This is a genomic window from Mucilaginibacter ginsenosidivorax (genome assembly GCF_007971525.1).
Taxonomy (GTDB): domain Bacteria; phylum Bacteroidota; class Bacteroidia; order Sphingobacteriales; family Sphingobacteriaceae; genus Mucilaginibacter; species Mucilaginibacter ginsenosidivorax.
The window spans coordinates 5,469,506-5,527,176 of sequence record NZ_CP042437.1 but is presented as its reverse complement, the minus strand read 5'-3'; the positions used below and the strand labels follow the sequence as shown (position 1 = coordinate 5,527,176).

At 44.0% G+C, this 57,671-nt stretch carries 53 protein-coding genes (1 of these 53 cut by a window edge); 23 read left to right on the top strand and 30 right to left on the bottom strand.

Features of this window, described 5'->3' with window-relative positions; genetic code table 11:
* The gene (locus FSB76_RS23050) at positions 1-225 is read left to right on the top strand and encodes a hypothetical protein (RefSeq protein WP_147057555.1); all 225 of its coding nucleotides are present in this window, start codon (positions 1-3) and stop codon (positions 223-225) included.
* A 17-nt stretch (positions 226-242) separates the two neighbouring features.
* Complete coding sequence (locus FSB76_RS23045; protein WP_147057553.1) at positions 243-557, top strand: antibiotic biosynthesis monooxygenase family protein; 315 nt, start codon at positions 243-245, stop codon at positions 555-557.
* A gap of 19 nt (positions 558-576) precedes the next feature.
* Here the strand turns inward: FSB76_RS23045 and FSB76_RS23040 are convergent, their stop codons facing one another.
* The 3 genes from FSB76_RS23040 to FSB76_RS23030 form a co-directional block, all read right to left on the bottom strand.
* Complete coding sequence (locus FSB76_RS23040; RefSeq protein ID WP_147057551.1) at positions 577-942, bottom strand: DUF1304 domain-containing protein; 366 nt, start codon at positions 940-942, stop codon at positions 577-579.
* 101 nt (positions 943-1,043) lie between these two features.
* Entirely contained in the window at positions 1,044-1,466 is a 423-nt protein-coding gene (locus FSB76_RS23035) for a hypothetical protein (RefSeq protein ID WP_147057549.1), read from the bottom strand.
* Between the two features lie 454 nt (positions 1,467-1,920).
* On the bottom strand, positions 1,921-2,304 hold the full coding sequence (locus FSB76_RS23030; RefSeq protein ID WP_090645387.1) for a TraR/DksA family transcriptional regulator: 384 nt from the start codon (positions 2,302-2,304) through the stop codon (positions 1,921-1,923).
* Positions 2,305-2,504: 200 nt separating this feature from the next.
* Here FSB76_RS23030 and FSB76_RS32740 point away from each other — a divergent pair, with 200 nt between their 5' ends.
* Positions 2,505-2,627 (top strand): hypothetical protein, encoded by a 123-nt coding sequence (locus FSB76_RS32740; RefSeq protein WP_262713487.1) that lies wholly within the window; start codon positions 2,505-2,507, stop codon positions 2,625-2,627.
* Positions 2,627-2,944 carry a hypothetical protein gene (locus FSB76_RS23025; RefSeq protein ID WP_147057547.1) on the top strand — a complete coding sequence of 106 codons (318 nt, stop codon included), beginning with the start codon at positions 2,627-2,629 and terminating at the stop codon, positions 2,942-2,944. The genes FSB76_RS32740 and FSB76_RS23025 overlap by 1 nt, the downstream gene beginning before the upstream one ends.
* Positions 2,945-3,001: 57 nt before the next feature.
* Here the strand turns inward: FSB76_RS23025 and FSB76_RS23020 are convergent, their stop codons facing one another.
* Positions 3,002-5,833, bottom strand: a complete 2,832-nt coding sequence (locus tag FSB76_RS23020) for a DNA gyrase/topoisomerase IV subunit A (RefSeq protein WP_147057545.1) — start codon at positions 5,831-5,833, stop codon at positions 3,002-3,004.
* A 314-nt stretch (positions 5,834-6,147) separates the two neighbouring features.
* Here FSB76_RS23020 and FSB76_RS23015 point away from each other — a divergent pair, with 314 nt between their 5' ends.
* A complete protein-coding gene (locus FSB76_RS23015; RefSeq protein ID WP_147057543.1) occupies positions 6,148-6,699 on the top strand; it encodes a cupin domain-containing protein in 552 nt (183 codons plus the stop codon).
* Between the two features lie 183 nt (positions 6,700-6,882).
* On the opposite strand, the gene FSB76_RS23010 is transcribed toward FSB76_RS23015, so the two are convergent.
* Both FSB76_RS23010 and cysC read right to left on the bottom strand, forming a co-directional pair.
* Positions 6,883-7,713: a sulfotransferase gene (locus FSB76_RS23010; protein WP_147057541.1), complete on the bottom strand. Its 831-nt coding sequence runs from the start codon at positions 7,711-7,713 to the stop codon at positions 6,883-6,885.
* A 36-nt stretch (positions 7,714-7,749) separates the two neighbouring features.
* Positions 7,750-8,301 (bottom strand): adenylyl-sulfate kinase, encoded by a 552-nt coding sequence (gene cysC / locus FSB76_RS23005; protein WP_147057539.1) that lies wholly within the window; start codon positions 8,299-8,301, stop codon positions 7,750-7,752.
* A 294-nt stretch (positions 8,302-8,595) separates the two neighbouring features.
* Here cysC and katG point away from each other — a divergent pair, with 294 nt between their 5' ends.
* A complete protein-coding gene (katG, locus tag FSB76_RS23000) occupies positions 8,596-10,839 on the top strand; it encodes a catalase/peroxidase HPI (protein ID WP_147057537.1) in 2,244 nt (747 codons plus the stop codon).
* 564 nt (positions 10,840-11,403) lie between these two features.
* Positions 11,404-13,326, top strand: coding sequence for a glucosamine-6-phosphate deaminase (gene nagB / locus FSB76_RS22995; protein WP_147057535.1), 1,923 nt, complete (start codon positions 11,404-11,406; stop codon positions 13,324-13,326).
* Between the two features lie 45 nt (positions 13,327-13,371).
* Here nagB and ftcD read toward each other — a convergent pair whose 3' ends face one another.
* The 7 genes from ftcD to FSB76_RS22960 all read right to left on the bottom strand — a co-directional run bounded on the left by ftcD (position 13,372) and on the right by FSB76_RS22960 (position 21,815).
* Entirely contained in the window at positions 13,372-15,060 is a 1,689-nt protein-coding gene (ftcD, locus tag FSB76_RS22990; protein ID WP_147057534.1) for a glutamate formimidoyltransferase, read from the bottom strand.
* 58 nt (positions 15,061-15,118) lie between these two features.
* Positions 15,119-16,354 carry an imidazolonepropionase gene (gene hutI / locus FSB76_RS22985; RefSeq protein ID WP_147057532.1) on the bottom strand — a complete coding sequence of 412 codons (1,236 nt, stop codon included), beginning with the start codon at positions 16,352-16,354 and terminating at the stop codon, positions 15,119-15,121.
* Between the two features lie 109 nt (positions 16,355-16,463).
* Entirely contained in the window at positions 16,464-18,137 is a 1,674-nt protein-coding gene (gene hutU / locus FSB76_RS22980; protein ID WP_147057530.1) for a urocanate hydratase, read from the bottom strand.
* Positions 18,115-19,674, bottom strand: a complete 1,560-nt coding sequence (gene hutH, locus FSB76_RS22975) for a histidine ammonia-lyase (protein WP_147057529.1) — start codon at positions 19,672-19,674, stop codon at positions 18,115-18,117. Before hutH ends, hutU begins: the two co-directional genes overlap by 23 nt.
* On the bottom strand, positions 19,667-20,176 hold the full coding sequence (locus FSB76_RS22970; protein WP_147057527.1) for a MarR family winged helix-turn-helix transcriptional regulator: 510 nt from the start codon (positions 20,174-20,176) through the stop codon (positions 19,667-19,669). Before FSB76_RS22970 ends, hutH begins: the two co-directional genes overlap by 8 nt.
* A gap of 584 nt (positions 20,177-20,760) precedes the next feature.
* Positions 20,761-21,138 carry a VOC family protein gene (locus tag FSB76_RS22965; protein WP_147057525.1) on the bottom strand — a complete coding sequence of 126 codons (378 nt, stop codon included), beginning with the start codon at positions 21,136-21,138 and terminating at the stop codon, positions 20,761-20,763.
* Between the two features lie 128 nt (positions 21,139-21,266).
* Positions 21,267-21,815 (bottom strand): DUF4199 domain-containing protein, encoded by a 549-nt coding sequence (locus FSB76_RS22960; protein WP_147057523.1) that lies wholly within the window; start codon positions 21,813-21,815, stop codon positions 21,267-21,269.
* Positions 21,816-22,126: 311 nt separating this feature from the next.
* On the opposite strand from FSB76_RS22960, the gene FSB76_RS22955 reads away from it, so the two are divergent.
* On the top strand, positions 22,127-24,016 hold the full coding sequence (locus FSB76_RS22955; protein ID WP_147057521.1) for a patatin-like phospholipase family protein: 1,890 nt from the start codon (positions 22,127-22,129) through the stop codon (positions 24,014-24,016).
* A gap of 31 nt (positions 24,017-24,047) precedes the next feature.
* On the opposite strand, the gene FSB76_RS22950 is transcribed toward FSB76_RS22955, so the two are convergent.
* Complete coding sequence (locus FSB76_RS22950) at positions 24,048-24,566, bottom strand: OmpH family outer membrane protein (protein ID WP_147057519.1); 519 nt, start codon at positions 24,564-24,566, stop codon at positions 24,048-24,050.
* Between the two features lie 107 nt (positions 24,567-24,673).
* Here FSB76_RS22950 and FSB76_RS22945 point away from each other — a divergent pair, with 107 nt between their 5' ends.
* Positions 24,674-25,081: a DUF2251 domain-containing protein gene (locus FSB76_RS22945; RefSeq protein WP_147057517.1), complete on the top strand. Its 408-nt coding sequence runs from the start codon at positions 24,674-24,676 to the stop codon at positions 25,079-25,081.
* 20 nt (positions 25,082-25,101) lie between these two features.
* On the opposite strand, the gene FSB76_RS22940 is transcribed toward FSB76_RS22945, so the two are convergent.
* The 4 genes from FSB76_RS22940 to FSB76_RS22925 form a co-directional block, all read right to left on the bottom strand.
* A complete protein-coding gene (locus FSB76_RS22940; RefSeq protein ID WP_147057515.1) occupies positions 25,102-26,067 on the bottom strand; it encodes a hypothetical protein in 966 nt (321 codons plus the stop codon).
* 19 nt (positions 26,068-26,086) lie between these two features.
* Positions 26,087-26,527: a hypothetical protein gene (locus FSB76_RS22935; protein ID WP_147057514.1), complete on the bottom strand. Its 441-nt coding sequence runs from the start codon at positions 26,525-26,527 to the stop codon at positions 26,087-26,089.
* A gap of 112 nt (positions 26,528-26,639) precedes the next feature.
* A complete protein-coding gene (locus FSB76_RS22930; protein ID WP_147057512.1) occupies positions 26,640-27,005 on the bottom strand; it encodes an RNA recognition motif domain-containing protein in 366 nt (121 codons plus the stop codon).
* 131 nt (positions 27,006-27,136) lie between these two features.
* The gene (locus FSB76_RS22925) at positions 27,137-27,649 is read right to left on the bottom strand and encodes a YdeI/OmpD-associated family protein (RefSeq protein ID WP_147057510.1); all 513 of its coding nucleotides are present in this window, start codon (positions 27,647-27,649) and stop codon (positions 27,137-27,139) included.
* A 167-nt stretch (positions 27,650-27,816) separates the two neighbouring features.
* Here FSB76_RS22925 and FSB76_RS22920 point away from each other — a divergent pair, with 167 nt between their 5' ends.
* On the top strand, positions 27,817-28,245 hold the full coding sequence (locus tag FSB76_RS22920) for a nuclear transport factor 2 family protein (RefSeq protein WP_147057507.1): 429 nt from the start codon (positions 27,817-27,819) through the stop codon (positions 28,243-28,245).
* Positions 28,246-28,481: 236 nt separating this feature from the next.
* On the opposite strand, the gene FSB76_RS22915 is transcribed toward FSB76_RS22920, so the two are convergent.
* The 4 genes from FSB76_RS22915 to FSB76_RS22900 form a co-directional block, all read right to left on the bottom strand.
* Positions 28,482-29,144 carry a GDSL-type esterase/lipase family protein gene (locus FSB76_RS22915; RefSeq protein ID WP_147057505.1) on the bottom strand — a complete coding sequence of 221 codons (663 nt, stop codon included), beginning with the start codon at positions 29,142-29,144 and terminating at the stop codon, positions 28,482-28,484.
* A gap of 3 nt (positions 29,145-29,147) precedes the next feature.
* Positions 29,148-29,636 carry a cytidine deaminase gene (locus tag FSB76_RS22910; protein ID WP_147057503.1) on the bottom strand — a complete coding sequence of 163 codons (489 nt, stop codon included), beginning with the start codon at positions 29,634-29,636 and terminating at the stop codon, positions 29,148-29,150.
* 155 nt (positions 29,637-29,791) lie between these two features.
* On the bottom strand, positions 29,792-31,687 hold the full coding sequence (locus FSB76_RS22905) for a DNA topoisomerase IV subunit B (RefSeq protein ID WP_147057501.1): 1,896 nt from the start codon (positions 31,685-31,687) through the stop codon (positions 29,792-29,794).
* Positions 31,688-31,932: 245 nt separating this feature from the next.
* Positions 31,933-32,610 (bottom strand): hypothetical protein, encoded by a 678-nt coding sequence (locus tag FSB76_RS22900; protein WP_147057499.1) that lies wholly within the window; start codon positions 32,608-32,610, stop codon positions 31,933-31,935.
* A 252-nt stretch (positions 32,611-32,862) separates the two neighbouring features.
* Here FSB76_RS22900 and FSB76_RS22895 point away from each other — a divergent pair, with 252 nt between their 5' ends.
* The 9 genes from FSB76_RS22895 (at position 32,863) to FSB76_RS22860 (ending at position 41,529) form a co-directional block, all read left to right on the top strand.
* The gene (locus FSB76_RS22895; RefSeq protein ID WP_147057497.1) at positions 32,863-33,156 is read left to right on the top strand and encodes a GNAT family N-acetyltransferase; all 294 of its coding nucleotides are present in this window, start codon (positions 32,863-32,865) and stop codon (positions 33,154-33,156) included.
* Positions 33,157-33,600: 444 nt separating this feature from the next.
* The gene (locus tag FSB76_RS32245) at positions 33,601-33,753 is read left to right on the top strand and encodes an HVA1 family protein (RefSeq protein WP_158642963.1); all 153 of its coding nucleotides are present in this window, start codon (positions 33,601-33,603) and stop codon (positions 33,751-33,753) included.
* A 104-nt stretch (positions 33,754-33,857) separates the two neighbouring features.
* The gene (locus FSB76_RS22890) at positions 33,858-34,622 is read left to right on the top strand and encodes an ABC transporter ATP-binding protein (RefSeq protein ID WP_147057496.1); all 765 of its coding nucleotides are present in this window, start codon (positions 33,858-33,860) and stop codon (positions 34,620-34,622) included.
* Positions 34,623-34,801: 179 nt separating this feature from the next.
* Positions 34,802-35,920, top strand: a complete 1,119-nt coding sequence (locus FSB76_RS22885) for an ABC transporter permease (protein WP_147057494.1) — start codon at positions 34,802-34,804, stop codon at positions 35,918-35,920.
* Between the two features lie 459 nt (positions 35,921-36,379).
* Positions 36,380-37,102: a DUF2490 domain-containing protein gene (locus FSB76_RS22880; protein ID WP_147057493.1), complete on the top strand. Its 723-nt coding sequence runs from the start codon at positions 36,380-36,382 to the stop codon at positions 37,100-37,102.
* A 183-nt stretch (positions 37,103-37,285) separates the two neighbouring features.
* Positions 37,286-38,581 (top strand): phosphopyruvate hydratase, encoded by a 1,296-nt coding sequence (gene eno / locus FSB76_RS22875; protein ID WP_090651234.1) that lies wholly within the window; start codon positions 37,286-37,288, stop codon positions 38,579-38,581.
* A gap of 147 nt (positions 38,582-38,728) precedes the next feature.
* A complete protein-coding gene (gene lspA, locus FSB76_RS22870; RefSeq protein ID WP_147057491.1) occupies positions 38,729-39,259 on the top strand; it encodes a signal peptidase II in 531 nt (176 codons plus the stop codon).
* 459 nt (positions 39,260-39,718) lie between these two features.
* Positions 39,719-41,065, top strand: a complete 1,347-nt coding sequence (locus FSB76_RS22865) for a DEAD/DEAH box helicase (RefSeq protein WP_147057489.1) — start codon at positions 39,719-39,721, stop codon at positions 41,063-41,065.
* Positions 41,066-41,205: 140 nt separating this feature from the next.
* Positions 41,206-41,529: an FtsB family cell division protein gene (locus FSB76_RS22860; RefSeq protein WP_317131354.1), complete on the top strand. Its 324-nt coding sequence runs from the start codon at positions 41,206-41,208 to the stop codon at positions 41,527-41,529.
* Positions 41,530-41,736: 207 nt separating this feature from the next.
* Here the strand turns inward: FSB76_RS22860 and FSB76_RS22855 are convergent, their stop codons facing one another.
* Positions 41,737-43,377, bottom strand: coding sequence for an FMN-binding glutamate synthase family protein (locus FSB76_RS22855; RefSeq protein ID WP_147057487.1), 1,641 nt, complete (start codon positions 43,375-43,377; stop codon positions 41,737-41,739).
* Between the two features lie 286 nt (positions 43,378-43,663).
* Between FSB76_RS22855 and FSB76_RS22850 the strand changes: the two genes are divergently transcribed.
* Positions 43,664-44,206, top strand: a complete 543-nt coding sequence (locus FSB76_RS22850) for a YceI family protein (protein WP_147057485.1) — start codon at positions 43,664-43,666, stop codon at positions 44,204-44,206.
* Positions 44,207-44,596: 390 nt separating this feature from the next.
* On the opposite strand, the gene FSB76_RS22845 is transcribed toward FSB76_RS22850, so the two are convergent.
* From FSB76_RS22845 to FSB76_RS22825, 5 genes are all read right to left on the bottom strand, one after another.
* Positions 44,597-44,803: a heavy metal-binding domain-containing protein gene (locus FSB76_RS22845; protein ID WP_147057483.1), complete on the bottom strand. Its 207-nt coding sequence runs from the start codon at positions 44,801-44,803 to the stop codon at positions 44,597-44,599.
* Positions 44,804-44,805: 2 nt separating this feature from the next.
* Entirely contained in the window at positions 44,806-46,248 is a 1,443-nt protein-coding gene (locus tag FSB76_RS22840) for a PepSY domain-containing protein (RefSeq protein WP_147057481.1), read from the bottom strand.
* Between the two features lie 3 nt (positions 46,249-46,251).
* A complete protein-coding gene (locus tag FSB76_RS22835; protein WP_147057479.1) occupies positions 46,252-48,591 on the bottom strand; it encodes a TonB-dependent receptor in 2,340 nt (779 codons plus the stop codon).
* Between the two features lie 424 nt (positions 48,592-49,015).
* Positions 49,016-49,387, bottom strand: a complete 372-nt coding sequence (locus tag FSB76_RS22830) for a hypothetical protein (protein WP_147057477.1) — start codon at positions 49,385-49,387, stop codon at positions 49,016-49,018.
* 150 nt (positions 49,388-49,537) lie between these two features.
* Complete coding sequence (locus tag FSB76_RS22825) at positions 49,538-50,104, bottom strand: plasmid pRiA4b ORF-3 family protein (RefSeq protein WP_394349439.1); 567 nt, start codon at positions 50,102-50,104, stop codon at positions 49,538-49,540.
* Positions 50,105-50,556: 452 nt separating this feature from the next.
* On the opposite strand from FSB76_RS22825, the gene FSB76_RS22820 reads away from it, so the two are divergent.
* The 3 genes from FSB76_RS22820 to FSB76_RS32240 all read left to right on the top strand — a co-directional run bounded on the left by FSB76_RS22820 (position 50,557) and on the right by FSB76_RS32240 (position 55,749).
* Positions 50,557-52,917 (top strand): ABC transporter permease, encoded by a 2,361-nt coding sequence (locus FSB76_RS22820; RefSeq protein WP_147057473.1) that lies wholly within the window; start codon positions 50,557-50,559, stop codon positions 52,915-52,917.
* Between the two features lie 202 nt (positions 52,918-53,119).
* Positions 53,120-55,060 carry a glycoside hydrolase family 30 protein gene (locus tag FSB76_RS22815; RefSeq protein ID WP_147057472.1) on the top strand — a complete coding sequence of 647 codons (1,941 nt, stop codon included), beginning with the start codon at positions 53,120-53,122 and terminating at the stop codon, positions 55,058-55,060.
* A 536-nt stretch (positions 55,061-55,596) separates the two neighbouring features.
* Entirely contained in the window at positions 55,597-55,749 is a 153-nt protein-coding gene (locus tag FSB76_RS32240; RefSeq protein ID WP_158642962.1) for a hypothetical protein, read from the top strand.
* Positions 55,750-56,200: 451 nt separating this feature from the next.
* Here the strand turns inward: FSB76_RS32240 and FSB76_RS22810 are convergent, their stop codons facing one another.
* Complete coding sequence (locus FSB76_RS22810; protein ID WP_147057470.1) at positions 56,201-56,791, bottom strand: cysteine hydrolase family protein; 591 nt, start codon at positions 56,789-56,791, stop codon at positions 56,201-56,203.
* Positions 56,792-57,179: 388 nt separating this feature from the next.
* Positions 57,180-57,671 carry the 3' portion of a helix-turn-helix domain-containing protein gene (locus FSB76_RS22805; protein ID WP_147057468.1) on the bottom strand. The gene runs 360 nt beyond the window's last position, so 492 of the gene's 852 nt are visible here — the last part of the coding sequence; its start codon lies off the right edge, out of view; its stop codon occupies positions 57,180-57,182.

The window sequence follows — 57,671 nt, the reverse complement described above, 5'->3', positions numbered from 1 at the left end:
ATGAACACCCAGGTTGAAATATTCAAAACTGATGTAATGCAAGAATGCGAAGCTGCCACGCTGGTTGGCCTGCTATTGCAACATCTGCCCCATTGCAGCGTCAATTTCGACCTGGAGGATTGCGACCGGATACTGCGTATCGAATCGGCGCAGCAGCAAATTAACCTGCCGCAGGTTATCTATATCATGAACAGGCTGGGTTATTCCTGTACTCTTTTAACATAATTAATAACACTAATCAAATGGAACAAATATTTATCGACCGCTTTATAATGCCCCAAAACGCAAAGGCGGAATTTACCGAACGCATGCAGATCAATCGTTCATTTATCAAACAACTTCCCGGTTTCATTGGCGATGAGGCTTATGAACGTACCGACGAAGAAGGCAACTTTATTTGTGTAACCATAGCCATATGGGCCAGTGGAGAAGCACTAAAAAACGCGAAAGAACTGGTGCAAGCCGAATATCAGCAACAAGGGTTCAATTTGCCAGCCATGCTGCAGCGCCTGGATATTAGTATGGAGCGGGGGCAATATAACAGGTTTAGTAATTAGGCAACCAGGCTAGGTTAACCTACATCCACAGCATCACCGCGCACAAAGCTATGGCGGCGGGCAGCATTTGCTTTATAAAAATAGCTTTACCAGCCGTAAAGCCGCCATACAAGCCCGCTACTACTACGCAGCCTAAAAAAAACATGGCCACATTTTTGGCCCATACGGCATCGCCAATGAGTAGCGCCCATATCAGCCCGGCGGCTAAAAACCCGTTATAAAGCCCCTGGTTGGCTGCCAGATTTTTGGTTGGTTCAAACAGTTCGGCAGGAAAGCTTTTAAAAGTTGCGCGGCCTTTGGTTGTCCAGGCAAACATTTCTATCCATAAAATATAAATGTGCTCAATGGCTACCAGGGCTATTAATATCGATGCTATAATTTTCATGATGGTATCAGGTTAACTGTATAAAACTACGCTAAATATCCCTTAATATTAAAAACATGGTGAATTGTGCTTCGAAACCATCAGCCGGGTATTCTATTACATTAGCGCTGGTAATCTTTTCTAATTTTTTCTGCTGCAAAAATGCTATCAGCCTGTAGTCTGGAAATTAACCGGCTACTATCACCCGGGTTAAAATTATAAAAAATGGAGTCTTTGGCTTTGCCATGCGCGTATATAGTCCTGATCGATATATTCCTGGATACGCTATCAATAGGCTTAAGTTTGTAATCATCAACCTCCAATTCTATTTTCCAAACAGCATCTTCCAGGGAAACATATTTCGATTGGTGCCCAATCGTTGTATCCTTCGCCTGCCATTCTACAAACCTGTTCCCCTTGTATTTTATATACCAATCAACAGGAATTTCGGGTACGCCCAACCTCCGCCTCGTTGGGTTAAACACCCTGCCAAACTTACCTAACTGGACATTATTGTTGTATTTGGCTATGTCTTTATACCCCATAAAAATCATCCAAAAAAGCAAATTACATATCCTTAAAATTTTACTCCATTTTGATTCTTTTTGACTGATTACGACAAAAACCAAGGCGATGAATATAACAGCCATACCTGCCAATTTGATTAATAACCAATCAAGCGATTCTAATTTGTATTTAAATTCGACATACCAAATGGCACCTATAAATAAACAAGAAAAGCATACGATAATTATTCCCCATTTTTTCATCGGGTAAGGTTAAGTTTGTTTTATGTGTTAAGGCAAACTGTTAAGCAGGTATTGTGATAATGATTTATTAGCTGATAAATATATGGCTATTCTGGAATGATGTCAAAATATTTGATTTCAATAAACACCCGAAAATTATATGGATACCAAACGGGAGAGTTTGTATCAAAAAATAAAGCCCGAATGTTTATCCATCCGGGCTTTCATTTTTCAAATAACTTACTACAACTTACTGTTTCAGCTTGGCTGCCATGCTCAGCGTAGTATGTGGCACGGCAAGCAAACGTTCGCGCTGGATAAGTTTGCCGGTTTCGCGGCAAATGCCATAAGTACGGTTCTCTATGCGCACCAGGGCTGCTTCCAGCTGATCGATAAATTTTTTCTGGCGCGATGCCAGTTGATTAATAGATTCTTTCTCCAGCGTAGCCGAGCCATCCTCTAAAGTGTTGTGCGAACTGGCCGTATCATCGGTACCATTGGCGTTGGGGTTGCTAATGGAAGAGGTCAGATCGAGCAGTTCTTCACGGGCCGATTTGATTTTGCCTTGTATAAGTGTTTTAAATTCCAGTAGTTCGGTTTCGTTATATCTTGTTTTTTCTTGTTCAGCGTTCATGAGTGCAGTTTACCTTTTATTATTGAACCAAACAACACATAAACCACGAATAAGTTTTGTTATTTTTTAATCAAAAAGTAAAGATAGCCCCGCTATTTAATTATTATTTCAACATAGCGCAAACATCGTTTTATTAGTTCATCTTTGATTACCACACACAGCCAGAAATACATCCGGCAGGATATAAAACCCGTACTACCATGAGCAAAGACAAAAAAAGCATGCCGAATCCGGTAGGTAAAAAAGCCCCGTCTGACTACCAGGCCGGTAAAACCAGTAAAGCCAAACCAGAAATTATAACACCCAATAAAAAAGCTAAATAATGGCAGCCAAATCTGCCGAGGCCCAGGCCCGGGATTTTTTATATGAGCTAACCAATTGCGCCAGCGAATATGGGTTTGCTAAAGACGAGTTGTGGAATGTAAACATAGCGGCCGATAAACAAAAAGCAGCTATCGAAAAGAAATATTACCCCGTAATATCGGCCCTGCTGGCGCCCGATGTACTTGCCACCGTGCCCGGCCTTGTAGCTACCCGGCTAAACACGGTGATTGCAGGTGCAGAACAAGGTGTGCTTAAAGCCGGCCCTAAAGCCAAGCCACAATACCTGGTGGTTTATGTGGCTACAAGGAAAATATAAAAAGATACTATCAAAAAAAAGCCACCGGTTGCAAATTCAACCGGTGGCTTAAATAATTTAAAACAGCCCTAACTGGCCTTTATCGTCTATATCGATATCATCCGGGTTGGTAATCTCGAAATCTATTTTCTTTGTTTGAGTTTGCGCCGGTTTTGCAGGCGAATCCGATGATCCGTTTGAAGCTTCATCCGCCCCAGGTTCAGGCAATTTTGCCGATTCTGTTTTGGGTAATTCTTCTTTCGAAGGTTCAACCTGTTTTGGGGCCGATTGTATTACCGGCTCTGTCACTGGTTCGGTTTCATCAGTCTCAATGTTTGTTTCAACAGATTCTTCTGCCTCGCTATCTTCTTCTTCAACCGACTCCTCGGCAGCATCCTCAGTAGCTATCAGCTCGACAGATTTGATAGGTAATTGCGACAGGCGGTTGCCCATAGCTTTCATACCTTTTACATCTATAAGGTCGGCCAGGTTAATCTCAATAGTTTCGGGGGTTTGCTCTTTACCTTTTAGCTGCACAATTTTAACCAATTGGTTTGCTTTGGCAATGTAAAGGAGTTTTGATCCGGGCTCATCGCTGATGATGCTTACCTGTTTGCCTATAGCTATGGTTTCAAACACAAAGCGTTTAACCATGTAGTTTTTAGATTTTCCATCCAGGTGAATTGCCGAGAAAACTTTTTTAGGATCATATTTTTCAATCAGGATCATTTTATCATCAAAATGATTGTTCAAATCAAAATTGGTAAGCTCGTAAACACCGGTGCTTAATACATTCAGGATACGGTCGTCGCCATCAAACTCGCCCAGGTATTTGCCCCGCCCATCGGCGTTAAGGCGTTTCAGGATCTCGTCATACCAAATTTTTCTGCCGGCCAGGGTTGATACGCCTTTCGATTTCAGCACAATTTTTTTAACCGGGTATTTGGTAATGATATTCCCCATCGATCCGCGTCCTTTTATGGCTATCGAAGCAAAATCTTCATCAAACTGCAGTTTCTTCAGTTTTGAATGTGGCTTGAGCTGCACATTCACTATTTCAGCCTCGCCGTTGGAGTTGGCCGTAAAGTACAGTACTTTGGTACCCTTGGTGCCTTTGGTAAGATCATACTCTTTATCGCGGGTTACCCCCACTACCGAGAAACGTTTGATATACGCGATGCCGCTTTCACCATCTTTGTATATCATGTTATACACAGTACGCTCGTCGTTCTTTTTAAATACGGCAACGTGGATGATATCTTTACCCACAAACACCTTATCCTGCACTTTGGTGATGAGGCAGCGGCCATCGGCACGAAAAACAATAATCTCGTCAATATCCGAGCAATCGCCAACGTACTCAACCGCATCATCCTTTTTAAGGCCCGAGCCAACAAAGCCGTCGGTTTTGTTAACGTACAATTTTATGTTGGCTAATGCCACCTGCGCTGCTTCTACCTTATCAAAAGTGCGTAGTTCGGTTTTACGTCCCCTGTCTTTACCATACTTTTCGCGCAGCTTTTCAAACCAGGCAATGGTGTAATCGGTAAGGTGTTTCAGGTGATGTTTTACCTGTTTTATCTCGTTTTCCAGGGCCTTCATCTGCTCATCAGCTTTTTTAACGTCAAAGCGGGTGATGCTGCTCATAGGTTTATCTATCAGCTTTTTGTAATCCTCGGCCACTATGGTACGGTAAAACTGAGGGAAGAACGGCTCGAACAAGCGGTTCAACACTTCCAGTACCGTTTCAAAATTACCCGATGTTTCATAGTCGGGGTGTTTGTACATCCCCTCCTGTATAAATATTTTAAGCAGCGAACTGAAGAAGATCTTCTCCATCAATTCCTTCAGCCTTATCTCCAGCTCCTGTTTTAACAGTTCTTTAGTAAAAAACGTGCTTTCGGTAAGCATATCGTTCACGCTCATAAAGCGCGGCTTATCCGATTGGATAACGCAGGTATTGGGCGATATAGAAACCTCGCAGTCGGTAAAGGCATATAGCGCATCGATAGTTACATCGGGCGATATGCCCGGCGCAAGGTGCACTACAATCTCTACATCCTTTGATGTATTATCTTCAATCTTCTTAATCTTGATCTTGCCTTTTTCGTTGGCATTCACAATGCTCTCCATCAGCCCGCCGGTGGTGGTGCTGAAAGGTATTTCAGATATCACCAGCGTTTTCTTATCCTTTTCGGCAATGCGGGCCCGTACCCTTACCTTGCCGCCGCGCTGGCCTTCGTTATAAGCAGATGCATCGGCCATGCCGCCGGTAGGAAAATCGGGCAATAAATTAGGCCTGATACCTTTAAGGGCGGCTATTGATGCATCAATCAGTTCAATAAAATTATGTGGTAAAATTTTGGTAGCCAAACCTACCGCAATGCCTTCGGCACCCTGTGCAAGCAGCAAAGGGAATTTTACCGGCAGCGTAATGGGCTCTTTGTTACGGCCATCATAGCTGGCCTGCCAAATGGTAGTATCGGCATTAAACACCACATCCAGCGCGAATTTGGATAACCGGGCCTCGATATAACGCGGAGCCGCTGCCGAATCGCCTGTAACCGGATCGCCCCAGTTGCCCTGGCAGTCAATAAGCAGGTTTTTTTGCCCTATTTGTACCATGGCGTCGCCTATGGATGCATCACCGTGGGGGTGATACTTCATGGTATTACCAATTACGTTGGCCGCCTTGTTAAAGCGCCCGTCGTCCATCTCCTTTAAGGAGTGCAGAATACGGCGCTGTACCGGCTTTAAACCATCGTTGATGTGTGGTACGGCACGGTCAAGGATAACGTAAGAGGCGTAATCAAGAAACCAGTTTTCGTATAACCCGTCGAGTGAGGTAACGTTATGTAATTTGTCGTCGTTATTGTCAGGTATCTCGTTTTGATTCAGATCTTCACTCATTATTCGCTAAAAACTTTTGGATGGGTAAAGATAAAAATTAAAGTGCAGATGTGCAGATTTCAAATTTCAGATGTGCAGATGATTTTATTAACACGAATGGCGCGAATTGATTCGAATTTCACGAATTCTTTTCTGGTTAAGTTATCAGAACCGGGATTAAACAGATTCTTCAGATTACACAGATTTTAGAAATTTTGACCATTCATCCTCCTGCAAATCAAATCCAAAAAATCTGAAGAATCTGCTTAATCCGAGTCCTGAAAAAATCCATGTTGTTTAACTGACCGTATATAAATAGCAAATCACAAGTAATCATGACCGATAACCGCAGAAGCATTTATAACCCTATCCAGAAAGATACCGTAGTATTTTTAAAAACAGCCGCCGAAACAAACGGCCAATACACTTTAGTAGAAGTTGAACTGGCCGATGGTGGCGGTGTGGGCTTGCATTACCACAAAACTTATAGCGAAAAATTTAACTGTATTGAGGGGGAAGTACAGGTAGCGTTAGGCAAAAATATGTATCAGTTAAAACCCGGTCAGCAAGCCCTGGCCGAACCCAACGTTAACCACCTGTTCAGGAACAGAAGCGGCAAACCCTGCAAATTCAGGGTAGAGCTGAGGCCGGCAAGCAGGGGTTTTGAACAATCGCTTCAAATAGGATACGGCCTGGCATCAGATGGCCTTACCAACAAAAAAGGTTTCCCAAAGGATAAACTGGCATTAGCCTGGTTGTTTGATATCAGCGAAAGCAACCTTCCCGGCTGGATGAGTATTTTTGAGTTTATCCTCAGAAAACAGGCAAAAAAAGCCCGCTCAAAAGGTATTGACAAAACACTTATTGAAAAGTATGTGCGGTTTTAATATTGGAGATGATTTGGAAATTTGAGGATTTGAAAATTTGAAAATCAATGCCTTACGTATTCTTTTACAAGCATTGCGTACTCATTTAAATTGGGCGCTTTAGTATATAGTTCATTAGCCGTAAAGCCATCCACTTATAAAATTATCTTCAAATTTTCAAATCCTCAAATTTTCAAATCAATTTCATCCCAACCTAACATAATGACCAATACGCAACTGCAGATATTGCGCCTTTACCAGCAACGTTTTGGTTTGTATAAAACGCTCAATATTGTGCGGTGCGCTCATCAAATTATTTTTGTAAACCTGGCCAAAATCAAAGTAGTTTAAATTAAACTTCCACTTGTTTTTTAAAAATTCAATAACCTGCTCGTCTTTCTCCAGCAATAGTTCGTAATTGATAACCAGGTAATCATCCGCGGCTAACTTTTTTAAGGTCTTTAATATCTCTTCATTATAGTTTATCCACACCTTTAAATAGGTTTCGGCATGCTCTGTATAAAACTTCTCTTCCCGGCGGCGGCGGCGCCAATACTTCCAAATCATCTGTTGAAGATAATTACGGCCCAGGTATTTTTTATCGACATGAGCAAACTCCCTTTTTATCAGCGAACTGATAACGGCGTTGTAATCGCGCATGATTACCAGGTATTTGGCTTCGGGCAGCAGCTTGCTGTAGGTGTCAAGAAACAGACAGGTACGTGGATCTTTCCAGCCCCACTGCTCATATAGCTGCTGTTTTATGCTGATAACACCTTGCAATTTTGCCAGCTGGTAAGGCGATAATTCTATCTTTTTGGCATCTACCAGCCCCGATATATCAAGGCTGTTGTTATTTAAAATTTCCTCATGCAACTTCAAAAATTCTACGTCCTCAAAGTGCCCTTCAACATTGCCATTGCCGGCGGCTACCAGGCTTTCGCCAATTTGCAATCCGCAGCGGTTAAGCCAATTTGTTATTAACGAAGTTCCGGAGCGGTGCATCCCGGTAATGATTAAAGTTTGATGTTGCATGAGTATTAATTTAGTGGGTTTATATTTTGAAAATATTTAACATGCTATATATCGCCGGTTTAATAAATGACGCTCTTGCTGTATAAAAGTCAGCAGCATCCCCGTGCATTCAGTAATATTATGAGTATAGGTGTTAATATACAGGTGAGGCGTTACCGGCGCTTCAAACGGATCATTTACACCTGTTAAATTGCATACCTTTTCGGGATGCCCATCCGGTAGCTGCGCTTTGTGATAAAGGCCTTTGGTATCCCTTGCTTTTAAAATAGGCAAGGGGCAATCCACATAAACTACTTTAACGTCATCATAATTGTCAATCAACTGGCTCCGCATGGCCTCATAAGGCATTATGGCGCTAATGACGGTAACTATGCCCAGGTTGCTAAACTTGTTGGCTATAAAGCCCAGGCGCCTGATATTTTCAAAACGGTCATCCTTTGAATATTTAAGATCGGGGAATAATTGCTGCCGGTATTCATCGGCATCTATTACCTCCGTTTGGATTTCTACCCGGTTAAGGTTTTCCTTAATTTTTTTGGCGAGGGTTGTTTTCCCGGCGCCCGACAGGCCACAAAGTAGTATGATCATAAATTAATAGTTTGTTAAACGTAAAACAGGCTGATGTTTAAACCTTTAATTAATTATCAGGTTAACGGTAAATTTTCAGCTTAAATTGCAGTTGCCAAAGCGTGCATCGACATAGAGCTGTTTTGTATCGACGAAGGCGTAAAACTAAGAGATGGAGACCGTGAACCCTGCTGCCGTACAAAGCAGCACGGCCATTGCTGCCTGCAGAAAAGATTACTTATTTATGAACGTTAAGTAGATATCTCAAATTAGATTTTCTTAATTTTAAACATAAACTTATACAACCTATTAATTATGGAAAACCACGCAGATAACAGCAAACTAAGCGATGTTAACAGCCCCAGCGCTGCAGCAAAATGCCCGTTTTTAAACGGAGCCTTAAAGCAAAGCGCCGGTAGCGGCACCAGGAACCGCGACTGGTGGCCCAACCAGTTAAAACTGAACATTCTTCGCCAAAACTCGCTCTTTTCAAACCCTATGGGCGAGGCATTCAATTATGCCGAAGAGTTTAAAAGCCTGGACCTGGATGCTGTTAAACAAGATATTTTTGAGTTGATGACCACGTCGCAGGATTGGTGGCCGGCCGATTATGGCCACTATGGCCCCTTCTTTATTCGCATGGCCTGGCACAGCGCCGGTACATACCGGGTTTCTGACGGACGTGGCGGCGCCGGTTTTGGCACCCAGCGGTTTGCGCCGCTAAACAGCTGGCCCGATAATGCCAATTTGGACAAAGCACGTTTGCTGCTTTGGCCCATAAAACAAAAATATGGCAAAAAATTGTCATGGGCCGATCTGATGATACTTACCGGCAACTGTGCACTGGAGTCGATGGGTTTAAAACCTTTTGGTTTTGGCGGCGGCCGTGCCGATGTTTGGGAACCGGCCGAGGATGTTTATTGGGGGTCTGAAAAAGAATGGCTGGGCGACGCCCGTTATACTGCCGACCGTGAGCTGGAAAATCCGCTTGCTGCCGTACAGATGGGTTTAATTTATGTAAACCCCGAAGGCCCTAACGGCAACCCCGATCCGCTTGCATCTGCACGCGACATTCGCGAAACTTTTGGCCGTATGGCAATGAATGACGAAGAAACCGTTGCGCTTATAGCCGGCGGGCATACCTTTGGTAAAACCCATGGAGCCGCCGATCCGGGCCAGTATGTGGGCAAAGAACCCGCTGGCGCCGCTATTGAAGAGCAGGGCCTTGGCTGGAAAAATAGTTTTGGCAGTGGTAACGCCGGCTACACGATTACCAGCGGTTTAGAGGGAGCCTGGACCACCACACCTACGCAATGGAGCAACAACTATTTTGAAAACCTGTTTGGTTACGAATGGGAGCTAACCAAAGGCCCGGGCGGCGCACACCAATGGAAACCTAAAGACGATGCAGGCGCGGGTTTAATACCCGATGCGCATGACCCGGCAAAAAGCCATGCGCCGTTTATGCTTACATCAGATATTGCTTTAAAAGTTGACCCGGCATATGAGAAAGTTTCAAGGCATTTTTACGAAAACCCCGGCGAATTTGCCGATGCATTTTCGCGCGCCTGGTTTAAACTCACTCACCGCGATATGGGCCCGCGTGCCCGCTACCTCGGCCCGGACGTACCTGCCGAAGTATTGATATGGCAGGATCCTATTCCGGCTGTTAGTCATCCTTTAATTGATGATAGCGACATAGCTGCACTGAAAGGCAAAATTCTCGATTCGGGACTTTCCGTGTCGCAATTGGTATCAACCGCATGGGCATCGGCATCAACATTCCGCGGTTCTGATAAACGTGGAGGCGCCAACGGTGCACGCGTTCGCCTTGCGCCGCAAAAGGATTGGGAAGTAAATAACCCAACTCAGCTGGCACATGTTTTATCAGCGCTTGAAGGTATCCAACATGATTTTAACAACGCTCAAACCAATGGTAAAAGCGTTTCTATTGCCGACCTGATTATTTTAGCCGGATCTGCAGGTATCGAGCAAGCAGCTAAAAATGCTGGCTTAGATGTTATTGTGCCTTTTACACCGGGCCGGGCCGATGCATCACAAGAACAAACCGACGTGGAATCATTTGAATACCTTGAACCCGGTGCCGATGGTTTCCGTAACTATTTTAATCCTCAGCATTCCAGCGCCGCTGAAGCAATGCTGATTGATAAAGCACAACTGCTGACATTGACGGCGCCGGAACTAACGGCTTTGATTGGTGGGATGCGCGTATTAGGTATCAATTTTAACGGATCGCAGCATGGCGTGTTAACCAAACGACCGGAAACACTTACCAACGATTTTTTCGTAAATCTGCTTGATTTGTCGACCACCTGGAAGCCAACATCAGATGCCGGCCTGGTATTTACAGGATCGGACAGGACTACAGGAGAAATTAAATGGACCGGCACCCGTGTTGACCTGATCTTCGGCTCTAACTCCGAACTTAGGGCCATTGCCGAAGTTTATGCCTGTGCAGACGGCGGAAGAAAATTTGTTAACGATTTTATTGCCGCCTGGACCAAGGTTATGAATTTGGATAGGTTTGATTTGGTTTAGTTAATGCTTTAATTATCTACAAAAAAGGTGACTATACTTCGAGTCACCTTTTTTTGTTTTAATGGCAATTCGGGTCATTAAAATAAAATTTTCATTTTATACTACTAAATACATAGACAATATAGAATTAATTATATATTTGCAGCAGATAGTTTATAAGAGGGTGCTTTTAATAACTAACAAAGCAGGCGCTGGCTGGCAGCAAGCGGATGGTTCGACCCCGTCCCCTGCATCTCTTCTCTTCTCATATTTATGTTTTATAATTGGTTAGATCAGAGTTCCTGCCCATCAGGAGCTCTTTTCTTGTTTTATATTAACCTACAGGCAACATAAAAATAACTTATTAAAATAATTTAAAAAGTTCTTTTTATTGAAAATAAGTTTTATTATGTTTGTACCAGTAATGCACAACTTGTTATTAAATAGAATTCTTTTTAGCCTTATGTCGGTGAGGCTAAAACAGTTTTGTTAATTGGTTTGATAAAATCCTCGTTTCGGCGGGGATTTTTTTTAATATGCTTTTTTTTATTCAACATATATATAACAAAGGTTCTTTAGAAAATTATGGCCCGATTAAATTTATTGGAAGAGACCCGGTACGAGAAACTGCCGGTAAGCGTTTATGGCAACCAGCAGGAGGCATCCCTTGCCGTAGCAGGCAGGATAGCCAAACTTATCCGCGATAAGCAGGCAAAAGGCGAACAGGCCGTGCTTGGCCTGGCAACAGGTGTTACCCCCATCCGTGTTTATGCCGAACTGGTACGCTTGCACAAAGAAGAAGGCTTGTCGTTTAAAGATGTGATCACCTTTAACCTGGACGAGTACTATCCCATGAAGCCAGATGCCGCCCAAAGCTACGTTACTTTCATGTATGAGAACCTTTTCAGCCATGTTGATATTGATAAAGCCCATGTGCACATACCCGATGGTACTTTGGATAAAGAAGACGTGGTAGCCTTCTGCCTGGATTATGAAAAACAGATTGAAGAGTTAGGCGGCCTGGATCTGCAGATATTAGGTATCGGCCGTACCGGTCACATCGGTTTTAACGAACCGGGCTCGGCGCCAAACTCGGGTACCCGTTTGGTTACGTTAGATGATTTGACCCGCAGCGATGCTGCCCGCGATTTTGGCGGCAAGGCCAATGTGCCTACCAAAGCCATCACCATGGGTATTGGCACCATTTTTAAAGCCCGCGAAATTATCCTGATGGCCTGGAGCGCCAAAAAGGCGCCTATTGTTAAAAAAGCCGTGGAAGGTGAAATATCCGGCGAAGTACCTGCCACCTATTTGCAATTATCAGATCATGTTGAATTTGTACTGGACGAAGCGGCAGCATCTGAACTAACCCGCTTTGATACCCCATGGCTGGTAAAAGATTGTTCATGGGATGATAATACCCTGAAAAAGAAAGCCGTGATCTGGCTGGCTGATACCATTGGCAAACCGGTATTAAAACTTACCGAAGAAGATTACAACAACCATGGTATGGCCCAGCTTGCTGTAGAGCAGGGCCCGGTTTACAACATCAATATTGATATTTTTAACCAGATACAACATACCATTACCGGCTGGCCGGGTGGCAAACCCAATGCGGATGATTCACAACGGCCGGAAAGGGCTTTGCCGGCAAAAAAACGTTCGGTTATCTTCTCCCCGCACCCGGATGATGATGTGATCTCGATGGGAGGTACCTTCATCCGTTTGGTTGACCAGGGACATGATGTGCATGTAGCCTACCAAACATCGGGCAATACCGCGGTTTGGGACGATGATGTGCTGCGTTACATGGAATTCGCTATCGATTTTACCAACAGCATCGGTGAGGACAGTAACCACCTGACAAAATTGTACGAAGAGATGCGCGCCTTCTTCCCGCAAAAACAACCTAACCAGATTGATACCCGCGAGATAAGGAATGTAAAAGGTTTTATTCGCAAAACAGAGGCTATTTCAGGCGCCCGTTATGCAGGCTTGCCAGACGATCATATCCACTTTATGGCTTTACCTTTTTACGAAACAGGTAAAACCAAAAAGAACACCGTTGGCGAGGAAGATATCCAGCTGACCATCGACCTGTTGCAAAAAATAAAACCACACCAGATCTTCGCAGCCGGTGATTTTGCCGATCCGAATGGTACCCACCTGGTTTGCTTCAACATTATTTTAGCAGCACTTGATCGCCTGAAAGCCACCGAAGATTGGGTGAAAGATTGCTGGTTATGGATGTACCGCGGTGCATGGCACGAATTTGAAACTCATGAAATTGAAATGGCTGTGCCATTATCACCACAGGAGGTAATTCGTAAACGCAACGCTATCTTCAAACACCAATCGCAAAAAGACAGGCCGGTTTTTCCAGGTGACGATGCGAGGGAGTTTTGGGTTAGGGCTGAGGACCGGACAAGTGATACCGCTAAAAAATATGACAAATTAGGTTTAGCTGAATATGAGGCTATGGAAGCGTTTGTGAGGTATAGGTTTTAATTCATTTAGTCCATGGACCATAGACTATGGTCCATGGACTCTTTCTCACATCCCTATCTTCCCATTCACCAACTCAATAATCTCTGCTTCTAAAGCAATAGCCTGCCGTTCAATCTCGTTGCCCCGGTAAATGATATCCAAAACGTAGTCCTTATCCTTATATCCGGAAGCGTTGATTTTCACGTTCATAAACGCGCCTAAAACAGCGGTACGGGCGCAAAGGGCAGCTACGCCGGCATCGGTTACGGAGTTGGGGTTGCCTATCTCCACCATCGCCTTAATCACTTCCATACTGTTCAGCGCCGCCTGCATCACCTTAAAAGGGATTTCGATGGCATATTTGGTAGCATCCTGTATAGCATGATCTCTTGTTGCCTTTTCTTCATCGGTAGATTTGGGCAGGCTGAAGGACTCCATGATCTTGTTAAAAGCCGCAGTATCTAAATCGACCAATGCCAAAAGCTCATTTTTATATTGCTGTGCCTGCTCCGCCCAGTCGCTAAACTCCAGCCAGCGGCTGTCCCAGCCTTTTTTGTGCGAACTTAGGTTGGCCACCATGCCGGCCAAAGAGGCCCCTAAGGAGCCCACATAGGCCGAGATTGAGCCACCACCGGGCGCCGGGCTTTCGCTCGCTGTTTCGTCCGCGAAATCAGCAAGGCTCATACTGATGAGCTTACTGCCGGCCTTGTCTTTTAATAAATATTCAATAATGCGTTCTTCGGGAACAAAGGGGCCAAGTTCATCAAGTCCCATCGATTTAATGGCAATTTTGATCAGTTCTTTTTCGCTTACGCCAACTGATCGTTGTTGTTTTTTCAGAAAATACTTTCCGGCATCCAACATCGCTTTTAAAGGGATCAAACCCACCAATTCGCTGCCCGTTACCCGAATGCCGCGCTCGTTGGCTTTGGTACAAACTTCGTCAAAAGCCACATGAACAGGGGTTATTTCGATATTGGTCAGGTTCATCGAAATTTGGGCGATGCCATATTCCTCGATATACCAGCCGATGGCTTTAACCGCTTTTAATGAGCCGGGGATTGATTTGGGTTTGCCATTCTCGTCTGTTACAATTTTGCCGGTAACCGGGTCGCCTTCGCGCAAAGTACGGCCAGCCTCGCGTACATCAAATGCAATAGCATTTGCCCTGCGGGTTGATGTGGTATTAAGGTTTACATTGTAAGCTACCAGGAAATCGCGGGCACCTATAACAGTTGCACCCCGTTTAACATCATTTTCGGCGGGGCCGAAATCGGGCGCCCATTCAGGCAATTTTATCTTCTTAAAAAAACCTTCATATTCGCCGGCACGAATCACCGACAGGTTGCTCCTGCTTTTGTTGGGCTGCGCGTTCTCGTATAAATAAACCGGTATCTTCAACTCCTCACCTACCCTCCTGGCCAGCTGCCGGGCATACTCCGCGGTTTCTTCCATGCTGATATTACTAATGGGTATCAGCGGGCAAACATCGGTAGCGCCCATCCTTGGGTGTTCCCCTTTCTGTTTGCTCATATCAATCAGCTCCCCGGCTTTTTTTATGGCGAGGAAAGCCGCTTCAATCACCCGGGAAGGTTCGCCCACAAAAGTCACCACAGTGCGGTTGGTAGCCTTGCCGGGATCGACATTCAATAACCTTACCCCTTCAACCGATTCTACCTCGTTGGTTATTTGCTTAATGATATCAAGGTTTACACCTTCGCTAAAATTGGTTACGCATTCAATTAGTTGGTTCATTGGTTCACTGGTTTATTAGTTCATTGGTTTTGGCGGCGAGGCTAAATGTAGAGACGCATTACATGCGTCTGGTAATATTTCCCTCCGTCCAAACCATTTCAGGTTTCAATTTCCCTTGCTGGTATAGTATTTCGCGGTAATCATCGCATGGGTAGGCTTGCATATCGGCAAGTTTACCTTTGGTTAAAACACCACGGTCGTTTAGTTTCAGGGCCTGGGCCGCACGGGCGGTTAGGCCCGTAAATACTTCGGCTGCGCTTAGCTTTTCTGCGGCAGCCATTACAGCGGCTTGCATTAATAAGTCGCCCATTGGGGCCGATCCGGGGTTCCAGTCGCTGGCTATGGCCAGGCAGGTACCAGCATCCAGTAACTTCCGGGCAGGTGCGTAGGCCATTCCTAAACCTAAGGATGCGCCGGGCAAAGTTACAGCTACGGTATCGGAATTGGCCAATAATTTTATTTCATAATCGCCGCTGGCTTCCAGGTGATCGGCTGATGCCGCGCGGGCCTTGATAGCGACTTCGCTACCTCCTATGGTAAACTGATCGGCATGAACCGTTACGTCGAAGCCCAATTGCTTCGCTTTGGCCAGGTAGTTTAAAGCATCACTGGTATTGAAGGCACTTTGCTCGATAAAAACATCAACCCGCTTGCTCAATCCCTTTTGTTTGATAACAGGCAATAGGTTGTTTAAAACATGATTAAGGTACTCCTGGTGATTGCCATTAAAGTCCTTAGGCAATATGTGGGCGGCAAGGCAGGTTGATATTAAACCGGCATTCGTTTTATCTGCAGTTGTTTTTATCGCGTTCAACTGTTTTAGCTCAGCCTCGACACTTAAACCATAGCCGCTTTTTATTTCGATAGTGGTAACACCTTCGCTTACATGACGTTGTACGCGTTTCAAAAGCAGGCTGGTGAGCGTCGCCTCGTCCGCGGCACGGGTTTGGGTAACCGAATCCCAGATGCCCCCTCCGGATTGTGCAATCTCCAAATAGGTTTTACCACTGTTGCGCATAGCGTAGTCCTTTGCACGACTGCCGGCAAAACAAATGTGTGTATGGCAATCTATAAAACCAGGCAACAGTACATGATTACCGGTTATTTCTTCTGTTTGTGCCGATGGATAGTTTGACCGGAGTTTTTCAAAGTCATCAACGGCAAGTATTAATCCGTCTTCAATCAGCACGCCTCCGTTGGGGATGATGTGCAATTGTTCGTCTTTCAGAGCACCTTTTAACGGCAGCCCTGTTAACGGGAGTATTTGCGTAAATGGACCGATTAGTTTTTTCATAAATATCAGCAGCCCCCTCTAAATCTCCCCCGGTAGGGGAGACTTTGGAAACTTATTTATTCAACATTTCTTTTAAAGTCCTCCCTACCGGGGAGGATTTAGGTGGGGCTCACCACACCTTCAACCCAAACTTTTCTGCCCACTCTTCAGCCTTGTCATACCCCGCATCGGTATGCCTGAATATTCCCATCGCCGGGTCATTGTATAAAACACGTTTGAGGCAGGTTGCAGCTCGTTCGGTACCATCAGCAAGCACCACCATGCCGGCATGCTGGGAGTACCCCATGCCTACACCGCCGCCGTGGTGAAACGAGATCCAGGTGGCGCCACCCGATGCATTGGCCATCAGGTTGAGCAGCGGCCAGTCGGATACGGCATCCGAGCCATCTTTCATAGATTCGGTTTCGCGGTTGGGCGATGCTACCGAGCCGCAATCCAAATGGTCGCGGCCTATCACTATCGGGCCTTTTACCTTACCTGTCGCTACCAATTCGTTAAACAGCAAACCGGCTTTTTCCCTGTCGCCCATACCCAACCAGCAAATGCGGGCAGGCAGGCCCTGGAACGAGATTTTTTCCTTTGCATTAGTCAGCCATTTGGCCAGGGGCTTATCGTCAGGGAACAGTTCCATCAAGGCCCTATCGGTAGTATAAATATCCTCCGGATCGCCTGAGAGGGCTACCCATCTGAACGGCCCTTTCCCCTCACAAAACAAAGGGCGAATATAAGCCGGTGTAAATCCGGGAAAGTTAAAGGCGTCCGGTTCGCCGCCCTGGCGGGCAAACTCGCGCAGGTTGTTGCCATAATCAAAAGTTATGGCACCGCGTTTTTGTAATTCCAGCATCAAACCTACATGCCGGGCCATGCTTTTTAACGACAGGCTTTTGTACTCTACCGGGTCGCTTTTGCGTAATTCGGCTGCTTGTTGTAATGATAAACCATCAGGAATATATCCATTCAACGGATCATGTGCCGATGTCTGGTCGGTTAAAATATCGGGGATAATATTGTCATTCAATAATCTCTGCAGCAAGTCGCCGGCATCGCTTACCAGGCCTACAGAGAGGGTTTCTTTTTTGTCGATAGCCTCTTTTACCCAGGCTATTGCTTCCTCGTAGGAGTAGGTCATCCGGTCGATGTATTGCGAATCCAATCTTTTTTGGATACGCGTTGCATCCACATCGGCACCTAAAAATACGCCGCCCGCCATGGTTGCCGCCAATGGCTGAGCGCCGCCCATACCGCCTAAACCGGCGCTGACAATCAACTTGCCGGTCAAATCGCCATTAAAATGCTGGTTGCCGCATTCTACAAAGGTTTCGTAGGTGCCCTGCAAAATACCCTGTGTACCTATATATATCCAACTACCGGCGGTCATCTGGCCATACATCATCAGGCCTTTGGCGCGCAGATCATTAAAATGCTCCCAATTGGCCCAGGCGGGGACAAGGTTGCTGTTGGCTATTAAAACGCGAGGTGCTTCGGGATGGCTGCGGATAATGCCTACCGGCTTGCCCGATTGTACCAGTAAAGAGTGATCTTCGTCCAGTTCCAGCAACAACTCAATAATTTTCCGCACCGATTCGGGGTTGCGGGCGGCCTGGCCAATACCGCCATATACCACCAATTCGGCAGGGTTTTCGGCAACCTCGTCATCAAGGTTATTAAGCAGCATTCGCAAAGGCGCTTCAGTTTGCCAGCTTTTGGCATGCAGCTGCATACCGCGGGGCGCTTTGTAAACCGGGTGGCTGGCGTAGGTATTAATAAATTCCGAACTCGTCATGGCTGAGGGTTATGTGGTGATGAATAGCCGCGTTATTGGCAGTAGCCAAAAACGAGCCATCGGTAATAATTTGATGCAAACGGTTAATATCATCCGCAAAAACACGGTCGTCGTTTATAAATGGAACGTATTGGCGCACGTGATCATGCAGCGCCTCAACAACCGGTGTTGATTTTAACGGCCTACGAAAGTCCATGGCCTGCGCCGCATAAAGCAACTCGATGGCCTGGATGTATTCTATATTATCTAAAACCATGTGCAGCTTGCGCCCGCTGATAGAACCCATAGATACATGATCTTCCTGCCCTAATGAAGTAGGCACGCTATCGGCACTCGCCGGGAAGCACAGTGTCTTGTTTTCGGTAACCAAAGCCGCGGTGGTGTATTGCGGTATCATCAGGCCCGAATTTAAGCCTGCATCATGGGTAAGCAGTTTTGGCAGGCCGTATCGGCCTTCGCTCATAAGATAACAGCGCCTGTCGGCTATATTGCCCAGTTCGGCAGCGGCTACGGTGGCGTAGTCTAACGGTAAAGCCAGCGGCTGGCCGTGAAAGTTGCCCCCGCTAATGGTATCATCGGCACTAAAAATAACGGGGTTATCGGTAACGGAGTTTAGTTCAATTTCAGTAAGTTCTTTTAAATGTAACCAGGCATTACGCGATGCGCCGTGTACCTGCGGCATACAACGCAAAGAGTAAGGATCCTGCACCCTATCGCAATTGATGTGCGAGGAATTGATCGCTGATCCGTTTAATAAAGTAAACAGGCGGTCGGCAACCATTTTAGTGCCTTTAAAAGGGCGCAGTGCATGGATGCGGGCGTCAAAAGGCCTTACCGAGCCCATCAACCCTTCTAACGACATGGCTCCAATAAGGTCGGCACGGTTCAGGGCATCATCCAAACGCTCAACTGCCTTTATCGCGAAAGCTAATATAAATTGTGTGCCGTTTATTAAGGCAAGTCCTTCTTTAGGGCCTAAAACCAACGGGGCCAGGTTATGTTTTTGCAGTACCTGCGCTGCGGGTTTGCGTTCGCCATTTTCATAAACCTCACCTAAACCTATTAAAGGCAAAAACAGGTGCGATAAGGGAGCCAGATCGCCGGATGCGCCTACCGACCCTTTTTCGGGTACAACAGGTACAATATCGTTATCAATATGCCAGATGATACGCGTTAACGTATCCGGCGCAACACCCGAGAAACCTTGTGCCAAAGCATGCACTTTGGTTATCAGCATCAGTTTGGCTATTTGCTGCGGGATAGGTTTGCCTACCCCCACGCTATGGCTTTTAAGAATATTACTTTGCAGCAAACTGGTATCTGCCTCGGATATATGGGTATCACATAGCGGGCCAAAACCTGTATTAATGCCATAAACCGGCTTTTGCGCATGAACAATTTTTGCTACCTCATCCCATGAGGCGCGGATAGCTTTATCAGTATCTGCATCGATAATTCCCCTGGTTTTGCCTGCTGCAATATCAAGGCAAATGCCAATGGTTAAATGATTTATGCCGTAGTTGAAGGTACTATTCATGGTCAGCGGGTTTTAAATGAGCAGTTAATTTTTCGCTGATAACGACAGAAAGGTTGCTTGAACGGAAGGTATTCTCAACAGCCGTAATGGCAGGCAATAGCTGTTGTGATACAGCATCAGTATCCACCAGTTGGGTCATGGCCTGGCTAATGGCATCCCACACGGGCAATATCTGCTTTAGCAGCTCACGGCCGCTATCAGTTAAAGTAACCAGTTGCCTGCGGCCATCATCGGCACAGGTAGCACTGGTAACCAGGCTACGGTTTTTCAAATTGGTAATCAGCTGACTTGCCGCCGGGTGCGAAACTTCAATCTGCTCGCTCAATTCTTTAATAGATAAAGCGTCGTTTTTAGAGAGTAAATAAAACACCGGAAACCAGCTGGCATCAAAATCTATCCCCTCATTTTGGTAAACACGGTTAATTTCGGCCAAAAAAGCCTCGCTTAACCGCCTTAATCTGCTACCCAATACCAAATAACCCAGGCTTTGATATAAATTCATAGTGCAATTTATATAAGTGCTTATATAATTGCAAATGTTTTAGGAAAGTTTTTTTTTAGGGGGGGGGGGAATGAAGTATATTGTATGGCGGCGAAGACTCACCCGGCTACGCTGCGCTGGCCAACCTCTCTTCGGCGTCGCCTGAAAGAGGGGCTGAAAATTTATTACTTATTTTTTTCATAAGAATTTGACATTCAACATTCAAGCCCCTCTTTCCAACCACAGGTTGAAGAGAGGGTGGCGGGCGTAGCCTCGCCGGGTGAGTCTTCGACTGCGTCTATTCAAATGCTTATATAAATTCCAATATGTGATGGGTAGTTGTAAAATTTCGCGAAATTCTGATGCAGAAATGGAGTATATCGCATGGCGGCGAAGACTCACCCGGCTACGCTGCGCTGGCCACCCTCTCTTCGGCTTCGCCGGAAAGAGGGGCTGAAAATTTATTACTTATTTTTTCATAAGAATTTGACATTCAACATTCAAGCCCCTCTTTCCAGCCGCAGATTGAAGAGAGGGTGGCGGGCGTAGCCTCGTCAGGTGAGTCTTCGACTGCGTTCAACTGAATGTTTTTGTCGCTTCACGCATCAATCTTTGGGCTCCCAAAGTTCAATAATGTTTCCTTCGGGATCGAGCACGTGGACGAATTTGCCATAGTCATATTCGGCAATCTCGTCAACAATGGTTACGTTGTCCTTTTTCAGCTCGTCAACCAGCGCAACCAGATTTTCTACCCGGTAATTAATCATAAACGGCTTTGCCGAGGGATTGAAATACTTGGTATCCTGCGGAAACGTACACCAGGATGTTGATCCTGTTTTCGACGGATCATCGGCCTCCCGCCACTCAAACGTTGTTCCGTATTCACTTTTAGGCAATCCAAGGTTTTTGGCATACCATTCATTCATACTTTGCGGATTCTCGCATTTAAAAAATACGCCGCCTATACCTGTTACTTTTTTCATATTTAATCAGTTCTGTTTTAAATTATAAGATCACTGTAGCGTTAAGTCAACAGCAGAAAGTAGTAAGCCTAAAGGTTAATTTTTTCTTTTTTTACTGAGAACTTAAGACTTTGACTAAAGGCTATCCATCAGTTCATTGTTGACACGACAGTAGCCGGTTTAGATTTATTTTTAAGTATAAGCGCAGCTATTAAAGATACTACGATGCCAACCGGCACAATTTCCAGATAGGTGAACATCACCCTAAAGGCGGGACTTGATTTATATTTCTCCATCATGACAGCCATTTCGGCACCTTGTTTTTTTATAACTGCAGCACTTGCTCCACTTGCTTTCAGTTCGGCCAACACCTGGGCCTGGTATTTTTCGCCAAAATCGGGGATAAAATAGCTATAGTCTACCATCCAAACAATAACATAAATGGTAGATGCTATAAGTGTAATTAACAGCCCGATTTTAAGCGTGTTTCCAAAAGTGATGATACCGTTGTTATAATTATCGCGGTAGTTTTTTACAGCTACAAAAATGAGCGAAAAGGCTATTATCATAGATGTATAGCCAAGCACCATCCGCGTATTTAAGCTTAAGCTGTTGCTCAGCATCGCTTCAACAACAACGGCCCAGGCGGCGGGTATCAGGCCGCCAATAAACCCATAAACTAAAATATTTTTTCTCATTTGTTTTTTAATTGAGTTTTAAAGCACGTCCAAAATTGCAGCAACGGCTTATATTTCGGGTCATACTTTTGGGTGATTTTACAAAAAAAGCATCTATCATACTAAAAATATAGCGATTAAGTATCGGTGTAACTCCCTCCATTTTAATTAGCCTGTATACTGACATTTAGCTAACCCGCATCCAAATCAACTTGCCATCAATATTAACAATAAACCCCCAAATCAGCTTAAATAAAGTTTGGCTTTTTATTTACACAAGATACTATTATATAATATTTTACCTAATTTTAAATAACCAAACCTATGTTATTATGGATAAGATAGCCGCTCCTGAACCTCTATCAGAAAACAAGCTTGAGGTTGCCATAATTAAACCGTTTGATAGCATCGCGCTCGCATTTTCGGGCGGTGGCTTTCGTGCAGCTTCCTTTGCGTTGGGTGTATTATCATACCTCGACAAAGTAAAATTTGAGGATTCAACAGATGAACTTTTTGGCCTTAGTCTGCTACAAAGGGTTAGCTACATGTCGTCGGCATCGGGCGGCACAATAGCAACCACATTGTATGCATTGTACAACAGTAAGGGCAAAAGCTTTGGCGATTACTACAGCAAACTTTTAACAGCGCTAACCGGCGATGAGCTGTTAAAACAGGCGATGGAAATACTGGCCGATAAAAAGTACTGGAAAACCAGGGAGCTTAAAAGCCGTAATATTATTAACGCGTTTGCAATGGCTTACGATAAATATTTATTTGACCATGCCGCCCTTGAAGCGCTTTGTCATGACGGGGCACCCGGTAAACATTTACAGGAAGTTTGTTTTAACGCCACCGAATTTTTTACCGGCCAGTCTTTCAGGCAGGATATAAAGCTGGTGCCCGATGCCGGTAAGGATCCCTATTTTACTTATGGCAATATGGTGATATACCTGGACGAAAAAACGGCAGGCAAATTAAAACTGGGCGATATACTGGCGGCATCGTCGTGCTTTCCGGCTGGTTTTGAGCCTATAGTTTTCCCTGATGATTTTACATATCCCGGCCTGTACCCGGCCGAACTTAAAAACGCCCTTACCATGCTGCCGCAAACCGGCGATAAACAGGAAAAGGAATTTATAAGCAAAAAAAACTTTGGGCTGATGGATGGTGGCATTACCGACAACCAGGGCCTGCAAAGCATGATGTATGCCGATGGCCGCCGCACCCGGCACGAAACCGACCTGCGGCATTTTGACCTGCTGATGGTTAACGACGTTGGCAGCCATTTTATTAAACCTTATGTAATGCCCGAAGTAAAAAAGGGCTGGGAGCTATCCATAAGGGGATTGATATTTATAGCGGTGGCGGTTATTATCGTTTTAGCGGCAGGGGCCTGGTATGGCATAAAGCAGCACTACGGATTATTAACAGTAGGCTGTTCTTTACTTATTACCGTCCCATTAATTTTTCTGGTGACAATGCTTTATTTAAGACAGCAGTTGTTAGGCGTCGCTAATTCGGCATTGATATTAAACTTTAAAAAGAATTTTACCGAGCGAATAATTACCGTGCTGGTTGGCTATTTTGCAAAAACCCCCTTAAGCGTTATTAAGCAAATGATAAGCGCAAGGGTACAATCGGTACTGATGCTTAACCTGAGCATATTTTTGAAGCGGATAAGACAACTGCTCTACAATAAATTTTACTTTTCGCCACAGTGGAAAAACCGGGGCAAGGGCAATCACATTTACGACCTTTCTTTTTCAAACAACATTAACCGCGAAGCCAATGATGGCTATCATTCGCCAACCCCGCCTATACTCAACCCCAGCCGCGATATCCAGATTGTGGCACAGGTAGCCTTCAATATGGGTACCACGTTGTGGTTTGATAAACAATCGACCGAGCAAGAACATAGCGAAGCCTGCATTATAGCCTGCGGACAGTTTACCACCTGCTATAACCTGCTGCAGCATATTATGAGGCTGTTGGCTATAAAACCAGATAAAGCCCCTTTTGATAATAAATACCGTAACCGGTTAATAAAATTAGAACAGCAGATGCTGGCAGATTACGAAGCCTTTAAAGCTGATCCGTTTTTTTATTATAACCAATCGGGATTCGATTTTAAGGTGCCGGGCTTTAAAGAGGTTACGATGAGGGAAATTCCGTTTCCGGATGACTGGAAGGTGGATGATATTCAATCTGCCGACGTTGGTTAAGGAAGAAATTTTCTGATCAGACGCCGAGCATTCATTTAATACCTAATTTGGCTTTAACGGCATCCATTAGGTTAATTTCGTCTGAAGCGACAAAAGCAACAATTAGCCTGGTGTTTTTTGACGAATCTATCACATAGCTGATTCCGTTTTCTTTGGCTACTTGACTAAGTGCGGCTATTGCTTTATCAGATATTGGCTTTAATAGTTCGTCCTTTTTTGCTGCAACCATTTTAAAAGCATTATCTTGAAAATCTTGCATTTCTTTTAGAATCATCTGCAACTTTTTACTTTCTACGGCCACGATAGAATCTGTCATCTTGCGATGAACATAAGTAAGTCCATAACTTGTATAATCATCGTTCATTTTTGTTAAATGATCAATAAATGGTTTTGTAAAAGCATCCATTTGCTTCTTCACATCTTTAGTTTCGGGCATTTGAGCCATTAAAGTATCGAGATCAATATAGCCTATTTTTACCTGGGCTGTGGCTTTATTACTCGCCAAGGCAATGCATAACAACGTTAATAAAATCAGAAACGACCTTTTCATATCAAACAAAGATATATTCCATTTCCGCTGGGAGTCACTCCGAACATTGTTAAAATCTGTTAATTCGACCTGAAATAAAATTCGCTCCCTTAATGTAACTTTGCCTGATGATTTTAGAGGTAGAAGAAGAATTTATTGTTGGCGAAGACACTTTTTTGGATAGCGTTGTTCCCGACTCATCGCATGGGGTTGTTTTTGAGGATAACCTTACAACAGGATATTTTTACGCGATAGGAAAAATGCCCGGCCAGGCAATTCTGGATGCCGTGCACATTTACAACGTAGCCGATGTAACAGATAACGATATTCCCTGCAATATTAAAATAGCATGGACTGACGACTGGCAATTGGCTTCGTTATTAATCAATAACTACTGCCACGCCATATTTGATTTTAAAAACAAAGTTGGGTATTCCCGTAATGCTTTCCCACCGAGCAGTGGAAAATGGAAAACCGATAATGAACGAACTGTTTTGACGGACGAGTTGATAGATAAGTTGTTGATGGGGAAATAATACCTTTAATTGTAAATAATTTATGGTGTAAAAACCTCAATCACTTCTTTGCCTGCTATTGCAAGTTGTTTTGTATCCCTGTTAAACACAATCTGGACCAAATTCTCTTTATTTACAATACTTGAATTTTGTTTGCCACTGTAAACCGATTCATCTTTATCTATAATGTCGCCGGTTTTTAAACTGATAATCTTAGGATAAAGGTAAGTATCCCAGGCACGTTCGTCATCAATGGCAAACAGGTTGCCAAATTCGCCATTCACTTTTACTGGAGTTGATATTTGTTTACTACCTATATCGAAAACTGCAATGTACCGTGGTGGAAAAACGATATTTTCATCATCAAAAACCTCCTCGCCCGAGCCTATAAGAACCTTTGTTTTGTTGATAAAATTTGCAGTACTAATCTCCGCGTTTATGCTTAACCACGAATTGATTTCATCAAGTAGCTTAGGGTTTTTCAAACACTCTTTAATATCATATAAATAAGCTACATCTAAAGGGTGCCAATGCCAGCCTTTACTCATTAAAACAAAACCATCAGGACTTATTTCTAACCGTGAATGAAATACGTCAGTCGGATCCCGGCCAATCATATCAGTTACAATTTCACCCGTTTCCACGTTTTCAAAATCAAGCCTGCAATATTCTTTGGGACAATGAATAAGATAGGTTACTTCATCTACGGTCACAAAGGCAGCGGGATACTCGTAAGCTTCAGCAAAGTAATAAGATCTGTTTATTTCCCTTAAAAGTTCTCCGTTTTTTAATAACAACCCTTTGGTGCCAAGCTTTTGATAGATAAAAGCATATTGGCCGTCGGTAGTATTAATAGAACCATCAAAATTAAATGCATAATATGAATTGCTTTCTTTTGTACTTCCATCTATCGAATAATGATTGCCGCCCGCTGCCCAATCAACGATGTTATCATTTAACCATGAAATTGTATTTAAGCGTCCGGCGGTAAGGGTAGTTCTTGTCACGATGTATAATTTTCTTTGTCTACCCCACTACTAAAAGCGTCACAAAAACACCGGCCACCGTAACTGCTAAACCGATAAGCGAAGCCAGCAGCGCCCGCCAGATGGTATATACGCCACCGCCGGCGGAAAAATGAGCCTTCATTTGTGCTCCCATGAGCTGTTGCACCAATATATAGGCAGCCCAGCTGTAAGCCAGCGGAATAATATATGTTGGCACTTTCTTAGTATCGGGCAGCATAAATATCACGCCGAATAATACGATGGTTGCAAGAACGCCAAGCACGATGGCTATTTTTGATTTTTTATCTTCGTTAAAAGCCCGGTAATTTTCGGATATAAGGTAGCCGGCAATTATTGGCCCGCCCAAAAAGGTGGCCACCTGTATAGACCGGAGCGTATATATTTTTTGTGACGTAACATCTACGAAGAGTGATTTTTCTTCCTGTTCAAGGATTTCCATGCGGTTTAGGAGTTGGTGTGGTTCATTTATATCACGCTAATATATTAAAATTTAGCCTGATGCAAACACACGTTATTCATAAACAGCAACAGCAAAAAAACGACCTAAAGCATCAAAGCGGCCTTCTCGGCCGTTTTTGTTTTTCGTTTGATGTTTGTGGGTTTACCTTGTGATATTGATTTTTGGGCGTAAAGGTTTTTTTAAAAGGTTGCCTCGGAGGTTCCGGCGCTGGCCGTTTGTCGTCGGCTACGCGTACGCTGATTTCACGCTCGTCAATGGTTGCGCCGTTTAAGGCATCAATAGCTCGGTTGGCACCGGGCTCATCTGCCATATTAATAAAACCATACCCTTTGCTTTGGCCTGTATCAATGTCGGTAATGATCTTTACTTGTTCAACCTGGCCATACAGGGTAAATATCTCGAGTAATTCTATCTCGTCCATATCGCGGGGTATACCCACAACAAATAATTTTACCATTCTTTTTATTGATGAATTGCAAATTTAAGGATTGCTATTAATCATTCATGCATTTTATGCAGGCAATACCGTTAAATATTGTTTTTTTATACTGTTTTTTAAATCCAAGTTTGTTTTTGCAAGTTTTAAACTTACTCCCGCATTTTTTTTAACTCCCGCAGCATCATCCCGTAATCCATTCGCCTTACCATGGCGTTTATGGTACTGGCTATCCGGTTGGCCCGGGTAGCATCGGTTTTGGCGCTCTCTATCCATTTTATAAAATAACCGCGATGGCTTTCGGCAAGGCTGTTAAAAAACTCCTCGCCTTCGGGTTCGTACTCAAAACATTCCAGCAGGTCGGCAGGGATGGTAAATTTAAAATCGTCGTCGGGTTCAAGTTGCGCGCGCAGCATGGCACCGCGACTTTTATGCAAGGCTTTACAAATATCTTTTTTTAGGGCCATGATAAAATTACCCTCGCCCATGGGCATCAGGGCCATTCCGCGCACATCCAAATTATCGAGTTTACCCCTCACCCGGAACGATTTTTTGTTCCCGGGCTTCATTTCCTGCGCTAAATCGGCCGGAATTTCAATATAAGTCCACCCGGTTTTCTCGCCCTGTTCCGCAAATTGTAAAATAATGGTAGTAAAATCAACCATAGCGTGGTATATATTATATTTCTGTTGCTAAATATTTAATAAAAAATACCAATTGTTAAATGTTTGTTAAATCGTACAAATCTATTGATTTAGCTGTAACGAATGGAATAGTGCCGCTGTCTTATAGATATAAATTAAAAAACAAATAACCTCAAAACAACAACAATATGAAAACCTTAAAATCAATAATCGCAGCATTTGCTTTAGTAATAGTTTGTGGCGCAGCCAAAGCCAACGTGATATCAGAAGGCGATAACCTAACCCGCAATTTCGCAATAAATACGTATGTAGATGCCATGACCCGCGGCAAAATCCAGGGCCTTGGTGATGTGGTTGACCAATCGGCTAAGTTTAATATGTTACGTGGTAAAAACGTATTAAGCTTTACCAAAAACGAAATGATTGAGTCGATAAAATCAAACAAAAATATCGAACAAAATTGCACCACCAGCACTACCATCATGGAAAGCAATGCCGACCTGGCCGTAGTAAAAGTTGACATGCAGTTTGATGGCTTTGTGCGCACCAACTACGTAACCGTTGCCAATACCGGTAAAGGCTGGAAAATTACTAACGTATACAGCGTTTTTAAATAAAGAAGAGAGTTTTAGTTTAGTGTTTATAATGTAAGTAAGTATAGACCCCGCCAGGCGGGGTCTTTTTTATTGGCACGAATTGATAAACACGAATTGCACTAATTTATTCGAATTGCACTAATCAGGGTTGATAAATTGCGAGATTGCCTACCTATAAAGTTAACCATTTACAACAGCTTCAATCAGGACGGTTCGTACCCGCAAAAGGCTCGTGAAATTCGACACAATTGGTGCAATTAGCGTGCAACCAACGGCTTCAGCACCTGTTCCCATTTATCATAGCCCTTTGGATTTAAATGCAGGTAATCGCCCTTAAATAAACTGCTATCGGGTTGGGTTGTGCCGGGCTTGTAAATGGCCGGCACTAAATCAACATAATGGCTTTGGGGCTTATTCTTCAGGTAGGCTTTGATCAGTTCATTGGCTTTATACACTTCGGCATAATATTTAACACGCGACGGGCTTGGCTTTACCGACATGAAATAGATTGCTGCTTTAGGCAATTTGCCATGAATGATAGCCCACAGTTTAGCAAACTCGTCGGCTACAAATTGCCCGGATTTGCCGGCGGCAATATCATTTTCGCCGGCGTAGATGAATATTTTGCGGGGCTGATAAGGCACCAGGATATAAGGCGTATAATAATCCACCAATTGCTCAATGGTGCTGCCGCCAACGCCGCGTTTAATAATGGGCTTATCGGCAAAACGTTGTTCCAGGTCGCTCCATAAGCGGATAGACGAACTGCCTATAAACAAAATGCCGTCCTTTTTGGGGAAGCTGATGCTATCCTGGTGTTTAAAGGCCCTGATCTCGTTATCAAACGGAAATCCTTGTTGCGCAAATATATGAGTAGTAAAAGCACAAGCAATCAGCAATAAAAGCAGTTTAATTTTCATGGTTTATGTAGTGAGGCGTTCTTCAAAAAATAAAAACGGCAGTTGCTTTTCAATACCTTGTATTACCCAAACCGGCCCCTGCTGTGCATACAATATAATTTTAATGGGTTTGTTTTGCTTTTTTTCCACTTCGGCCAGTACCTGCAGGCATGAACCACATGAGGTTACAGGCCGGGTAAGTTCAAACTCATCAGTTTGGGCGGTTACGGCCATAGCTTCAACAGGATCGTTTGGGTGGTTGGCCCCCCAGTAAAATAATGCTACGCGCTCGGCACACAAACCGGATGGATAGGCTACGTTTTCCTGGTTGCTGCCGTAAATAATTTTACCGCTTTGCAACCGTAAGGCTGCCCCAACCCTGAATTTTGAATATGGAGAATGGGAGTTTTTTAATGCTTCTGCTGCTTCAAGGCACAGTTTGTAATCGGTGTTATCAAGTTGCTCAATAGCGTCGTATTCGTCGAAAGCTATTTTAATTTCGTGGTTAGTCATAATTGTACCCCCTCAAAAAAAGAAGGGGAAACAATATAAGAACTTTTTGTGAAATAAGTTTGTCTGAACCGGAATTTTTAGAATTAAAGAATTAGCAGAATTTTAAAAATTCGAAAAATTCCGATAATTCTAAAAATTCCGGTTCAGAAACCTCTTTACACCGCCACCGGCAATGCCACCCCTTCGGCCTCTTCGGCTACCAGCGGGTTTATGCTTTCGTCATCTTTTTCAACCCGCAGATTGTTTACAATGTGCATTTGGCGGGTTGGGGTGTTTTTGCCCATAAAATATTCCAGCAGGCCTTTAATATTGGCATCTTTCAGGATCACCGGGTCAAGGCGGATATCTTTGCCTATAAATAAGCCAAACTCATCTGGCGATATCTCGCCCAAACCTTTAAAGCGGGTAATCTCGGGCTTATTGCCTAATTTGGCTATAGCGTTACGGCGTTCTTCATCACTGTAGCAATAAATGGTTTCTTTTTTATTACGAACCCTAAACAATGGTGTTTGCAGTATAAAAACATGGCCAGCTTTTACAAGGTCGGGAAAAAACTGCAAAAAGAAGGTCATGAGCAACAAGCGGATGTGCATACCATCAACATCGGCATCGGTAGCTATTACAATGTTATTGTATCGCAGGGCATCCAGGCCATCCTCAATATTAAGGGCGTGTTGCAGCAGGTTAAATTCTTCGTTTTCGTAAACTACCTTTTTGGTCAGGCCGAAACAGTTAAGCGGTTTACCCTTTAAGCTAAAAACTGCCTGGGTCATTACATCGCGCGATTTGGTGATACTTCCGCTGGCCGAGTCACCCTCGGTAATAAACAGTGTGGTATCCTGGCGGCGTTCGTGGGTATCTTCAAAATGCAGCTTACAATCGCGCAGCTTGCGGTTGTGCAGCGATGCCTTTTTGGCCCGCTCGTTGGCCAGTTTTTTTATTCCTGCAATATCCTTACGCTCACGCTCCGATTGCAGGATGCGTTTTAGCAGCGCGTCGGCAGCTGCCGGGTTTTTATGCAGGTAGTTATCCAGTTCCTTTTTCAGGAAATCGTTAATAAAACCACGTACTGACGGCCCTTCGGGGCCAACATTTTGCGAGCCAAGTTTGGTTTTGGTTTGCGATTCAAAAACCGGCTCCTGTACCTTGATGGCAATGGCAGCAACTATTGATGCCCGGATATCTGAAGCGTCAAACTCCTTTTTATAAAACTCGCGAATGGTTTTAACAACTGCCTCGCGGAAGGCGGCCTGGTGCGTACCGCCTTGTGTGGTGTTCTGTCCGTTTACAAACGAGTAATATTCTTCGCCGTATTGCTGCCCGTGGGTCATGGCTATTTCAATATCCTCGCCCTTAAGGTGGATGATAGGATAGCGCAATGTTTCTACATCGGTATTACGGGTAAGCAAGTCATACAACCCCCGTTCCGAAAAATATTTTTGACCGTTAAAGTTTATCGTAAGGCCCGAGTTAAGGAACACATAGTTCCAGATCATGCTTTCAACAAATTCCGGGATAAACCGGTAATGCCTGAAAATGGTATCGTCGGGTATAAAGTTGATGGCAGTACCGTTACGCTGGGTAGTTTCCTTTTCAGCTTCATCCCGAATCAGCTCGCCTTTGGCAAATTCGGCCAGCTTAGTACGTCCGTCGCGGTATGATTGTACAATGAAATTGTTTGACAGCGCGTTTACCGCCTTGGTACCCACACCATTTAACCCTACCGATTTTTGGAAGGCCTTGCTATCATATTTACCACCGGTATTTATTTTACTTACGCAATCAATCACCTTACCCAGCGGGATGCCACGGCCATAATCGCGCACCGATACTTTATGATCGCTCATATTTACCTCGATGGTGCGGCCGCTGCCCATTACAAACTCATCTATCGAGTTATCTACAATCTCTTTAAGCAATACATATACCCCATCATCGTAAGCCGAACCATCGCCCAGTTTACCAATGTACATACCGGGGCGTAAACGGATGTGCTCTTTCCAATCGAGCGAACGGATACTATCTTCACTGTAATTAACTGGTTCTGCCATTTATAAAGTAGAATTTTAAAACAGGTGTCACTATGCACCTATCTGCAAAAATAAAGTTTCGGCAATGAATTGAGTGTTCAAAACTGTCAACTTATTAACATTATAAGCGAGCCAAGAGTCATGAATCAAGAGTCAAGATAAATGCAAAAGGGCCTTTAAGGTAAAAATTGTCTTTTTACAAACTGTTTTTTATTCACTATGAGCGTGCGTTTACCCGTTATTGCTCTTGACTCTTGACTCTGGTATTAATGGGGCTTAAACTTAAGGCAGTTGCTGGCCCTATCAATGTTCCTGAAAAACTCCGGATCTTTTTCGTTGGTAAAACAAACCGCCATAATGGTGCCGGTATGGTTACGCTGCAAAATAATAAGCAAGGCGTATTTATAGCTTTTGGTTTCGGGCATATCCATCAGCGTTAACAGGTACGATTTACCTGCATCGGCATTATAACGCGCCAGTACATTGGCCGGAATAGACCTGACAAGATTATCCTGTTCGCCAGAAAAATTTGTTGCCTGCGCTTTACCAACCTCCAGGTATGATGAATCGGGATTTTGCTGCTCGTGGTTGCGCTCCAAACTCAGCCAGTTTTGTTTTAAGGATTTTACCTGGAACCATATTTCAAACTCGCGTCCGGGAATTTCCATGGCGTAATCAAAAGAAAAATTCTCATTGTTTACGGCTGGTATTTCCCTGAAACCTTTGGGGAAGGTAAAAGTAACATTGGCGTTGGCCAAAATTTTTGAAAACTCGCGAAATTGCGCACTACCTTTTACCGGCTTAACTGGTGTGGCAGTAGCGGTTTTTTTCTTGCTGCCGGCCAAATATTGCGTGCGCTTCACCTGTGCAAAAGCGCAGATAACGCATAGCAATAATATAGCCTGAAGTAAAATATGCTTAAACTGCTTCACAATAGTTTTCATTAACAACGAAACCAGGGATGTTTCTACATGTAATTCTATAAAAATAGAACCACAAATCAAAATTAATTAAAATTTAAAAACACAAACAACTAAGTTAATATCAGACATTTGTGACCAGTTAAAAAACATACCGAACCGTTTTGTAATTTTCATTATTTAACAGAATTGGCTGCGCGCATCTAAAAATACATTTACAAATCGGCTTTATTAATTTTGTTATTAATTTAGTTTCGGCACAAATCTAAAAATAACATGAACTACCAGGATATTCCACTTATTAATAACGAGGCCATCCATAATTTTGAATTGATTATAGATGGTAACAGGGCTTTTATTGATTACAAATTAAAAGGCGACAAAATTTACCTGATACATACCGAAGTACCGGCAGAGATGGAGGGCACAGGCGTTGCCGCCGCTTTGGTAGAGAAAGCTTTTAACTATATTGAAGATAACCACCTTAAAATTGTGCCCCTTTGCGCATATATTGTCGCCTATTTAAAACGCCACCCCGAGTGGAAACGTTTACTTGCGATTGCAGAATAGGCCAAAACACACCGCGCGCAAATACCTTATTTAAGGGCGGTGTGTTTTATGGCTGTATTCTAATTTTTTTGAAAACGATTATCAGCAGGCTACACACCGCTTTTTTTTCAAACACTCACCGACTAACCACCATTTCCGCCGCTCATTCATCGGTAATTTTCCGCCGTTTACCGGAAGTTTGCTTTGCTTCACCTAATAACCATAGCTAAAAGTCCATTCTGTTTGCACTTTTGAATCAACAAATCGCAATCACCATGAAAACTTTATTTGCTATACAAATCATCCACCTGATAGTTAAAGCTGCTGAGCACGCCGAGGCTATTATTCACTCCATAGGGCACCTCATAAAATAGTCCCTGGCCCCATTAAGGGGGAGTTTTTGAATACCGTTTTTATTACAAATCAATAAACCTATTCATTTTGTTAACAATTAAAAATAGCACTATGAAAAAGGGAGATAACGTAAGCTGGAACTGGGGAAAATCGGAAGCCGAAGGCAAAATTGTTAAAAAGCACGATGAACCCGTAACCAAAACCATAAAGAGCCTTACCCTGCCCTCTCCAAAGGAGAGGGTTCTGAAAACCAAACGCTTTTAGAACTTTTTTGAGATGTGCAAAATCAAAGCCCTCTCCTTTGGAGAGGGTTGGGTGAGGCTAAAATAATTCATTGATATTTCATTATTCTGTTGCATTTTTACCCTATGGCAAAACCACCCATTATCACTGTAAAAAACCTGGTAAAAAACTACGGCGATTTTGCAGCCGTAAAAGGCATTAGCTTTGAAGTTTACGAGGGCGAAATCTTCGGCTTACTTGGGCCCAATGGCGCCGGGAAAACTACCACCCTTGAAGTTATTGAAACCCTGCGCGAAAAAACATCGGGCGAAATCACCGTTGATGGTTTTAACATTGACACCGATAAAGACAGCATTAAACAGCGTATTGGTGTACAGTTACAGGCAGCAGGCTATTATCCCAACCTTAACCTATCGGAGTTGATAGAGCTGTTTACCGGTTTATACGGGGTTGACAAAACACCCACCGAAATGCTGGAAAAAGTTGCGCTTGTTGATAAAGCTAAAGCAAAATATAAAGACCTTTCGGGTGGGCAAAAACAGCGTTTTTCTATCGCCACCACCCTTATTAATAACCCACGGATCATCTTTTTAGATGAACCCACAACCGGCCTCGACCCACAGGCCCGCCGCAACCTTTGGGATTTGATCCGCGAAATTCGCGACCAGGGTACAACGGTTGTGATAACCACCCATTACATGGACGAGGCGGAAGTATTATGCGACCGCGTTGCCTTTGTTGACGGCGGCCACATCATAGGCATAGATACCCCCGATCACTTTATTGACCAACTGGTAGCAACCGGTTTCGAACGTAAAAAACAAGTTAAACTGGCCAACCTGGAAGATGTTTTCATTAACCTTACGGGTAAAGAATGGCGGGAAGGTTAGCCCCCCGGCCCCCTGAAGGGGGAGCAAGTTGGCAGTTTTGAGTTTGCAGTAAGAAAAAAATAATGACCTAATGACGCCGCAGGCAAATGACTCAATGACTTAATGACGCCACAGGCAAAAGACCCAATGACCAACAACGCCGCCCGAAAAGGCCAATAAACTAATGAACCATTGAACAAATGAACCAAAAGAAATATAGCAATACAAAAGCAACCCTGGCTATTGCCAAAGCAAGTTTTAGGGCCATACTGCGCAGCCCGTCGGCGGTGGTGTTTACGTTGGCCTTCCCTTTAATATTTATAGTGGTATTTGCCAATATTGGCGGCGGAGCCCCTTCGGTTGATGTTGGCGTAGCCAAAGGTTGCGATACTGCAGGAAAGGTTTATCAGCAACTCAAACAGCGACAGTTGATAAATTTCATAACAGATCAGTCGACAGATGATATGAACAAGAACCTGGCTAAAGGGCAAATAGATGCTATTATAGATATTAAACCGCTGGTGCCTATGCAGCCTTTGAATATCAAGATACAATACAGCCAGGCTTCAAATAAAGGAGGCATTTTAAAATCGATATTGAACAATATTTCCTACAATGCGCAGCTGGCCGAAATAGCCAAAATACAATCCGTATCGGGCTTTAAAATACCCGAGGCAGTGCACCTGGAAGAAACTACCGTATCCGGCCGCGCGTATAAATACATCGATTTTATTTTACCGGGCCAGTTAGGTTTTTCTATCCTGAGCAGCGGCGTTTTTGGTACTGCCTTTGTTTTCCTGAGTTTGCGTTTAACATTGGTTATCAAACGTTTTTTTGCAACGCCTGTTAAACGGTCGAGCATTGTGCTGGGCGAGGCCTTGGCCCGGATAACCTTCTCTTTACTGGGGGCGTTGTTCATTATTTTAGTTGGCCATTACCTGTTTGGCTTTACACTTATCCACGGGGTTATCACGGTAGTAAATATGCTGGTGCTCTCGGCTTTCGGGCTCATTATATTTATGGGCTTTGGTTTCATCATTTCGGGCATCGCCAAAAACGAGGGTACAGTGCCTCCCCTATCCAATATTATTACCATGCCGCAGTTTTTACTGTCGGGCACCTTTTTTTCTGTAACAGCTTTCCCAAAATGGCTACAGGTAATCAGTAATGCTTTGCCTTTAACACACTTAAACAATGCCATGCGCAAGGTGGCTTTTGAGGGCGCAGGCCTGGCAGATGTAACACACCAGCTCCTGATCCTTTTAATTTGGTTTGTTATTGTATATGCTGTGGCTATTAAAACTTTTAAGTGGGAATAATGGGAGAATCAAGAGGTTAGAGTCAAGAATTAAGACCCATGACTCTTTGATGAAACTTACAAAGTTTTTGGGTAATTTCTGAACCGGAATTTTTGGAATTAAGCGAATTATTCGAATTTGATTAAACGCGGGTGAGGTAAAAACTGCTATTAAAATTCTGTTAATTCTTTAATTCGATGAATTCCGGTTCAGACATAGTATTCTGCCCATTCTCAAATTCTGTCAATTCTGATTCAGACTACTGCGATAGGGATAAAAGCGGATACCGGCCCGCGCCTAATGCCTTGTGCGCGTATGAGCGATTAGCCCGGGCCGCAGGCATCGTCTTAATAATTTAATTTGCTGTATAAGTATATTGCCCATGTTTACCGAGGGATTTCCTGTTAAATAATTTCAGTCACCAACATTAAATTAATGTTAATAAAATAGATATTTGCATTTTATTAACATTGATTTAACGTGAGCAAATTTTACTTGTTTTTTTTAGTATTGATTATTGGGTCATCGGCAGTTAGAGCCCAGGATAGCAAAGTAGGTACATGGGGCATAGCCACCGTTGTATTACCGGGTGATAGTGCCCATAAATGGGGCGGATACTCCGAAATTCAAACCCGAACAAACGGCGTATTTAAACAATTTCAGTACTACGAGGCAAAAGCCGGCGTAAGTTACGATCTGGATAAAAATTTTACAGCCCTGCTTGGTACCGGAACTTACCATACGTATGATTATACCGATCTTGATAAAGGCCCAACAACCAACGAATTCAGGTTTTGGGAGCAAATGACGGTTAACCAGTTTTTAGACCGCTTTAAATTCGAACATCGTTACCGCATAGAACAGCGATGGGTGAATGGCGACTACCGCAATCGTTTCAGGTATCGCCTGAATATGTTTATCCCCTTAAATCACAAAAAAATTATTGCCAACACCTGGTTTATATCGGTTTTCGACGAGGTGTTTTTTAATAACAGGGTGCCCAATTTTGAGCGTAACCGGATATCCGCCGCTTTAGGTTACCAGGTTGATAAAAGCTGGATAGTGCAGGCCGGCTGGATAAATCAGCGTAATTACACGGCTATACAAAGCAGTGCCAAAAGTAATATAATGCTGATGCTGATGTACCGTATTAACCGCAAAAACGCTGTGCAGCGCGAACATGTGCCTACCACAACCGATTAATACATGAGCATAGCGGTTTAGTCCATTACGTAAAAATATTTTTAACTGCATGTTAATTTGTTGTTACCCTTTGGGCTTTATCATTAATAATCATAACAAATAGAAAATTTCGATTGTGATTTCTTGAATTTGCTGTTAACTTAGCCGCCGGTTTACAAATTACAAATATCTGACAATAAAAAAATGAGCTTAATAATTGACGTACACGCCCGCCAGATTTTAGATTCGCGCGGTAACCCTACTATCGAAGTAGAAGTATTAACTGAGAATGGCGCATTCGGTCGCGCCGCGGTACCTTCAGGTGCATCAACCGGTGTACACGAAGCTGTTGAACTTCGCGATGACGATAAAACAAAATACATGGGTAAAGGCGTGTTAAAAGCCGTTGCTAACGTAAATGACATTTTAGCTCCCGAATTAAAAGGCATTGATGTATTTGATCAAAACAGCATCGACGCCCTGATGATTGAAATTGATGGTACCGAAAATAAAGGTAAAATTGGTGCCAACGCTATATTAGGTGTTTCGTTGGCAGTTGCAAAAGCAGCAGCGCAGGAAAGCCGCCAGCCTTTATACCGTTACATTGGCGGTGTAAATGCCAACACTTTGCCTATCCCGATGATGAATATCATCAACGGTGGTTCGCACTCTGATGCCCCTATCGCTTTCCAGGAATTTATGATTATGCCGGTTGGCGCTCCTTCATTCTCTGAAGCATTACGCTGGGGTACCGAAGTATTCCACAACCTGAAAAAAATTCTGCACGACCGTGGTTTATCAACCGCTGTTGGCGACGAAGGTGGTTTTGCTCCAACTTTTGAAGGTACCGAAGATGGTGTTGAAACCATTTTAAAAGCAATTGAAAAAGCAGGTTACAAACCAGGCGAAGATATCTTTATCGCTTTTGACTGTGCTGCATCTGAATTTTACAAAGACGGTAAATACGACTATACCAAATTTGAAGGCGAAAAAGGTGCTATCCGCACCAGTGCCGAGCAGGTTGAATACCTTGCCGAGCTTGTTGCCAAATACCCTGTTATTTCGATTGAAGACGGTATGGCTGAGGATGATTGGGATGGCTGGAAATTATTAACCGAAAAACTGGGCAAAACGGTACAACTGGTAGGTGACGATTTATTTGTAACCAACACCAAACGTTTACAACGTGGTATTAACGAGGATACTGCAAACTCAATCCTGGTAAAAGTAAACCAGATTGGTTCGTTAACAGAAACCATCAACGCGGTAACTTTGGCACAAACCAACGGTTATACCTCGGTAATGAGCCACCGCTCTGGCGAAACTGAAGATGCTACCATTGCCGATTTAGCTGTAGCATTAAATTGCGGCCAAATCAAAACCGGTTCGGCTTCACGTTCAGACAGGATTGCTAAATACAACCAATTACTTCGTATTGAAGAAGAATTAGGCGCAAATGCAAAATTCATTGGTAAAGATTTTAAATTCTACAAAAAATAATTTCGACCGATATCAGGAGCCATCTGTAAATAAAACGGATGGCTCTTTTTTATACATAGCCAATATTATCGGCAGCAATTTATGTGCGAACCGACAACTTAAGTAACGCCTGTTACGTTATAAACAAAATACCAGTACTAAATTTTAATGGATAAGAAAAGGGTTTCGAGGGGATTGTGGTTGTTATTGCTTTTAGCATTAGTTATCGGGGCCGACAGGATCAGCAAGATATATGTACGTGATCATATTCATTTTGCCATTGTTATTACCGTTGTAAAAAACTTCCTCACAATTAGCCGTGTCGAAAATACGGGAGCATTTTTAAGTATGGGCGATAAGTTGCCCAATCCATGGCATTTTATCCTGCTTTCGGTTTTACCGGCTGCAGCATTGGCATGGGGCCTGTTATACGTATTGCTAAAACGCGGTTTAACACTGCTTAACCAGGCAGGCATCATCGTGATACTGGCAGGTGGTATAGGTAACCTGTACGATAGGGCCGTTTATGGCAGCGTAACCGATTTTGCCCATATGAACTTTGGCTTGTTTGAAACCGGCATATTTAACATAGCCGATGTAGCCATTATGGTAGGCGTAGGCATGCTGCTGTTAAACGCCTTTATGCGCGAACGTGAGCAAAAAAGGCAGGCAGCTGCCGGGAAAGCAGTAACTGCTTAATTTGCTAATTTTGATTTAACCCCGATTTTTTGTATCTTTGAATATACCCACAACCGAGGGCGGCTATCACACACTGATAACCGCCCTCGGTTGTTAAAAGCAAAGTCGAAAAAACGACAGGCTATATATTAACTAACTAACAATCAATAATTTAAACCATTTTAAAAGGCACAAAAAGTACGAAAAAGCACCCCAAAATTGCATAAAAAGTAGTTGAAAAGTATGCAAAAGTGTATCAAAAGTATCTATAAAGTGTGTATTAATACATCCCGTAAATTATCGCCCAACTTTACTTTTAAAACAATTCGCCAGGCTTAATTGTCCAAATTAATCTTACCAATAAAAACCGTATCTTTGCAGAAATAATAATGCCTCGCTAAAAACATAGGCATATCAGTCTATAATATTACAAGCACATCTGCACATCTGAAATCTGCACATCTGCACATTCAAAAAAAAATGTCATTCGAAAATTTAAAATTAATTGAGCCTATCCTCAAGGCCTTAAAAACCGAGGGATATACAACACCTACTCCTATCCAGGCGCAAGCCATTCCTATTGTATTAAATCACCGCGACTTATTGGGTTGCGCACAAACAGGTACGGGCAAAACAGCGGCCTTTGCGCTGCCTACTTTGCAGTTACTGTTCCAGGACAGGATGGCCCACAAAGAGCAAAAAGCTATAAAAGCCCTGGTGCTTACCCCAACCCGCGAACTGGCTATCCAGATTGCCGAAAGCTTTACAGCATATGGTAAACATACCGGCTTAAAAAACCTGGTTATATTTGGTGGTGTATCACAAAACCCGCAGGTTGATGCCTTACGCCGTGGCGTTGATATTTTGATAGCAACCCCGGGCCGTTTACTGGATTTAATGAACCAGCGCTTTGTACACCTTGACCAGGTTAGGATGCTGATACTGGACGAAGCCGACCGCATGCTGGATATGGGCTTTGTAAATGATGTTAAAAAGATCATCGCCAAAGTACCATCAAAAAGGCAAACGCTGTTTTTCTCGGCTACCATGCCTGCCGAAATAACATCATTAGCCAATACCATCTTAACCAATCCTGAACGGATTGAAGTAACCCCGGTATCGTCTACAGCCGACACTATACAACAGGCCTTATATTATGTAGAAAAGAATGATAAAAAATCATTGCTGATCCACATCCTGAAAGATAAAGGAATTAAAACCGCCCTGGTATTTACACGTACCAAGCACGGCGCCGATAAGGTTGTAAAAGATTTGAATAAAGTAGGCATCACTGCCGAGGCCATTCACGGCAATAAATCGCAAAACGCGCGTCAGCGGGCTTTAACCAACTTTAAAAACCGTACTACCCGCGTGCTTATAGCTACTGATATTGCTGCCCGTGGTATTGATATTGACGAGCTTACCCACGTTGTAAACTACGAGTTGCCTAACATACCCGAAACTTATGTACACCGTATAGGTCGTACAGGCCGGGCCGGCGCCGACGGCATAGCCATGTCGTTCTGCGATTCGGAAGAGATCCTGTTTTTACGCGACATCCATAAACTGATAGGAAAAGAAATCCCTGTTGAGGAAGGTCACCCTTACCCTATGAGCCCCGTGGCTATGGCTGCAAACTTAGTGGCAGGCCAATCAAAAAAAGGCTCAGGCAGCTTTAAACGCGAAGGCGGCCGTGGCGGTAGTGGCCGCAAACCTTCGGGTGGCGGCGGCAGACCAGCCGGAGGAGGCGGCAGTCGTTCCGGCGGCGGCAAATCAGGTGGCGGCAGCGGCATGAGTGGGGCAAGCAGATCGTCGGGTAGAAGATAGTTGATTAGGTGTGTAGTTGATTAAGTGATTAGTTTAAAACTAACTATTAACCTAATCAACTCAATAAACCATTCACCAATTTCCATGTTAATAAGTTAATAAGCATATTTGCTACGAAATAAAAAATCAAATAACTTTAAATGAAATTCAAAGAACCCATATCGATGAAACGCCTCATTAACCTTTTTAAGAATAAATTCTTTTTGGTTACGCTGGCATTTTTAATATGGATGATTTTTTTCGATAAAAACGACCTGTTTTCGCAATATGAATACCGCACCCAGGTAAACAAGCTGAAAAAAGAACGCGATTTTTATAAAGCCCAAACAGACCAGGTTACCAAAGAGCTTAACGAGCTTACATCTAACCCGCAGCAGTTAGAAAAATTTGCCCGCGAAAAATATCTCATGAAAAAAGATAACGAGGATGTTTATCTGATCGTTCCGGAAAAAACGGAGAAATAGTTAAAATCAAGATTTTTAATAGCGATGTATTTTCATCGCTATTTTTTTTGCTGTTTTTATTTTATTCTTTTTGCAATTAAAACACAGGAACATTATGCGTTACCCTCCACGCCGATAATATTAAAAAAATTCATTAACTACAGCACTCGCTGGTTAGAAACAAATAAAAAGCCCTGATAATTAATACTCCCTCCCTATCCGGCTATTTCATATTGTATAAGAACTTACATTACTGTAATCAATATTAGTTACCACGCTGTAATCGGGCAAAAAAGTATTTTCACTGCTTAGTGCCATGTCCAGTTCAAAACTGGCAGGGTATGGGGTATTCAGCAGGCTGCCTTTGGGGATATAGGGAAACAGTTCGGCATAAGTTTGGATTTGGCTGTGGTTAATGCGCCGGTAAATGAACATGCGGTGCAAATCGCAGGGTTTGGTGAGGCCGGCGGCGCCTATCATCTGGATAGCGCTGCCTACTGTGGCCTTGTGAAAATTGGCCACACGTACCTTTTTATCGTCGACTACCAATCCGCGCATCAGGCTTTTATCCTGCGTAGCAACGCCCGTTGGGCAAGTATTCATATTACATTCCAGCGCCTGGATGCATCCCAGGGCGAACATCATGCCGCGGGCACTGTTGCACATATCGGCACCGATAGCAAAATTTTTCACCAAATCGAAACCGGTAGCTACCTTTCCCGATGCGATGAGCTTGATGTGTTTTTTAATATCAAACCCAGTGAGGGCATCGTAAACAAAGGCCAAAGCTTCGCGCAGGGGCATGCCAACTGAATTCGAAAATTCAAGCGGGGCTGCGCCGGTGCCTCCCTCTCCTCCATCTACCGTAATAAAATCAGGGTATATGCCAGTTTTAACCATGGCTTTACAAATAGCCAAAAATTCGCTTTTATGGCCTACACACAGTTTAAAGCCGATGGGTTTGCCACCGGATAATTCGCGCAGTTTTTTGATAAAGGTAGTTAAGCCGATAGGATCGCTAAAAGCGGTATGGTATGGCGGCGATACCACATCCTGCCCCATCTCAACCAGTCGGATACGGGCAATTTCGGGCGTTACCTTGGCCGCCGGCAAAATGCCACCATGCCCCGGTTTGGCACCTTGCGACAGCTTAATCTCGATCATTTTTACCTGCGGAAGCACGGCCCGCTGGGCAAAGGCGTCATAATCAATAGTACCATCCTTGTGGCGGCAGCTGAAATAGCCGGTGCCTATCTGCCAGATGATATCGCCGCCCGGCTGTAGGTGGTGGTCGCTCAAGCCGCCTTCGCCGGTATTATGAGCAAAATTATCCAGTTTTGCGCCGCCGTTAAGGGCCAGTATAGCGTTCTCGCTCAGCGAGCCAAAACTCATGGCCGAGATATTGAATACGCTGGCCATGTAGGGTTGCGTACAATCGGGGCCGCCAACTTTTACGCGGGGGGCCATATTTAGCTTATGGTGATCAATAGCGGCAATACTGTGGTTAAGCCACTCGTAGCCGTTTTCGTAAACATCAAGCTCGGTACCAAAAGGACGGGTATCGTCAACCATTTTGGCGCGCTGGTACACTACACTACGGTTTTGGCGGTTGAAGGGTGTACCGTTGGTATCACTTTCTACAAAGTACTGGTATATTTTGGGGCGCAAATCCTCCATTAAAAACCGAAGGTGACCAAACACGGGGAAGTTACGTACGATGCTGTGCTTCTTTTGCACCAGGTCATAAAAACCCACGGCATAAATAGGCACCATAATAATGAACGACCATGCAGCGGGTTTCCAGATGATGGTCCACCCCGCCAGGGCCGCAAATATGACAAAGAATGAAATTATAAAAAGCTTTCTCATTTTTTTAGGTTATGAGTTGTGAGTATTGCGTTTTGAGTTGAAAAGTAGCCTTTTACTTACAACAACATATTATTTACTTAATATTGATATGGTATGTTTGACTTTAGTGGTTTGGTCAAATCTAAAAAAACTCTTGGCTCAAAACTAAAAACTTAAATATTTAAACTTTTACGCAAGTGTATGGTTAAACTTGTATCTCAATGTCTGCGAATTGTAAATTAGTAAAAATAGATGTTTAAACATCTATTTTTGTATTATCTTTGTACCAACAAAAAAAACAAATATCATGTCAACACAAACAGCAACAAAATGGGTTATCGACCCAATGCATTCCGAAGTACAATTTAAAGTAAAACACTTAGTTATATCAACTGTAAGCGGCTTTTTCAAAAGCTTTGCAGGTGAGTTAATCACAGATAATGATGATTTTGAAAATGCGGAGATAGACTTCACATTGGATATCGACAGCATCGACACCAACCAAAGTCAACGCGACGAGCACCTGAAATCGGCTGAGTTTTTTGATGCAGCAACCTATCCAAAAATCAGCTTCAAATCAACCTCATTCACCAAAACCGGCGATGATGAATATGCTTTAAAAGGCGATTTAACCATCAAAGACGTAACCAAACCGGTGTCGTTAGATGTAGAATTTGGCGGCTCGGCTGCCGATTTTTATGGCAACACCAAAGCAGGTTTCGAAATCAGCGGTAAAATTAACCGTAAAGAATTTGGCCTTACCTGGGATGGCGTTACCGAAGCCGGCTCAATTGTGGTAGGCGAAGACATCAAACTGTTAATTAACGTTCAGTTTGCCAAACAAGCTTAATTGTTTGAATGCTGTTGCTGTGTTTTAATAATTAAAATGCCGCTGTTGTTAAGTATACGTAACAGCACGGCATTATTGAAACCGGCAAAGCAATACAAACTTTAAATAAAAAGCCATCCCGAAAAAGGATGGCTTTTTTGCGTTGACGGAGGATCATTATTCGATTCAACAAAGAGCGCTGTCATGCTGAGGTACGAAGCATCTATTCGCTAACTTTCTATCGGTCATGCACCGCTGATAGATCCTTCGTACCTCAGGATGACAGGGAAATTGGATATGTCATGGGTAGGTACGAAGCATCTATTCGCGAACATTTCTGGTGTTACGCATGGCGTAGATTAGATGCTTCGTTCCTCAGCATGACAGTATTTTATCATATAAAATGCAAACTTACTTCCCCGCTGTGGTATCCCGCTCCACCAATTCCATACCACATTTGGTGCAGGTGCCGGGTTTATCAAAAGCTAAATCGGGGTGCATGGTGCACATATACTTGCTTTTCTTTCTTACTACCGTCTTTTCGGCCGGGCTGCTGCATGAGGTAATGCTGCCCAAACCAAATGTGGCTACAGCCAATATGATAATGATTTTTTTCATGATTACTTGTTATTTATAAATGAGGCAAAGCCAAACAAAGATACTACCAGCACACCCACAGCAGCAAGCATACTTACGATATCCCTGATATTTTTCCCGGCCCAGGTCATCCCGAAATATTTATGCAGGAAGATAAATGATAAGCCTTCGGCCCTATCAATACCGGTTACTTTAGTGGCCAGTTTAGCCGTGGTGGTTTCGATATACCAGTTTTCTCCGTTAGGATAGCTAACACGCTCAACCGGCAGGCGCTTGTTGATAAAGCCGTATTCGTTGTCAAATTGCTTCACCTGGTGTACCGTAACCCGGCCGCTAAAGGTTTTGAACTCATCGGTATGATAATAAGTACTCAGGAACCTGGCATAGTCTTCATCGGCATTAAGCTGTTCCTTACCGTTGCCTGCATTGAAATAGCTTAGCTGCTTTTGCTTGTCTGTCACCTGGTAAAATACATTGCCGCTAAAGCTGGTGAGGCCAATTTTATTGATGAGACTATCTGCAACCGGCAGTGCCAGATTGGATACCAGCAGCTGGCCTCGTTTAATTACCTGCCCGTAATCTGCCTTAACCAGCCCACTGTTGTGCAGCTTCACGGCCAGGTGAAACGCACCACTGATGACGAAGGTGAACATTACAAACGACACGATCAGCCCTATTTGTCTATGAAAACGGTGCAGGAAACGCTTATCCTCCATGCCTTTAGTTTTCCGGCTTTGGGCCATGGTTTTAAACTTTTTCCACATTAAGCCATAAACCGTTAACCCGCTGATAAGTGCAAACAGCATAATAGCCATGATAATGAGCAATACCACGTTACGGAAAGTATCACCACCCCAACGGGCCAAAAACTGCCAGGTATGAAACTCCTCAAACAACGACAAAAAAGCCTTGCGGGTATTGTTATTGAAAGTCCCCATACGGCTTTGGCCGGTCTCGACATAAACATCCATACCATCGGGCCGGTCGAAAGATACTTTCCACACAGGCAGCAAATGGTTAATGGTCTGGTACTCGCTATCAAAACTATGCTGAAGGCTAATTTGTATGGCCGATGTGCTGTCCTGAACAAAATAGCGGGCCAGGTGTTCGGCATAGTCGGTATCACCATGGGGTAATAATACACCGTCGGTTGCTGAATAGTAATTGTAAACACTATCTACCCCGAGTACCTGGTAAAAGGTACCTTTTTTAAAGCTGATGAGGTTAAAATTTCGCAAAGCAATAATATGGTTGCGGTCCATCACCTGCTGAATGGTAAGCACAGGTTTCATTTTACTTTGCGGCAAAGGTTTAAATACTTCCTTTGCGATAGACGGCCTGAACCAATTTGACATAAAGGGGTGCGATAACCCGCTCAACGTCCAGAAGATGACCGGGATAAGGGCCGCTAAACCCAGCACCCGGTGCCATTTATAAAAGTTGCTTTTTACTGCTGATGATGCCATTAATCAATATTTTGAAAATGAATAACTGATGCCCAGGGTATAAGTACGCGGTGCCGCTGCGTTGTAGGTATCGCCGTACTGGTTGCTGGTTACCGTAGTTGCATACAGTTTATTGGTTAAATTTAGCACATTAAACCAGATGCCCGCCCCTTTTAGCACATTGCCTTTAACATCATAACCTAAACGCAAATTGTAAATGTTATAGCCACTATAAGTTTTGGTATTTGCAGGGTTGGTATAATATTGGTTAATATGTTGCCACTCGCCTGCTATCCTGAATCCTTGCAGATAGGCCGGTTTGTAGGTAAGTTCAGAATTGGCAATCCAGGCCGGGGCGTTGTTCATGCGATTACCATCGTATTTAATAACGGTAGAGGTGCCCATACTGTAGTTTGTAACTACCTCGCTATAATGCACATAGGTATGCGTAGCATTAGTACCGCTAAACCTGAAAGTTAGTTCGTTAACAGGTGCCAGTGTTAATGAGTACTCTACCCCGCGATGGCGGGTGGCACCTGCATTTTGGTTCTGTGTTGTATTATCGGGCGAAAGCTGACTGATGATTTCGTTACGGCCTTCCAAATCAAATAAACTCATTTCAAAATACAGCATTTTGTTAAAGGCCGAGAACCAGCCGCCTACTTCGTAGTTATCAAACGTGGCCTGCTTTAGTGGCGTTAACTGTCTTGAGCTGTAAAGATCGCCGGTTTCTGGCGGCTGGAAACCAACACTGTAATTGGCATAAAAACCTTTGTTGCTGCCTAAATCATATGTCAGGCCCAGTTTAGGCGCCACAATGTTAAAGTTATTGGTTTCCTGCTGTTTGTATTTGGTGCTACCGGCAGGCAGGCCATTGGTAAAATCGTAATGTACCCTATCGTACCGCAAACCCGCCACTATGTGCAAGGCCTCAATGGGTTTAATTTCATATTGCATATAAGCGGCCGTGTTGAACAGTTTGATACGGTAATCATCAATATACTTGCCGGTATTGGTGAAGCCGGTGTAGTAGTTATTCAGTACATCTTTATCGATATCAAGGTATTGCGCATAGTACGAACTTGGGCTATCATCCACATAAATTCCTCCTATTAGCCTGGAATGCAGAAAATTAAAATTAACCCTATGCTGTGCCAGCAATCCGTAACTCTGAAAACGCTGATCATTCACCTGCCCGTTACTGCTCAGGTAGTTGCCGGCGTTATCCCTAACGTCGGATATGAAATAGCTTGGCAGCTGAGCGGTTGAGTTATGGCGGAAGAACAACGTAACAAATGTTGCGTTCTTTTCATTCCATTGGTGGTCCAGCCTGGTGCTTGCCCTGAACGACTCGACCTTACGATAGGTAAAACGTTGATTAGCACCGTAGCTCCTGTTATAAAAATGGGCGCTATCCAGGCTGCCGGGCGTTTGGGTATTCAGGTAATTGTAAGCAGCAGAAGTGGTTAGCCGTGTACCCGCATTAAAATCATACGTAGTTTTAAAGTTGGCCGAATACTTATCAAAATCAGAATAGTCCTGCCAACTATCTTTTTGATGACCGATGTAACCACCTATATATAAGCCGAATTTGCCTTGCGTAAAACCACCATCCGCATCAACCCTGCGGTAGTGATAGTTATCGCCGCGGATAGAAACATTGCCTGCATAGCCCGAGGGCGGTCCCTGGGTGATGAAGTTTACTGCACCACCAATGGAGTTGCTTCCATACAATGAGGAGGCCGGTCCCTTGATCACTTCGATATCTTTAACGCCCGACATGTTGATCTCGTACAGCGAGTTATGGTTAAAAATCCCGGTTGGGCGTATGGGCAGGCCATCTTCCATATACAGGTAAAGGGCGTTGTAAGTAATGGGCTGGCGGATAGCCATAGTATGCTGCTCGTTTCCCAGATCAACCATGTAAACGCCGGCTACTTTGTTGAGTAGCTGGTACAGGGCTGTTGCTTTGGTATCTTTAATCTGAGTAGAGTTTATTTTGCTGATGGCGATAGGCGCATCCTGCCTGGCCTGGCCTTCCCGGCTGGCTGTTACAACTACAGGCTGAAGATCTAAAGTGGAAGGTACCAATGCGACATCTGCCTTACCACCGGTAACGCTAACTACGAGTGTACTATAGCCAACCATTGTTACCTTAATTTGACTGATGCCAGAGCTTGCAATAACATACCTGCCTTTGGCATCGGTTAAACCCAGCTTTTCGCCACCGGTGCCGGCAATTATAGCGCCAGGAATGGCCTCGTGGGTATTGGCATCGGTTACAACAACCTGTATATTGGCCTGGCTGTAAGCCAGGGTGTTGAGTATTAAAAATAGTATAGGTAGAATGAAAAATCTCTTCATGTATTAATTATGGGGAGTTACCTCCGGTGGATAAATAAATTGTATCCGGATGAGTGATTTTAATTATGTCATTGCGAGCGGAGCGCGGCAACCTATTGTGAACCATGCAAGATGGCGAATAGATCTTTCGTTCCTACCTTTGCTATGTTTCCTTTTCTGTCATCCTGAGTAACCTTTATTTGCGCACAAATGATCGCATTGCAAATGACACTTTTTTCAATTGATAATCAAATAGTTAAAAATGTGTCAATGGCAGCGATAGCGAAGGATCTATTGCACGCCTGGCATGACCGCCAAAACAGCTTGCGAATAGATCCGTCGTGCCTCAGGATGACAGCAGTTAGATAAAATGACACATACGGCTATCACATGCTCACAGCAAAGCCATATCAATCAAAAAACATCCGGGAAAAAAGAGTAGAATTTATCCTAACTGCGGGGGCTGGAAGATCACTGCGGCCGGGGTTGGTGGCAGGCAGTCATCATACGGGGTGTCAATTACTTGCAACAGGCTGGAGTGGAATTTCATATCAGTACTACTGATCATAAACACTTCCTGGAAGAGGCTTTTTTGCGACTGCCTTTCGTCGCTGGCCTGCTTCTCATCAGCCTGTTTGATCTTTTTGGCAAAGTAACATTTGCCATCGCAATGCACTGCGGGTTTGTCCCGGTTTTCGCAAAGGGTGGTGGCAATGTAGTTCCTGTTCAGTTCAAATCCCGCGTATACAAAAAAACGTGAGAAATTGACCGCTGCCAGCGAAAAGATCAATAAATAGGCTGTTACACGTTGCAGCATAATGCCGCAAAGGTAGCCTCTGCATGGTTAAGAAGCAAACAAGGTGTTCGGTTTTTTGCGGGAATACGGGGGTGTTCGGGTGCGAACACTATTAACTATTTAAATAACAGGGCATTAAGTGTTCGGATGAATATCATCTCAATAACAAAATTATTCTTCGTCATCATCATCGCCTACCAGGCGGGCGCATCGCTTATTGGCTTCTTCAAGGTCGAAGGCGTTTACATCCCATTTACCGCCTTCGGGGATGCCCATCCATTCGCTCATTTCTTCATGTTCTTCATGGTCGGGGTCGTTCACAATATCTACCATGCGGTAGTAACCGTGCACCCCGCCGCAGTCTTCGGGCGGGCAGGCGCCCTCGCCACCAAGGCAATGCGGGGCAAACACCGGCTCTCCGGTAGTTTTTTCCAGCAAAATCTCATGCTTCCAATCATCGCCGAAATCGTAAATGTAGGTATACTTTTGCCCGGCCCTTTTAAACACCTCGCTAATCAGGTATTCTTCACTGTCGCGCTCATCGTCGCCAACGCTGTAATGGTCAGGCAGCTGGTAGGATGGCTTCGATCCCCATCCCTTTGCCGAAAACCGGTACAAATGGCTGCCGTCCCAGCCAAATACAGCCTGTATTGCCATGTGAAATTCATCAAAACTAATATCTTCGGGCACCAGCAGCCGTCGCCAAACCATCGGATCATCCGTATAAGTAAGCGTTATTTAAAATTGGAAAGCTTTCATTGTTTATGATATGGAAGATATTAAAAGCTAACAAAAATCAACAAAAATAATTCAACTGCTGCACAATAATTGAGTAATATCCTGACGACTTTCGCAAAAAAAACAATAAAAATATACTCCGGGAATATTTACCCTCCAGATTTTACGCCAAATCTTATATTTCAATTGCCAAAGTCATTTTTGTGCTACCTTGATTGTTATCTCATCCTACAACAGGGACAGTTTTAAACTGAAAGCACAGTTATTTAAATCGACCAGCGGAATACTACAAACAGCAAAGGCACTTAAAATTCCCCTTTGTTGCATAAGCGAACGCAACTGTACGCTTATGGACGTTCAAGGTCGCAATTAAACTTTCAAGCATCTACCTTTCAATTAGTTACAAAACTGGCATGATTTTGTTATCCAACAGGTTCAATTACATTGTGACTATGCTGAAAAATTATTTTAAAACCGCCTGGCGAAACCTGTTTCGCAACAAGTTCTATTCGTTAATCAATATAACCGGGCTTACTGCCGGGCTGGCCATTGGCATTTTGATATTGCTTTGGGTGCAGGACGAACTAAGTTTTGATAGCTTTCATAAAAACGCCGATAACATTTACCGCGTAGAGCTTTTTGGCGGCACGGGTGCCAGTAAACAAATCTGGCAAACTACGGTAGCCCCCATTGGGCCACTGGCTAAACAGGAACTCACCGATGTGCAGGAGCAGGTACGCACCACCCCCAACTGGTTTTTCTCGCTGTATAAATACAAGGAAAAAGTTTTTGGCGAACAAAACATAGGCTTTGCCGATCCTTCGCTATTCAGCGTCTTTGATTTTCCGCTTATTGAAGGCAATACCGCCCGACCATTCCTTAACGACAACTCGGTTGTCATCACCAAAAACACCGCTCAAAAATATTTTGGCTCCGAAGATCCAATTGGCAAAGTGATTGTGGCAGAAGGTAAAGAAAACTTTACCGTGAGCGGGGTTATCAACGATTTTCCGCTTAACTCCAGCATCAACTTTGATATGATTATGCCCATGAGTTACCACGTTAAATATATACTGGAACATGGCAAGGTAGATGCTAATACCGATTTCAATAGCTATTCTTATCAAACCTATTTTAAATTGAAGCCCGGCGCATCGTTAAAAAAACTGTCGGCCGATTTGTTTAAGATCCACGTTAAGCACCGCGCCGAAGATACTGATGCCGATTACTTGTTGCTACCCATCAATAAAATGCACCTGTACAATGCTGATGGTACCGATCACGGCATCCAAACGGTACGCATTTTTGTTATCATAGCTTTAGTGATACTGCTTATAGCCTGCATCAATTATGTCAACCTTTCTACCGCCCGCTCGCTATTGCGCGCCAAAGAGATCAGCATGCGCAAAATTATAGGGGCAGGCAAAATACAGCTATTTATACAGTTCCTGGCCGAGACCGCCCTGCTGTTCTTCATCGCCACGCTGTTTGCCTTGTTTACAATATACCTGCTGATGCCGGTATTTAACCAACTGGCTGGCAAACAGTTGGTATTTAACCTACTCGATCCGCATATCTGGCTTATTATTAGCGTAACGGTAGTTGCAACTCTGGCCTTATCCAGTATTTACCCGGCCATGCTGTTATCCTCGTTTGAACCTTTAAAAGCGCTTAAGGGCAAAATAAATGGCAGCATTGGCGATGCCATGTTCCGCAAAATACTGGTAGTGGTACAGTTTACCTTTTCGGTAGTGCTTATTGTGAGCACTTTGGTTATCACCCAGCAATTAAAATACATCCAGTCAAAAAATCTGGGTTACGATAAAAGCCATGTTTTTGGAGTTTGGATGCGCGATGCATCAAAACATTACGATGCCGTGCGGGCCGAGCTTTTGAAGCAGCCCGGTGTAGAAGGTGTAACCCGTGCTACCGGCAACATCATCAATAGCGGCGGCATCTCGGGCGACAACTCCTGGGATGGCAAAGCACCGGGCCAAACCTTTATCCTGCACCCTATGGGGATAGATAAGGATTTCATCTCGTTTTTTAAGTTAAAAATGCAGCTGGGCAACACTTTCAGCGGCGCGGTGGCCGACTCCACCCATTTTATCCTCAACGAAGCAGCCGTAAAAGAGATTGGTCTTAAAGACCCCATCGGCAAGCGCTTCCGTTTTCAAAAAACCAACGGCACCATCATTGGCGTAGTAAAAGACTTCCATTTTGCCAGCATGCGCGAAAAAATTGCACCGGCCATCTTTTTTTACAGGCCCGCCGTTTATCAAACCTTATATATAAAAACCAACACCAAAAACGCGGCTACAGCTATAGCAGCGGCCGGCGACCAGTTTAAACAATACAACGGCGAGTTCCCTTTTAGCTATAACTTCCTCGACGAGATTTTTAACGACCTTTACCAGGGCGAGCAACGCGAAGGCACCCTGTTTAACTACTTTGCAGGTATGGCCATATTAATATCGTGCCTGGGCCTGCTGGGCCTTGCTGCCTACACCGCGCAGGTACGTACCCGCGAAATTGGTGTGCGCAAAGTATTGGGGGCATCCGTCGCCGGCGTAATAGGCCTGCTGGCTAAAGATTTCATCAAACTGGTGCTCATAGCTATAGTAGTAGCCTTCCCGCTGGCCTGGTATGCCATGAACAACTGGCTACAGGCTTTTGCCTACCGCATCCCCATCCACTGGACCGTTTTTGTACTTGCCGCTTTTATAGCCATCGTTATCGCTTTTGTTACCATCAGCTTTCAATCTGTCAAAGCAGCGCTGGCCAACCCGGTGAAAAGTTTAAGGAGCGAGTAAAGGCGTTATTTTATTATAAATAGCTTATATAATCCCGGATGTTTAATTACTTCCGGGATTTTGTATTTTAGGCGGGACAAGGCCATCTGGCATAAACGTGGCTTATGGAATTACTGCTTGCATTGTGTAAACGCGTGGCCCTCTATGAGAGCCCCTGCCGAGTCAGAAGTTCCGTTAAACCCATTTATAACCCTTTATTACCATGAAAAAACTTATCATCTGTTTTACAACCATGTTTCTTGTTGTTGTGCTGGATAGTAAAGCGCAAACAATAATCTCATTAGCAGCAAATGATGCGGGACGGGTGTTTGAAGGGATTGGGGCTGTAAGTGCCGGCGCGTCCACTCGTAACTTGGTCGATTACCCTGAAAAGCAACGTTCTGAAGTACTTGATTTTTTATTTAAACCGAAATTTGGCGCGGGTTTTCAGCATCTGAAAGTTGAGATAGGCAGCGGCGAGAATTCCACATGCGGCAGCGAACCCTCGCATGCTGTCACACGCGCGGAATTGTTAAATCCCAAACCCCGGGGCTATGAGTTTTGGTTAATGGCCGAATCGCGCAAACGTAACCCCCAAATTATTCTTGACTGTTTGCCCTGGGCTTATCCCAATTGGGTCGACAATCGTTTTTCGCAGGCATCTGCCGACTGGATTGTTTCCTTTTTAGACGTTGCCCGCAAAAACTATCATTTAGATATAAACTGGATATCGGCCGGTCAAAACGAGATGGGAACTGATTTAAATTGGATAGCCAAAAATTTACGCCCAACGCTAAATGCCCACGGTTTTGCCAAAGTTAAGCTGCAGGCCCCGGATGATGATAGTGAGTTTTGGCAGGTATTTGATAAACTTGAAAAAAATGCGGTGTATAACAACCTGGTTAACGCAGTGGGTTATCACTATGTGGATGGTCGTGAGCCCTGGGATATTGATCAGAAAGGGGGCCGCGATGCTACTGAAAAAGCCAAACGATCGGGCAAGCCTTTATGGGCGAGCGAGGAATGGAGCCAATCGGGACAAGAATGGGGAGGCAAAGGCACAATTTACCTGGCCCGGTTAATGAACAAATTATATAGCCGCGACCGTATTACTAAATTTGAGATATGGTGCCCGGTTGATGGCATTTATGACCAAATTATTTGGGCCAATACCGGCGCATTACAAGCCGACGAGCCCTGGAGTGGCCATTACACCATTTGGCCTTCGGTATGGGCAGTGGCCCACACCACCCAATTTGCCGAACCCGGCTGGGTGTATATGGATAAAGCCTGCGGGCAATTTGATGCAGCTACCTGGCGCGGCAGCCATGTGGCTTTGCGGAATCCGAAAACCGGCGATTGGTCGGTTATCATAGTTACCGGCCAAAAACAACAGGTAAAGCTGGATATTGGTGATGGGCTTAAAAAAGGCCCTGTTTATTTATGGAAATCGACCGCGAAAGAGCAGTTCATACAGCAAAAACCACTGCAATTAAATAATAATTCGGTACAAGTTGAATTGGAAGGCGATGCAATTTATACCTTAACCAGTACCACCGGGCAAACAAAAGGTTCCTATGGTGCGCCGCCCGAAAGTAAGCCGTTCCCGTTTCCCTATATCGAAAATTTTGAATCATATGCTGCCGGAAAAACACCACGCTACTTTTCTGATCAGAAAGGCACCTTCGAAACTTGCAAATCGCCCAAGGGCGGGATCTGCCTGGCACAAATAGTACCGAAACAGGGGATTTTATGGTATGATAACTGGCTGTTGAAGCCCCACTCGCTGTTTGGCGACCTCAACTGGAAAGATTATGCCATAGAAGGCGATGTATTAATTGATGGCGGCGATGTTGAGTTAGGCGGCAGGTATGCCGATCGCGATAAGTTGGGCATCCGCTGGATACTTACCGGGGATGGGCGGTGGCAGCTCAATTGGGCGTATATTACGCTTGCTTCGGGCCAGATTGAGAGATTTGAACCTGCAGCCTGGCACCACCTGCGGCTGGAAATGAAAGGCACACAAATAACCGGCTTTATAGACGGTAAAAAATTGACAACCATTGCAGATGAGTCGCACTTAAAGGGTGGAGCATTTATAGCGAGTACATACAACCGAAATTTGTTCGACAATATTCGCGTAGAGCCAATTTCCGGGGAATAGTTGTGCGGAGCGTGGTTAGGTATGGAACAAGTTTTGATTTATGCTGATGGCAAAAGGCTGATTGATATTGATCTTTTGCAAGCGAAAATGTTACGGGAAACAACAGGGACACACGCGGCACGCAAGCAAGGGATAATACCTGATCAAAACATATTTAAGAAACTATGAGGAATTACAAAAAGGTTTTGTGTGTAGGCGTAGTATTATTGGTTTCGGCTTGTACTCGGATAAATACGGAAAGAACTGATAACAGTCTTATAAGCAAATATTTGATCTCAGATAAAAACGTTAATTCAACGCTGAACGCTAAACTTAATATTAATCAAAAATCAAGCAAGTGTTTAAGGGTTATTATATCACGACGAAATAGTTTCCTGAGAGTAACTGTTTTTCAAATAACTAACAAAGAAGAATTAAGTGAAGTGCCATCTTCGTATTTTAAATTTTATAATAACACTTTCTTGTGTTACGATGGCTCTGAAATCTTGAGAAATAAACATGTTGGAGACGGCATAATAGATTCATTAAAATCGCAAATGAAAACGGACTATATTAATGACAGCCAGGTATTTCAACTGGATATAGCGAATAATGGAACTAAAATAAAGATCAACGACCCTGCGGTCAATCCGTATGATTTTAAAGAGAAGACTATTTCCGACACGGTTAACTTTAGCAAAAGAAAATAATATTTGAAACTTCCGTTACTGCAAGAACTTTTCAAACGTTACCGCAGGCCCCAGTTGCCCGCAGTCAACCGTCGTTCGAATGTCTCTTCGAACGGCAATGCTTGTCGCTTGTAACCGCAGCATTTTCGCAGAATAAATATGCAACCCTGGATGATTAAATTTCATGCGGGAGTTTTTTGTATCCCCGCAGTTCACGTTAAGGATTGCAGTGAAAAGCCCACAGCGCGTGCAGGCCGGGGCGGCAAAGGCAAAGCGAGGACTTGTAACGGAAAGCCTGACCGCCGCTTCTACCGGCGGGGGGAAACGCCAGGGCGGAGAGTCAAGAGATTAGAGTCAAGAATCAAGACAAAAACAGCGCTGCCCCTATTATTGCTATACCAACAATCACTTCATCACCGACAGTACCTGCGAAAATGGCAAGTACGGCGCCGATAGTTTACTGATTAAATTGCTAAAGAAAATCATCGTTTTTTTTTAAAGCCTGGAGTACCTCATCGGTATTTAAAACGGTGGCAAATTCGTTGTTAATTTGTGCCAGTGCGGTTAAATGGATGGTTTCGGCATCGTAGTGCTCGCCTTTGATGCCGGTTTTGGCAAAGGCGGCGGTAGCATCGGCTACTACAATGGTGTGGTAGCCAAAGTTACCGGCCATGCGGGCCGTGGTAGATACACAATGTTCGGTAGTAAGGCCAACTATAACTACAGTATCGATGCCCGCAGCATCTAACTGTTGTTGCAGATTGGTGCCGATAAAGGAGCTGTTTACCGATTTTTTGATCACCGCTTCGCCCGGCAAAGGTTTCACAATCTCTTTGTGCGCATTGCCGGAGTTACCTTCGGCCAGCATCGATTTGGGGTTAACCGAGCAATGTTGGATGTGGAACAGCGGCAGGTTATTTGCCCGCCAGTAATCAAGCAATTTGCGGGCATTAACTTCGGCATCGGGGTTATTGCGCTGGCCGCCCCAGTAAGAGATATTATCAAAACCCTGCTGTATATCAACAAGTATTAATGCAGGGTTGGTGTTGCTAAGTGTTTTCATACCTCAAAATTGCAGCTTTGCAAGGGCCGCAATTTTGTTGTGAGGCTTTATTTGTTTGTTTTTATAACGCCCGGTTAAGTCTAAAGTACTAAGTAGTAAGTCTAACGTTAAATTTTTTCTTTTTGACTTAGAACTTAAGACTTTGGGCTAAAAACTATCCATCAATTTATGGAGGCCACTACATAGGTGTTCGGAAGACTTTTTAGTTCCCTCCCCACGGGAGGGGTGCGGTCGTAAATGAGCGCAAAGGCAGGGAGGGGTTTATACGAGCGGCGAGTTGTAAAGCGGCTTGAACGCCTGATTTAACCCCTACCTCCTTCTTCCCCAAGGAAAGAATCGCACACCCCCCTTCGCTTTTTTTATTTCTTCCGAACACCTATGAATCACGCTACACCAGTTCGTTACGCGCACTTTTGGGCGAAGCGCCAAATTTTTGCTTGTAAACTTTAGAAAAATGCGAAATATTTTCGAACCCACTGCTATAAGCCACCAGCGATACCGGATCGTTCGAGTGTTTTAACTGGTACTCGGCATACTCCAGCCTGCGGTTGAACTGCCATTTTACGGGGGTTGTATTAAAACGGTCTGTAAACTCTTTTTTAAACGCGCTTACACTCCTGCCGGTGAGTTTGGCCATATCGGCTATGGAGAGCTGCCGGTTGAAGTTAGTTTCCATAAAGTAAGCCAGGTCAACCTTTTTATTACTTACCAGGTCCTTCAAAAACGAGGCGAAGGTTTTTGATTGATCGCCCGATAATATCTGCAACAGCACCTGGTGGGCAGCAAACTTAACAATACACCTGGAGTAGTTTTGCGGCTGTAAAATATGTTGCATAACCTGTGCAACGTTGGCTTTTATAAATTCGGAGCTTTTAAAGGT

What these genes read in the sequence shown, in the direction of transcription:
- FSB76_RS23050 (WP_147057555.1), top strand. Translation starts at nt 1, where the DNA reads ATGAACACCCAGGTTGAAATATTCAAAACTGATGTAATGCAAGAATGC.
- FSB76_RS23045 (WP_147057553.1), top strand. Translation starts at nt 243, where the DNA reads ATGGAACAAATATTTATCGACCGCTTTATAATGCCCCAAAACGCAAAG.
- FSB76_RS23040 (WP_147057551.1), bottom strand. Translation starts at nt 942, where the DNA reads ATGAAAATTATAGCATCGATATTAATAGCCCTGGTAGCCATTGAGCAC.
- FSB76_RS23035 (WP_147057549.1), bottom strand. Translation starts at nt 1,466, where the DNA reads ATGGGGTATAAAGACATAGCCAAATACAACAATAATGTCCAGTTAGGT.
- FSB76_RS23030 (WP_090645387.1), bottom strand. Translation starts at nt 2,304, where the DNA reads ATGAACGCTGAACAAGAAAAAACAAGATATAACGAAACCGAACTACTG.
- FSB76_RS32740 (WP_262713487.1), top strand. Translation starts at nt 2,505, where the DNA reads ATGAGCAAAGACAAAAAAAGCATGCCGAATCCGGTAGGTAAAAAAGCC.
- FSB76_RS23025 (WP_147057547.1), top strand. Translation starts at nt 2,627, where the DNA reads ATGGCAGCCAAATCTGCCGAGGCCCAGGCCCGGGATTTTTTATATGAG.
- FSB76_RS23020 (WP_147057545.1), bottom strand. Translation starts at nt 5,833, where the DNA reads ATGAGTGAAGATCTGAATCAAAACGAGATACCTGACAATAACGACGAC.
- FSB76_RS23015 (WP_147057543.1), top strand. Translation starts at nt 6,148, where the DNA reads ATGACCGATAACCGCAGAAGCATTTATAACCCTATCCAGAAAGATACC.
- FSB76_RS23010 (WP_147057541.1), bottom strand. Translation starts at nt 7,713, where the DNA reads ATGCAACATCAAACTTTAATCATTACCGGGATGCACCGCTCCGGAACT.
- cysC (WP_147057539.1), bottom strand. Translation starts at nt 8,301, where the DNA reads ATGATCATACTACTTTGTGGCCTGTCGGGCGCCGGGAAAACAACCCTC.
- katG (WP_147057537.1), top strand. Translation starts at nt 8,596, where the DNA reads ATGGAAAACCACGCAGATAACAGCAAACTAAGCGATGTTAACAGCCCC.
- nagB (WP_147057535.1), top strand. Translation starts at nt 11,404, where the DNA reads ATGGCCCGATTAAATTTATTGGAAGAGACCCGGTACGAGAAACTGCCG.
- ftcD (WP_147057534.1), bottom strand. Translation starts at nt 15,060, where the DNA reads ATGAACCAACTAATTGAATGCGTAACCAATTTTAGCGAAGGTGTAAAC.
- hutI (WP_147057532.1), bottom strand. Translation starts at nt 16,354, where the DNA reads ATGAAAAAACTAATCGGTCCATTTACGCAAATACTCCCGTTAACAGGG.
- hutU (WP_147057530.1), bottom strand. Translation starts at nt 18,137, where the DNA reads ATGACGAGTTCGGAATTTATTAATACCTACGCCAGCCACCCGGTTTAC.
- hutH (WP_147057529.1), bottom strand. Translation starts at nt 19,674, where the DNA reads ATGAATAGTACCTTCAACTACGGCATAAATCATTTAACCATTGGCATT.
- FSB76_RS22970 (WP_147057527.1), bottom strand. Translation starts at nt 20,176, where the DNA reads ATGAATTTATATCAAAGCCTGGGTTATTTGGTATTGGGTAGCAGATTA.
- FSB76_RS22965 (WP_147057525.1), bottom strand. Translation starts at nt 21,138, where the DNA reads ATGAAAAAAGTAACAGGTATAGGCGGCGTATTTTTTAAATGCGAGAAT.
- FSB76_RS22960 (WP_147057523.1), bottom strand. Translation starts at nt 21,815, where the DNA reads ATGAGAAAAAATATTTTAGTTTATGGGTTTATTGGCGGCCTGATACCC.
- FSB76_RS22955 (WP_147057521.1), top strand. Translation starts at nt 22,127, where the DNA reads ATGGATAAGATAGCCGCTCCTGAACCTCTATCAGAAAACAAGCTTGAG.
- FSB76_RS22950 (WP_147057519.1), bottom strand. Translation starts at nt 24,566, where the DNA reads ATGAAAAGGTCGTTTCTGATTTTATTAACGTTGTTATGCATTGCCTTG.
- FSB76_RS22945 (WP_147057517.1), top strand. Translation starts at nt 24,674, where the DNA reads ATGATTTTAGAGGTAGAAGAAGAATTTATTGTTGGCGAAGACACTTTT.
- FSB76_RS22935 (WP_147057514.1), bottom strand. Translation starts at nt 26,527, where the DNA reads ATGGAAATCCTTGAACAGGAAGAAAAATCACTCTTCGTAGATGTTACG.
- FSB76_RS22930 (WP_147057512.1), bottom strand. Translation starts at nt 27,005, where the DNA reads ATGGTAAAATTATTTGTTGTGGGTATACCCCGCGATATGGACGAGATA.
- FSB76_RS22925 (WP_147057510.1), bottom strand. Translation starts at nt 27,649, where the DNA reads ATGGTTGATTTTACTACCATTATTTTACAATTTGCGGAACAGGGCGAG.
- FSB76_RS22920 (WP_147057507.1), top strand. Translation starts at nt 27,817, where the DNA reads ATGAAAACCTTAAAATCAATAATCGCAGCATTTGCTTTAGTAATAGTT.
- FSB76_RS22915 (WP_147057505.1), bottom strand. Translation starts at nt 29,144, where the DNA reads ATGAAAATTAAACTGCTTTTATTGCTGATTGCTTGTGCTTTTACTACT.
- FSB76_RS22910 (WP_147057503.1), bottom strand. Translation starts at nt 29,636, where the DNA reads ATGACTAACCACGAAATTAAAATAGCTTTCGACGAATACGACGCTATT.
- FSB76_RS22905 (WP_147057501.1), bottom strand. Translation starts at nt 31,687, where the DNA reads ATGGCAGAACCAGTTAATTACAGTGAAGATAGTATCCGTTCGCTCGAT.
- FSB76_RS22900 (WP_147057499.1), bottom strand. Translation starts at nt 32,610, where the DNA reads ATGAAAACTATTGTGAAGCAGTTTAAGCATATTTTACTTCAGGCTATA.
- FSB76_RS22895 (WP_147057497.1), top strand. Translation starts at nt 32,863, where the DNA reads ATGAACTACCAGGATATTCCACTTATTAATAACGAGGCCATCCATAAT.
- FSB76_RS32245 (WP_158642963.1), top strand. Translation starts at nt 33,601, where the DNA reads ATGAAAAAGGGAGATAACGTAAGCTGGAACTGGGGAAAATCGGAAGCC.
- FSB76_RS22890 (WP_147057496.1), top strand. Translation starts at nt 33,858, where the DNA reads ATGGCAAAACCACCCATTATCACTGTAAAAAACCTGGTAAAAAACTAC.
- FSB76_RS22885 (WP_147057494.1), top strand. Translation starts at nt 34,802, where the DNA reads ATGAACCAAAAGAAATATAGCAATACAAAAGCAACCCTGGCTATTGCC.
- eno (WP_090651234.1), top strand. Translation starts at nt 37,286, where the DNA reads ATGAGCTTAATAATTGACGTACACGCCCGCCAGATTTTAGATTCGCGC.
- lspA (WP_147057491.1), top strand. Translation starts at nt 38,729, where the DNA reads ATGGATAAGAAAAGGGTTTCGAGGGGATTGTGGTTGTTATTGCTTTTA.
- FSB76_RS22865 (WP_147057489.1), top strand. Translation starts at nt 39,719, where the DNA reads ATGTCATTCGAAAATTTAAAATTAATTGAGCCTATCCTCAAGGCCTTA.
- FSB76_RS22860 (WP_317131354.1), top strand. Translation starts at nt 41,206, where the DNA reads ATGAAATTCAAAGAACCCATATCGATGAAACGCCTCATTAACCTTTTT.
- FSB76_RS22855 (WP_147057487.1), bottom strand. Translation starts at nt 43,377, where the DNA reads ATGAGAAAGCTTTTTATAATTTCATTCTTTGTCATATTTGCGGCCCTG.
- FSB76_RS22850 (WP_147057485.1), top strand. Translation starts at nt 43,664, where the DNA reads ATGTCAACACAAACAGCAACAAAATGGGTTATCGACCCAATGCATTCC.
- FSB76_RS22845 (WP_147057483.1), bottom strand. Translation starts at nt 44,803, where the DNA reads ATGAAAAAAATCATTATCATATTGGCTGTAGCCACATTTGGTTTGGGC.
- FSB76_RS22840 (WP_147057481.1), bottom strand. Translation starts at nt 46,248, where the DNA reads ATGGCATCATCAGCAGTAAAAAGCAACTTTTATAAATGGCACCGGGTG.
- FSB76_RS22835 (WP_147057479.1), bottom strand. Translation starts at nt 48,591, where the DNA reads ATGAAGAGATTTTTCATTCTACCTATACTATTTTTAATACTCAACACC.
- FSB76_RS22830 (WP_147057477.1), bottom strand. Translation starts at nt 49,387, where the DNA reads ATGCTGCAACGTGTAACAGCCTATTTATTGATCTTTTCGCTGGCAGCG.
- FSB76_RS22820 (WP_147057473.1), top strand. Translation starts at nt 50,557, where the DNA reads ATGCTGAAAAATTATTTTAAAACCGCCTGGCGAAACCTGTTTCGCAAC.
- FSB76_RS22815 (WP_147057472.1), top strand. Translation starts at nt 53,120, where the DNA reads ATGAAAAAACTTATCATCTGTTTTACAACCATGTTTCTTGTTGTTGTG.
- FSB76_RS32240 (WP_158642962.1), top strand. Translation starts at nt 55,597, where the DNA reads ATGAAAACGGACTATATTAATGACAGCCAGGTATTTCAACTGGATATA.
- FSB76_RS22810 (WP_147057470.1), bottom strand. Translation starts at nt 56,791, where the DNA reads ATGAAAACACTTAGCAACACCAACCCTGCATTAATACTTGTTGATATA.